This is a genomic window from Burkholderia semiarida, assembly GCF_029268935.1.
GTDB lineage: Bacteria > Pseudomonadota > Gammaproteobacteria > Burkholderiales > Burkholderiaceae > Burkholderia > Burkholderia semiarida.
In genome coordinates this window covers 89,077-146,747 of the sequence record NZ_JAHLCL010000010.1, presented here as the reverse complement: position 1 = coordinate 146,747, position 57,671 = coordinate 89,077, and the positions used below count along the sequence as shown (strand labels likewise).

At 62.9% G+C, this 57,671-nt stretch carries 45 protein-coding genes and 1 tRNA gene; 14 read left to right on the top strand and 32 right to left on the bottom strand.

What is annotated here, in order from left to right:
• Positions 1-48 precede the first annotated feature (48 nt).
• Positions 49-378 (top strand): helix-turn-helix domain-containing protein, encoded by a 330-nt coding sequence (locus tag KPB06_RS33590; RefSeq protein WP_275920588.1) that lies wholly within the window; start codon positions 49-51, stop codon positions 376-378.
• Positions 379-527: 149 nt separating this feature from the next.
• On the opposite strand, the gene KPB06_RS33585 is transcribed toward KPB06_RS33590, so the two are convergent.
• From KPB06_RS33585 to KPB06_RS33535, 11 genes are all read right to left on the bottom strand, one after another.
• Positions 528-1,067, bottom strand: a complete 540-nt coding sequence (locus tag KPB06_RS33585; protein WP_275920587.1) for a hypothetical protein — start codon at positions 1,065-1,067, stop codon at positions 528-530.
• 522 nt (positions 1,068-1,589) lie between these two features.
• Positions 1,590-2,192 carry a hypothetical protein gene (locus tag KPB06_RS33580; protein WP_275920586.1) on the bottom strand — a complete coding sequence of 201 codons (603 nt, stop codon included), beginning with the start codon at positions 2,190-2,192 and terminating at the stop codon, positions 1,590-1,592.
• A 180-nt stretch (positions 2,193-2,372) separates the two neighbouring features.
• The gene (locus KPB06_RS33575) at positions 2,373-3,017 is read right to left on the bottom strand and encodes a cysteine peptidase family C39 domain-containing protein (RefSeq protein ID WP_275920585.1); all 645 of its coding nucleotides are present in this window, start codon (positions 3,015-3,017) and stop codon (positions 2,373-2,375) included.
• A gap of 1 nt (position 3,018) precedes the next feature.
• Entirely contained in the window at positions 3,019-3,318 is a 300-nt protein-coding gene (locus KPB06_RS33570; RefSeq protein ID WP_275920584.1) for a hypothetical protein, read from the bottom strand.
• A 156-nt stretch (positions 3,319-3,474) separates the two neighbouring features.
• The gene (locus KPB06_RS33565) at positions 3,475-3,996 is read right to left on the bottom strand and encodes a hypothetical protein (protein ID WP_275920583.1); all 522 of its coding nucleotides are present in this window, start codon (positions 3,994-3,996) and stop codon (positions 3,475-3,477) included.
• A gap of 106 nt (positions 3,997-4,102) precedes the next feature.
• On the bottom strand, positions 4,103-5,158 hold the full coding sequence (locus KPB06_RS33560; RefSeq protein WP_275920582.1) for a hypothetical protein: 1,056 nt from the start codon (positions 5,156-5,158) through the stop codon (positions 4,103-4,105).
• Entirely contained in the window at positions 5,155-6,099 is a 945-nt protein-coding gene (locus KPB06_RS33555) for a recombination directionality factor (RefSeq protein WP_275920581.1), read from the bottom strand. The genes KPB06_RS33560 and KPB06_RS33555 overlap by 4 nt, the downstream gene beginning before the upstream one ends.
• Before the next feature lie 29 nt (positions 6,100-6,128).
• Positions 6,129-7,121: a YqaJ viral recombinase family nuclease gene (locus KPB06_RS33550; RefSeq protein ID WP_275920580.1), complete on the bottom strand. Its 993-nt coding sequence runs from the start codon at positions 7,119-7,121 to the stop codon at positions 6,129-6,131.
• Between the two features lie 71 nt (positions 7,122-7,192).
• Positions 7,193-8,161, bottom strand: a complete 969-nt coding sequence (locus KPB06_RS33545) for a DUF932 domain-containing protein (RefSeq protein ID WP_275920579.1) — start codon at positions 8,159-8,161, stop codon at positions 7,193-7,195.
• 90 nt (positions 8,162-8,251) lie between these two features.
• A complete protein-coding gene (locus KPB06_RS33540) occupies positions 8,252-8,596 on the bottom strand; it encodes a hypothetical protein (protein WP_275920578.1) in 345 nt (114 codons plus the stop codon).
• 110 nt (positions 8,597-8,706) lie between these two features.
• Positions 8,707-9,462 carry a hypothetical protein gene (locus KPB06_RS33535; RefSeq protein ID WP_275920577.1) on the bottom strand — a complete coding sequence of 252 codons (756 nt, stop codon included), beginning with the start codon at positions 9,460-9,462 and terminating at the stop codon, positions 8,707-8,709.
• Between the two features lie 274 nt (positions 9,463-9,736).
• On the opposite strand from KPB06_RS33535, the gene KPB06_RS33530 reads away from it, so the two are divergent.
• Genes KPB06_RS33530 through KPB06_RS33505 form a run of 6 tightly spaced genes read left to right on the top strand, consistent with a single transcriptional unit; the run spans position 9,737 to position 19,731 of the window.
• Positions 9,737-9,955, top strand: coding sequence for a hypothetical protein (locus KPB06_RS33530; protein WP_275920576.1), 219 nt, complete (start codon positions 9,737-9,739; stop codon positions 9,953-9,955).
• Positions 9,952-10,857: a DUF4007 family protein gene (locus tag KPB06_RS33525; protein ID WP_275920575.1), complete on the top strand. Its 906-nt coding sequence runs from the start codon at positions 9,952-9,954 to the stop codon at positions 10,855-10,857. Before KPB06_RS33530 ends, KPB06_RS33525 begins: the two co-directional genes overlap by 4 nt.
• Positions 10,850-14,311, top strand: coding sequence for a hypothetical protein (locus tag KPB06_RS33520; RefSeq protein WP_275920574.1), 3,462 nt, complete (start codon positions 10,850-10,852; stop codon positions 14,309-14,311). Before KPB06_RS33525 ends, KPB06_RS33520 begins: the two co-directional genes overlap by 8 nt.
• Positions 14,289-15,116 (top strand): phosphoadenosine phosphosulfate reductase family protein, encoded by an 828-nt coding sequence (locus KPB06_RS33515; RefSeq protein WP_275920573.1) that lies wholly within the window; start codon positions 14,289-14,291, stop codon positions 15,114-15,116. Before KPB06_RS33520 ends, KPB06_RS33515 begins: the two co-directional genes overlap by 23 nt.
• 59 nt (positions 15,117-15,175) lie before the next feature.
• Complete coding sequence (locus KPB06_RS33510) at positions 15,176-17,575, top strand: sensor histidine kinase (protein ID WP_275920572.1); 2,400 nt, start codon at positions 15,176-15,178, stop codon at positions 17,573-17,575.
• The gene (locus KPB06_RS33505; protein ID WP_275920571.1) at positions 17,575-19,731 is read left to right on the top strand and encodes a ribosomal eL19 family protein; all 2,157 of its coding nucleotides are present in this window, start codon (positions 17,575-17,577) and stop codon (positions 19,729-19,731) included. The genes KPB06_RS33510 and KPB06_RS33505 overlap by 1 nt, the downstream gene beginning before the upstream one ends.
• Before the next feature lie 184 nt (positions 19,732-19,915).
• On the opposite strand, the gene KPB06_RS33500 is transcribed toward KPB06_RS33505, so the two are convergent.
• From KPB06_RS33500 to KPB06_RS33485, 4 genes are all read right to left on the bottom strand, one after another.
• Entirely contained in the window at positions 19,916-21,118 is a 1,203-nt protein-coding gene (locus KPB06_RS33500; RefSeq protein WP_275920570.1) for a DUF3396 domain-containing protein, read from the bottom strand.
• A gap of 24 nt (positions 21,119-21,142) precedes the next feature.
• Positions 21,143-21,901, bottom strand: coding sequence for a VRR-NUC domain-containing protein (locus tag KPB06_RS33495; protein ID WP_275920569.1), 759 nt, complete (start codon positions 21,899-21,901; stop codon positions 21,143-21,145).
• A complete protein-coding gene (locus KPB06_RS33490; RefSeq protein ID WP_275920568.1) occupies positions 21,898-22,422 on the bottom strand; it encodes a PAAR domain-containing protein in 525 nt (174 codons plus the stop codon). The genes KPB06_RS33495 and KPB06_RS33490 overlap by 4 nt, the downstream gene beginning before the upstream one ends.
• Before the next feature lie 359 nt (positions 22,423-22,781).
• Positions 22,782-23,921 carry a tyrosine-type recombinase/integrase gene (locus KPB06_RS33485; protein WP_275920567.1) on the bottom strand — a complete coding sequence of 380 codons (1,140 nt, stop codon included), beginning with the start codon at positions 23,919-23,921 and terminating at the stop codon, positions 22,782-22,784.
• A gap of 89 nt (positions 23,922-24,010) precedes the next feature.
• On the opposite strand from KPB06_RS33485, the gene KPB06_RS33480 reads away from it, so the two are divergent.
• Positions 24,011-24,102 (top strand) — tRNA-Ser (locus KPB06_RS33480).
• An 89-nt stretch (positions 24,103-24,191) separates the two neighbouring features.
• Here KPB06_RS33480 and KPB06_RS33475 read toward each other — a convergent pair.
• The 12 genes from KPB06_RS33475 to KPB06_RS33420 form a co-directional block, all read right to left on the bottom strand.
• On the bottom strand, positions 24,192-24,539 hold the full coding sequence (locus tag KPB06_RS33475) for a hypothetical protein (RefSeq protein ID WP_226094247.1): 348 nt from the start codon (positions 24,537-24,539) through the stop codon (positions 24,192-24,194).
• 205 nt (positions 24,540-24,744) lie between these two features.
• Positions 24,745-25,686 (bottom strand): hypothetical protein, encoded by a 942-nt coding sequence (locus tag KPB06_RS33470; RefSeq protein ID WP_059580619.1) that lies wholly within the window; start codon positions 25,684-25,686, stop codon positions 24,745-24,747.
• A gap of 1 nt (position 25,687) precedes the next feature.
• Positions 25,688-27,559 (bottom strand): ORC-CDC6 family AAA ATPase, encoded by a 1,872-nt coding sequence (locus tag KPB06_RS33465; RefSeq protein ID WP_059580622.1) that lies wholly within the window; start codon positions 27,557-27,559, stop codon positions 25,688-25,690.
• Positions 27,556-28,743: a metallophosphoesterase family protein gene (locus KPB06_RS33460; protein WP_059580624.1), complete on the bottom strand. Its 1,188-nt coding sequence runs from the start codon at positions 28,741-28,743 to the stop codon at positions 27,556-27,558. The genes KPB06_RS33465 and KPB06_RS33460 overlap by 4 nt, the downstream gene beginning before the upstream one ends.
• 10 nt (positions 28,744-28,753) lie before the next feature.
• Positions 28,754-29,563 carry a DNA adenine methylase gene (locus KPB06_RS33455; RefSeq protein WP_196485223.1) on the bottom strand — a complete coding sequence of 270 codons (810 nt, stop codon included), beginning with the start codon at positions 29,561-29,563 and terminating at the stop codon, positions 28,754-28,756.
• 317 nt (positions 29,564-29,880) lie between these two features.
• Entirely contained in the window at positions 29,881-31,971 is a 2,091-nt protein-coding gene (locus KPB06_RS33450) for a hypothetical protein (protein WP_146075156.1), read from the bottom strand.
• 903 nt (positions 31,972-32,874) lie between these two features.
• Positions 32,875-36,243, bottom strand: a complete 3,369-nt coding sequence (locus tag KPB06_RS33445) for a glycosyltransferase family protein (RefSeq protein ID WP_059580629.1) — start codon at positions 36,241-36,243, stop codon at positions 32,875-32,877.
• Between the two features lie 2 nt (positions 36,244-36,245).
• Positions 36,246-37,403 (bottom strand): dTDP-4-amino-4,6-dideoxygalactose transaminase, encoded by a 1,158-nt coding sequence (gene rffA / locus KPB06_RS33440; protein ID WP_060008829.1) that lies wholly within the window; start codon positions 37,401-37,403, stop codon positions 36,246-36,248.
• Between the two features lie 58 nt (positions 37,404-37,461).
• The gene (locus KPB06_RS33435) at positions 37,462-38,109 is read right to left on the bottom strand and encodes a class I SAM-dependent methyltransferase (RefSeq protein ID WP_059638422.1); all 648 of its coding nucleotides are present in this window, start codon (positions 38,107-38,109) and stop codon (positions 37,462-37,464) included.
• A gap of 10 nt (positions 38,110-38,119) precedes the next feature.
• Entirely contained in the window at positions 38,120-38,842 is a 723-nt protein-coding gene (locus tag KPB06_RS33430) for a WbqC family protein (protein ID WP_089464449.1), read from the bottom strand.
• A complete protein-coding gene (locus KPB06_RS33425) occupies positions 38,839-40,224 on the bottom strand; it encodes an NAD(P)/FAD-dependent oxidoreductase (RefSeq protein WP_124864330.1) in 1,386 nt (461 codons plus the stop codon). Before KPB06_RS33425 ends, KPB06_RS33430 begins: the two co-directional genes overlap by 4 nt.
• On the bottom strand, positions 40,221-41,006 hold the full coding sequence (locus KPB06_RS33420; protein WP_059580641.1) for a class I SAM-dependent methyltransferase: 786 nt from the start codon (positions 41,004-41,006) through the stop codon (positions 40,221-40,223). Before KPB06_RS33420 ends, KPB06_RS33425 begins: the two co-directional genes overlap by 4 nt.
• A gap of 405 nt (positions 41,007-41,411) precedes the next feature.
• On the opposite strand from KPB06_RS33420, the gene KPB06_RS33415 reads away from it, so the two are divergent.
• The 3 genes from KPB06_RS33415 to KPB06_RS33405 all read left to right on the top strand — a co-directional run bounded on the left by KPB06_RS33415 (position 41,412) and on the right by KPB06_RS33405 (position 48,121).
• Positions 41,412-43,199, top strand: a complete 1,788-nt coding sequence (locus tag KPB06_RS33415; protein WP_059580644.1) for an O-linked N-acetylglucosamine transferase, SPINDLY family protein — start codon at positions 41,412-41,414, stop codon at positions 43,197-43,199.
• A gap of 240 nt (positions 43,200-43,439) precedes the next feature.
• Complete coding sequence (locus tag KPB06_RS33410; RefSeq protein WP_059580645.1) at positions 43,440-45,638, top strand: O-linked N-acetylglucosamine transferase family protein; 2,199 nt, start codon at positions 43,440-43,442, stop codon at positions 45,636-45,638.
• Complete coding sequence (locus KPB06_RS33405; RefSeq protein WP_059580647.1) at positions 45,635-48,121, top strand: tetratricopeptide repeat protein; 2,487 nt, start codon at positions 45,635-45,637, stop codon at positions 48,119-48,121. Before KPB06_RS33410 ends, KPB06_RS33405 begins: the two co-directional genes overlap by 4 nt.
• A 241-nt stretch (positions 48,122-48,362) precedes the next feature.
• Here KPB06_RS33405 and KPB06_RS33400 read toward each other — a convergent pair whose 3' ends face one another.
• From KPB06_RS33400 to KPB06_RS33390, 3 genes are all read right to left on the bottom strand, one after another.
• Positions 48,363-48,659: a flagellar protein FliT gene (locus KPB06_RS33400; RefSeq protein ID WP_059580649.1), complete on the bottom strand. Its 297-nt coding sequence runs from the start codon at positions 48,657-48,659 to the stop codon at positions 48,363-48,365.
• 33 nt (positions 48,660-48,692) lie between these two features.
• Complete coding sequence (gene fliD, locus KPB06_RS33395) at positions 48,693-50,111, bottom strand: flagellar filament capping protein FliD (protein ID WP_059580652.1); 1,419 nt, start codon at positions 50,109-50,111, stop codon at positions 48,693-48,695.
• Between the two features lie 194 nt (positions 50,112-50,305).
• Entirely contained in the window at positions 50,306-51,124 is an 819-nt protein-coding gene (locus KPB06_RS33390; RefSeq protein ID WP_059580654.1) for a flagellin domain-containing protein, read from the bottom strand.
• A gap of 542 nt (positions 51,125-51,666) precedes the next feature.
• Between KPB06_RS33390 and rpsU the strand changes: the two genes are divergently transcribed.
• A complete protein-coding gene (rpsU, locus tag KPB06_RS33385) occupies positions 51,667-51,879 on the top strand; it encodes a 30S ribosomal protein S21 (protein WP_006401410.1) in 213 nt (70 codons plus the stop codon).
• A gap of 169 nt (positions 51,880-52,048) precedes the next feature.
• On the opposite strand, the gene KPB06_RS33380 is transcribed toward rpsU, so the two are convergent.
• Positions 52,049-54,172 carry a TonB-dependent siderophore receptor gene (locus tag KPB06_RS33380; RefSeq protein WP_059580657.1) on the bottom strand — a complete coding sequence of 708 codons (2,124 nt, stop codon included), beginning with the start codon at positions 54,170-54,172 and terminating at the stop codon, positions 52,049-52,051.
• Between the two features lie 229 nt (positions 54,173-54,401).
• On the opposite strand from KPB06_RS33380, the gene KPB06_RS33375 reads away from it, so the two are divergent.
• Positions 54,402-55,637 carry a PepSY-associated TM helix domain-containing protein gene (locus KPB06_RS33375; RefSeq protein WP_059580661.1) on the top strand — a complete coding sequence of 412 codons (1,236 nt, stop codon included), beginning with the start codon at positions 54,402-54,404 and terminating at the stop codon, positions 55,635-55,637.
• Positions 55,638-55,763: 126 nt separating this feature from the next.
• Here the strand turns inward: KPB06_RS33375 and KPB06_RS33370 are convergent, their stop codons facing one another.
• Positions 55,764-56,366, bottom strand: coding sequence for a DNA-3-methyladenine glycosylase I (locus KPB06_RS33370; protein WP_059580665.1), 603 nt, complete (start codon positions 56,364-56,366; stop codon positions 55,764-55,766).
• Positions 56,367-56,508: 142 nt separating this feature from the next.
• Between KPB06_RS33370 and KPB06_RS33365 the strand changes: the two genes are divergently transcribed.
• The gene (locus KPB06_RS33365) at positions 56,509-57,390 is read left to right on the top strand and encodes a glucosamine kinase nucleotide-binding domain-containing protein (RefSeq protein ID WP_059580666.1); all 882 of its coding nucleotides are present in this window, start codon (positions 56,509-56,511) and stop codon (positions 57,388-57,390) included.
• Positions 57,391-57,671 lie beyond the last annotated feature (281 nt).

Below are 57,671 nucleotides of genomic sequence, written 5' to 3'. Positions count from 1 at the left end.
GAGTTTATAGCGTCGTTAATCAGTCTGCGGGCGGGCATCCTGCGTGCCATGACCGTCAAGCGCTCAACATCACCCGCTGCCCGCCCAGCCCCTATCTCCATTGCCCTCGGCAAGCGGATCAAGGAGTGCCGGCATGCAGCCGAGAAGTCCCAAGAGACGCTCGCCTTCGAGGCGCACGTTGATCGCACTTACATCTCGGCGATCGAACGCGGGATCGCTAACCCGTCCGTCGAGACGCTCGCGAACATTTGCTACTCCTTGAATGTGACGCTGGCCGAACTCTTCGCCCCGCTGGATGGGGTGTCGCTGAAGCCGACCGGCGAGCGCCGCACGAATGCCGCGACGCCGCCGGAGATCAAGCGGCAGCGCTTACGGTAATGGGATAAGCCAGCGATTCGTTTTGAGCCCTATGGCGCTAAAGCGACGGGGCGCGTAGCCGGTGATTTGAATGCCGGGACCGGATATTTGCACGATCTAGTTGGGTTAGCGGCGCTGCATGAGCACTCCGGCGCCGCCGTTAGGATGTATCAGATCGCGTACCAGTGTGCCCATGGACGCGAAGGCGAAAAAGAAACCAGCGCCGTCTCTTGAGTGAGGTTTTGTTGCATGAACAGCAGTATGTCAAAAACGCGTCCATACTGACCTGTCAGCATCGGAAATCTGCTGTTTTCGGTCGCCTCGTCTAGCATGCGGAACTCTCTCGCTACGCACTCAGCGATGTAAAACGGCAGCACACAAATTCTTTTTGCATCTGCGTGTCCTTTCACCGGCATGAGGTACCGCGTTCGGGGCCGACCGCCTCGGCCGAACCCTGATAAACCGGCCATGCCCAGGCCTCTTCTTACCTGGCTATCAAATGCGGGCATTAGTCCAGCAATCAGCAACAGAGCTTTCATTGGATAGGTTACATTCGTGTTCGCAACCAGAATGACAGATGCAAGTTCGATCAACGTGCCGATGAGACATTCGTCGAAATCATCGACAGTCTTGAACGAGCAGCTTGCGTTCACGCTTCGGACGCCATCGATTAACGCCAGAGACGGGAAGCTAGCCGCCAGCTTCGTCAAGTTATCATGGAGCATCGGATTGCATAGTCCGTCTATCACTGCCTCTATCGACTGACAGGCCGGAGCGCCACGTTTACCGGCGCCCCAGCTTCGCAAGGCTTGTACGAGTACGTGAGACAACCGCTTCGCGGACCCAGTAGACGGCGCATTCAAAAGGTAATCCACCGCTTGGCTGCGGACCGTGAAGTAATCTTGGTGGTATGTAGGATTGAAATTGTCAATCGCTCTGGTAAGAGCGACGATGTCGTCGGTGATTTTTAAGCACATTTCAATACTGCCTGCGCATTAGGTCCGGAGTGCGGAGGGTTAGATGTTGATTTGCAACCGTTAGACAAAGTCTGGGGTTAAGAAACATCCACTGCTTTGTTTCTGTGCCTGATGCGGAAAGGCCTTAGGGCAGATATCGCCACGGACCGTCCACCGGGTGCCATAAATGGTTATCGATCCGCTATAAATCCGCACGCTCTAGGCGCGCCTTCATGTTTTACGTGGAGGGGCGACGTCGATATAAAGTGCCGGTGCTCAAGCCGTGACTTCAACAAGGCACACATAGTGGGCGTTGTGTTCGCGACCGATCGCCGTCGCGGTGAAAATGCCTCGCGTTACGTGGCTACCTCGCAAGGTCGGCATCGCTGCCGGATGAAATATGCAAGGACGACCGAACTCCGCAAACCGCTGATGGGGGGCTCCTCGTCCGAGGATCACGAGGAAGCTGCGGCAATTCCGGTTCCGTGCTCGCTTCGCGCGACACAATCTTGCAAGCTTGTACAAGTCCCGATCGAATGCATCAGAATTGGCGTCTTGAAACTTAAGCTCGAACATGAACCGTGTACGGTACACAAAACGGCCTTCACTATTCCGGAGACGGGCGCGAACAGCCAAGTCGCCCTTCCATTGTGTCGACTGAAAGTCCATGGGAGCGATTAACTTATACGCCGGATCTTCGAAGACCTTCATGTTCCGTGGCAGTTGCAGCTTCATCAAGCGCTTCAGATCATTCTGACGCACCCTCTCGTGAATTCGCGCCCCCTCTTCTTCTATCCATTTGGCGCCGGACAAGAAAGCGTAGCTCTGCAGGCTGAGGACCAGCCATCGCGGTACGCGCGCTGTATCGTACTGTGTCATTTGTCGAGCCGAGATTTGTGGGCGGACCGTTTCCGGCCCATTATTTCACCGTGTCGAGCGCTTGCTGCCGTGTCGTGGGTTTCGGAAGCCCTCTACTCACCGGGCAGCGGCTGCATCGGGCCAGCTTCGGGGATTATCGCGCGAACTGTAGGCGTCGCGCGAACGCGGCGCCTTCCAAGATCAAGGGGCAATGGTTGCGCCCGCAGCCGCGATAGCTCGGATTGATATAACGCCTTTCAGACAGATGACCCGTGCTGCGTTTGACAGCCGGTAAATCATTCCGTCATCGCCATGCCGGTCCAGTCTCGCGTTAAAGCATGCAAGTGCAGGTGCGTCTCCCGCAGGATCGAGCAGCAGCAATGAACGCGATTCGAAGGCTCGCCCGTTCTGGCGTCCCTCAATACCGACGACGAGCGCCGCATGTGCGCTCACCGGATATGGCTGGTTCCAGCCGACGATCACAGGGTTGCCTGCAGCGAGCTCCTTCTCGCTGAAACGCAGGATGGACGTGGTGCTTCCGTCGCGGAGCACAGGTCGCACGCCGATATTGAGTTCGGCGATGAAGCCTGCGAGCTCCGACAGTGTGAGCCCGTGCAGGTAGTGCGGCCACGCATGGTCCCACACGGTGCGTTCTGCGCCTTCGCCGTGATACGGCAGCCAGACCGGATCACTTACCTTGCCCAGCAGCGTAAGCGCCATCGCGACGCAGTGCAGGGTGCTGCCGCCGTCCCAGTGGCCCTGACGGCTGAAAAGCTTCGCGCCGGTCGCGGCGACCGCAGGCGATTCGCCGGGATACAGCGCGGCATGGAATTTCTGGATCAGCATGTCAGTAGTCTCCCGGCAGGAGGAAGGTGGTCGCGGAGCGGTCCCACTCCGTGATGACCCATACGGTCTGGTTGTTGGGCAGCACGTAGCTCGACAGCACGCGCAGCCCTGCATCGACGGCGAGTTCGTTCTGCTCGCGGTCGGACTGGCACAGGTCGCCCCAGTCACCACGAAGGTGGCGTACGAGCAGATCGAGGATCGAGACGTGCGCATTGGCGATCGCTTCGACGGCAGCAGGCGTGGCGAAAATGCGGCCGGGCGGGAAGCGCGGTCCCGCAAGACGGGTGGAAGGAAGATTCATGATGTTCTCCGTTGCAGGGGCGAACGCAGGCCTCCGGCAGGAGCCGGATGCTGGATCGCAGGAACAGGGGAAAGGGGTTAAGGCAGGTGTGGCGCGGTGAAGCGCCGGGCGGAACTGGCGGACTTCCGACGCGAGCGCGTTGGGGTAGTTGGGCTCTTACGCGGCCTGCTGTGCAGGCTGCTTTGCATAGCGCCGCAGCCCTTCCTGCACAAGCAAGCCAATGGCGTGCTTCACGCCGTCGGCATCCGACGTGTCGAACGTGGGAAGCGCGGTGACGGACAGCGAATTGCCCGACAGTCCGAACGTCGGATCGACGTGGACTCGGGAGATACCGGCTGCGGCGAGCGCGCGGTGCGCGTATTCCGCGAAGTCGTTCGTGTGGCCCAGCCTTTCGTTGCTGGCCGTGAGCCTGCGGCTGATGACGGCCATTTTCCGCACGGCGGCGCGCAGCTCGTTCAGACGCACGCCGATGTTCGAGTGGTATTCCAGCTCGAAGGCGTAGGCATCCCCGAACTGCTCGCTGAACGAGCAGCGGATGCGGATGTCGCCCATGTAGGCGTCGCCGAAGGCGTTGACGACGTAGTTACGCAGCTCGACGATGATGCGGCCGTAGCCGTATTCGGAATTGCCGTAGCAGTACGCGAAGGGTTCGTTACGCGGTTCGTTGCGTGTGGTCATGACAGTGCTCCTGGCTGGTGACGTGCGCATGCCTCCGGCACGACCGGATGCAGGCACGTCGGTGGAAACAATGGAAAGGAACGACGCCGGGCCTCGCGCCCGGCGTCTATGCCGCAGGTGAGAGCGCGGCGAGCTGGCGGCGCAGGGCGATAGCGCGCGACTGCGAACAGCCGAGATGCCGCCTGATGTCGGCGACCGTGGGACGAACGCGACCGGTGGCAACGTCGTGTGCAAGACGGGCCACCTCGTCATCGGAGACAGCGGCGTCGGGTAGCGGATCGTCGTGGGGCAGGTGACTGCCCGCAGGATCATCGTGACTATGAGTCGCGGCTTCGCGACCCGCCGTTACTTCCGCACGACTCTCCGGTACCGTTCCATTGCTGGCCGTCACGCCGACGTGACTGTCCGCTACTGCCGGGCTCATCGTGTCAGTCACGCAGGTGAGGGGCGCGACCGCTGCGACGAATCCCGGTAATGGCGCAGGCCGTAGTGCCAGCCACCACAGCAGGCAGGCGACGCCTTCGAGAACCGCAGCGAACGTCAAGCCGGACAGCAGATCGACGCGTGCAGCCGTGGTCCCGAGTAACGCCGCGAGCCGCGACGTGACCGGATCGGCGAGTAACGCGTCGCGCTGCGCGACCGCCCGGTCGTCCGCTGCCTGGCTTCGTCGCACGTCGCCCGCTTCCGCATCGAGCGCTTCGAGTCGCGTGGCCAGCGTCGCGTGACGGGTGACACGCGCGGTACAGTCACGGGAACAGCGCTGTGCATCCGCCCATGCAAGCTGCCGCACCATGGCTGCACGGTCTGCCATTACTGCGGTCAGGCTTCGATGGGACGTGGTCACCGGTGCACCTGCCATCGTCGCGGCCCGCAGCTCTCCGGCATGCTGTTGCGCGAACACGAAAAACACTGCATGCCCGTAACAGGCCGTCGCGAGACAGGCAGCCCACAGTGCGCTGCCGGTAATGCGCACGTGAAGCGGCGTATCGCGGATGAGCGCCGGTAGCAGATGGGCGGTGAAGACGAGCACGACGCCGGTGGCGACCCAGACGATGCGCTCGGGCAGCGTGCCGCCGCGCTGCCAGCCGGCGAGTACCGACAGGCTGAGCGCGGTGGCCGTGGCAGCGGCAGCGAGAGCCGCTGCCCTGCGCTGCGCGCTCATGCCGCCTTGCCGCCAAGCAGCACGGCCTTGCGGTCCAGCTTCTCGCGCAGCGTGGGCTTCGCCAGTGTGCCGGTATCCGTGGACGGCGGTGTATCGCCAGCAGAAGCTGCAGGCGATACGGAAGTGCCCGGCGCCGTGTCCGGATAGAACTCCTCCGCCACGGCGGCGCGCTCGTCGGGACTGTCCTCGAACACGCCATTGGCAAACCCGGCGCGTGCAGCGGCATCGAGCGCTGCCTGATCGAAACCTGCTGCACGGCGGCGCGCGTCCAGCTCCTGCGCTTCGATCAACGCCTGTTCGAGCGTGCTGCCCGAACGCACACCGAGATCGACGTAATAGATCGCCGACCTGTAGCTCTGTGTCGTCGACTTGCCGCGCAGCTTCAGTTCCAGCGGCAGGCATGCCAGCAGGTTGCCGGACACCGCGCTGAAGTAGTGCAGGCGCGCGGCGAGCGTACGGATCGAGTTGTACGAGGTGGTGCGGAAGATGAACGAGCCCAGTTCGTCCTCATCGCCGACGATGACGTTGAGCCGCGCATACGGCTTGCAGCCGCCCTGCGTGCCGAAGGCGCAGCCGTCCGGCGACGGACACGGCAGGGTTTCAATGCCGTTGCCCTCCACACCGACGCGCCGGCACGTGTTGCCGTCGCCCACGCACACGGGTCGTCCCGTGTCGCGGTCGAACATCGAATAGTCGGCCCGCAGGTTCAGGTCGGGAGCGTTGAACAGCATGCGCACGGGAATCGCGCGCAGCTTGCCGGTGGTGGCCTTGCGCAGCTGTTCGTTGAGCGGATGCAGCAGCCATTCGCCGCGCTGCTGCACCTGGGTGGTAAGCGTGAACTGGTCGTCCTTCTCGGGCAGGCGTTTGCCGCCCTTCTCGACGATGCGCCCGATAGAAATCCTGCCGACAACCGGCGGTGTAATGGAAAGTCCTTTGAGCATGATGGTCCTCGGTAAAGGGGGATACGGAATCAGGTGGAAACCAGAAAGCGCCGCGAACCGGGCCGGTCCATGGCGTACTGCGTCGCGAACTCCGGGTGATCGGCGAGCAGCCGTTTGAGGTCGACGGTGGATGAATCGCGGCTGCGCCGGAACGACACCGAGCCGGTCTCGAACACCGCACGCGTGGCTTCGCCCATGGCCTGGATGAGGGTCTGTCTGAGCAGCGCTTCCTGGGCTTCGCGCTGTTCGATTTCGGCACGCACCGCAACGAGGTCCGCGAATACCGAAGACAGACGCCGGTCATCGGTAAAATCCACGGTGCCGCTGTTGCCGGGATACAGGTGCCGCAGCGCACGCTCTGCCGATTCCGATCCATCCGCAGGCGGCGGCGTGTCGGTCTTCACGAAGCGCCAGAAGCGCTGCTCAAGCTCGATGAGCCGGCCAATGAGTGCATCGTCCCGCTCGACGCGAAACACTTCGAGTGCCTGACCGCAGAGCAGCACGGCGACGTGCGCTGCCGTCCTGCCCGTGACCGCGAGCTGGTGCTGCACCTGCAGTTCGACATACTCCGGCACGCCTTCGCGCCACAGCCGTGCCCCAAACTCGCCAGCCGTCTTGCACTCCAGCAACTGCACGTCCCGGCACCCCACCACTTCGCGGTCGACGTTGGCGAGCATCCATGGAATCGTCGGATGACGCAGGACGGCGTTGATGCGCCGCACCCGGTTGCCAGTCTGCTTCGTGTAGGACGCAGCCACGATGGGTTCGAGCAGCGTCCCCCAGTACGTGGGCGAGGTCGTATCGTCCGGTGCAGGACGCGGCATGCCTTCGGCCCGGCCGGTCTTGTCAAGCCAAAGCTCAAGCTGGCTCATGTACGGGTTGAGGCCGACGGCGGCGGCGGCATCCGAGCCGCCGATGCCGGTACGCCGCACGGCGAGCCAGTCGTCGCGCTCCAGGTGCTTCGTTTCGACGAGCCTCAACGCGGGCCGCCTGCGTGGCCCGTCGGGTTGTGTCGCGCTCATGGCGTCTCCAGAAGTACAAAGGCCCGACAGGTGAACCTGGCCGGGCCGGCGTTGAAGGAAAGGGGAAGGAACTACACGACGAGGCGCAGCGCTTCATCCCACGCCTTCTGCTTAAGCGCAGCACCTGCACCGAACCATGCGGCATCGAGGCGGTGATCGTCGCTGCGTGCGCGGCGGTGGTGATCGCAGTATTCCGTCACTGCGTTGAGAAGGCCCCACGCGGTACCCGAAGCGGAAGCGAGATCGGCACCCTTGCCGCGCCCGGCATAAAGCTGGCCCACGGCCTTGATGGCGCGCTCGTTCACGGCAACAGCGTCGCGGTCGGCCGTTGCTGCGGGCGAGTACGTGAGCACACGCCGCAGGAACTTCTCTGCGGCTGCATCGGAAACCTTGCGCTCCGACAGCGCCTTCATGCGCACCATGAACGCGTCCCACGACGACACGGCGATGCCGAGCTGACGTTTCACCGCAGCAGCGTCGAACTGCGAGCGGTGCGGCACCTTCACGGCGCCCGTGCCGTCTCCCAATGCGATGGCGAGGGTGTTGTTACAGACCACGCGGACACTCGTGAACTGCGCAGTCGTCGCAAGCGATCCATCACACGCCGTGGCGAGCAGCAGATAGCCATTGACGGTATCGCGGCCCCTGAGTGTGGCCGACTGCCCGGTCTTCGCGAGCGCCCACAGCTTGCGGCCCTCCTTGAGCACACCGGCCGTTTCGAGCTCGAAGCCCCCCACTTCCGTGAGGTCTCTGTAGAACTCGAGAATCTGTGCGGGCTGAACTACGTTGTACCGGGCAGAAACGACGGACAGGGGAGCCTTCGTGTCGCTCCTGTACAAAACTTTCTGCTCGGGAAACGCGTGGATGGCGCCGAGGTTGCGGTTGCCGCTGGCGACGAAGCGCACTTCGGCTTCCTCGATGGTCCAGTCCATGCCGGCGGCGCGGCTCCACACTTCGAGCGGCTGCTTGGGGGCGAGCCGGTTACCAAGGCCATGCCACGGCTCTTCACCGGCATACGCCATTGTCTGTACGAGATGCATCTGGGGACTCCTTTTGGAAAAGAACGCATAAAGCCCGGCACAGGGCCGGGCGCAATGAATGGATACGGAAACGTAAGGGCCAGTGGAGCGCTAGCGCGGCTTGCTGCTGAAGGTGCGTCCGCAGGCGAGGCACCGCCAGTTGTCGAGAACCTTCTGGTCGACTGCTTCGCCGAAGGCCGCTCCCGTGGCGCAGCCCGCCGCGCCCGCCACGAACCCGGCGAGGAGTGCGCCGGCCACGCTGCCCAGCGGTCCGCCGATCATGCCGGCGGCAGCGCCGGCTTCGGCGCCCGATAGGGCAACGGCGACGGCGCTGCCGGCACCCGCTGCGGCACCGACTGCACCGCCGATGCGCCGGGCGACGTGGCGCGGTTCCGTACGCGTCGACTGGCAGTGAGGACAGGCCTGGCTGCTGCCGGCATCGGGCTCTTCATGCATGGCGCGCGTCCTCCGAGCGTGACGCGTACGTTGTGCGGTGGGAGAGGCTGAACATTGTGGAACTCCTGTGTGTGGCAGCAGCTGCGTGCGGCCACGTGTGCAGTTGCGCTTCAATGGGCGTGTGAGCCGAAGACCTGTCCGCATGAGCGACACCGGTAGTTCGGGAGCAGGTTGTCGTCAATGGCCGCTCCGACAGCGGAGCCCGCTGCACCGCCTGCGGCGCCGCCGAGCAGACCGGCGATCACGGCACCCGCGAGGCCACCAAAGATGAAGCCGACAGGACCGCCGATAGCGCCCACCGCCGCGCCGGCTTCGGCACCCGACAGCGCCATGGCGAAGCCGCCGGTCGCGCCAGCCACGCTGCCGATCGTGCCGCCCGTCCTGCGGCCCAGATCGAGTGTGTCGATCCGCGTCGAGTCGCAGTGCGGACAGCGCGTCGCTGCGGCAGCGATGGATGGATCAGCACCGCCACCCGGCCACGGAAAGAAAGGAGAGAACATGCTTTCGGGATCGGCCGGCGTATCACGGACAGGCCGTGGTCGATCTTCTGCGTCGGGCAGGGGCGGCTCAAAGGCCGGCTTGTCGCCGGAACCGGTGCGGCGTTCGCGAGCCGGCTCCGGATTGAACGTCGAGGCAAACGGCTGTGCGGCATTCAGCGCGTGGTCGGGATATGGCGCGAACGCTTCCCACTCGTCGCCCTCATCGAAGGCGGACGGCGGATAGCTACGGGCGGCGCGGGCGGGAGGTGGAACAACGGGCGGCTGCGGTGAGCGCCTGTGCATTACGAGCCACGCGATGACTGAAAGCACTGCGACGATTGCCAGCCCTGCGCCGGTGAGTGCAGCAGCGTGAAGGGAAGGATTCACGGAACCTCCTGGGCGAAGTGCGCCGCTGCGGGATTGCAGCGACGGAGCGGCCGGGGATGGCCGTGCTCAGGTAGGTGATATGTAGCTGAGATTTTCTGTACGCCGTCAGTCGGGAGCGAAACCGCTGCGCAGCGAGGGCTGGGGGGCTGAACGAGATCTTGCTAACGACGCTCTTGCAACGGGCGATGATGAAAACGACACATACCGAACCTGGACCGTTTTAAGTTAAGATTCACCCGAATTCCAACCATGTTTTTGCCTTGGCGAGTACTTCATGAAGGTTCATTTTGGTACAAAAAAAGTACAGAAAATGGGGCGGGTTGCGCTTACCGATGCCTTGCTACGTAATGCAGGCATCCAGGAAGGTGACTCTGTCGATCTGTACTTTGACGCCACGACCAAGGCCATCATTATTGAGCGCACGCCGGTCTCCGGAGAGCCACAGGCATCCGCAGGGGTTACGCGTGTCGCAACCAAATCCAGAAAATCATGACAATCACAGATCGCTTTTCCGGACATGAGTCCTTTGTTTGCCGATATGGCTGGTTGCCCAAAGCCTATCAAGCAGTGTCAGCCGATCCCCACCTCTTTCGAGACGAAGAGCGAGCGATGCATCAGCTTGGCATTGGACGCAACATGGTGAAGTCGCTCCAGTTCTGGTGTGAGGCAATGGGCGTATTGAGCTTTGTGGCGGGGCAAGGCCATATACCTGGACCCATTGGCCGCAAACTGCTCGATCCGGACCACGGCTGGGATCCTCATCTGGAGTCTTTTGAGTCGCTATGGTTACTTCATTGGCGATTGTGTACCAACGCGGCACTCGCGGCTTGGTCGGTGGTGTTTGGAGAGGCGCGACTAGTGCGCTTCGACCGACAGAGGTTGATAGGCGCTCTGGCCGAACGTGCCGCTGGTGCTGCCCGGCCGCTCGCGCCCAGCACGCTTGAGCAACATGCCTCGATTTTTCTCCAAAGCTACTATCAGGCAGAGCGCAGCAGTGACGATACATCGTGGTGTCCGTTGCAAGATCTGTTGCTTGTACGCGCCTCGAAGGAAGAAGATGGCCGCATAGTGTTCAATACCGATTTGCGTGCTCCGGTTGGTCTTAGCTTGCGAGTTTTTGCTATTGCGCTAGTCGAATATGTGAAAACAAATAACAACGGGTCGTTTTCCGTTGAATTTCTTCATTTGCTCAAAGGCGAAAATAGCCCAGGAGTGATCTTTCGCCTAGACGAGTACCAGCTTCGCACGTTCGTTGAGAACCTAGCAGACGGCGTCTTGAACGGAGCGCTCCGATTCATCGACACGTCTGACACTCAGAGTGTCGTGGTCGACACATCTCGCGTCGACCAGCACTACGTGCTTAATGCTGACAAGGAGGCTATCGCCCATGCTTGACCGAGTCATTGATGGCCTTGAGCTTCGTGCGCAACATACACGGTCCATCTCGCTAAGCCGTGATCTTCATGACGACGCGGCAATTGCCAGATATTTACCAACGCCTAACGCCATCCAGGCGCTTAAGCAGATCGGAAGCGCATTAGCGCACAGTGATTCCCAGCGCGCATGGAAGGTGGTCGGCCCATACGGAAGCGGCAAGTCGGCATTGGGCATCGTCCTCGCGCAGTTGCTCCAAGGGCCAAGTGCGTGCCCTGCAGCACATGAGATGTTGCGTGGCGTCTCCGCGCCAGTTGCCAGCTTGTTCGCTGCGTCCAGGCGGTTTCCGATGGCGATGGTGGGCGCACGCCTATCTATCGGAGTGGCTCTTGGCACTGAAATTCAACGCGCGCTCTCTCGTTGGCCTAACGGGAAAGGTGTGAATGCCTTTAAAAAGCATCTCTCCGAACCTGGGTGCTACAAGGGGCGACCGATCAACGCTGTGGCTGGTGAGCTTATGCGCGATTTCTCTTCGATCGTTGTTGCGCAAGGGTTTGCCGGAACCGTTCTCTTGATCGACGAAGTGGGGAAGTTCATTGAACATGCCGCACTGCATCCAGACGCTGGGGACCTGATCGCGCTGCAGCAGCTGGCTGAGGAGGCGTGCCGATCTGCTGACGATTCGTTGGCATTGGTGGTGATGCAACACCAAAACTTTGCTAGCTATGCGGCTGGCGTCGGACGTGCATTGGACGACGAGTGGCACAAGGTCGCTTCGCGGTTTGAGGAGATTCCTTTCGACGAGCCAGTTGAGCGCTATGTTCATTTTGCAGCTCACGCGCTTGGCGTCAAGCCTGCCTTGTATCGCGATTCCGCGCTTGCGCAGTCCGCGCGCGTCGTGTTTGATGTCGCGTTGGAACAGGACATCCTTCGGGCACCTACCTCGGCAGACAGGCGCTTGTTTCAGCATCCAGAAAGGCTCTATCCGCTTCACCCGCTGACGCTTGCCGCGTTGGCAGTCATTTCAAAGCGCTATGGGCAAAGCGAGCGTTCGTTCCATGCCTTTCTCAACAGTAACGAGCCGGCCGGCCTGCGTGATTTCGCGCAAACCGCGTCAATGGAAGGTCACCCCTGGTATCGCCTGACGGAAGCATTTGACTACCTTGCATCCGGCCAGGGAATGCGCTTTCGGGATCTCGCTGCCGAGCGACGCTGGACGTTTGCGGTAACCGCCATTGATCGACATGGAAATGACGCGAGTGCGCTGTCCATTCTCAAGACCATTGCTGTGCTGGAACTTGTCCAGTCTTCTCTGAGGCTGCGCATTACTCCGGAGCTGGTTGCATATGCACTTCATCGACAGGATGTCCCTGAGACGAAGGAACGGCTCGACCGCCTAGTGTCGCAGAACCTGCTGATTTGCCGCCATAATCGATCGGAATACGGCTTCGCAGTTTCGGAGGCCGTCAACATCGAAGCGCTGTACGACGACGCTGCTCAGATCGCTGAAGCGGAACTCGTGGTTCGGGGGGCCAAGCATGTGCTTGGCAATCGGCTCGTTATCGCCAACAGGCACTATGACCGCCGTGGAACTATTCGAACTTTGGCGATCGACGTTGGCACCATGTCGGCATGGCCCGGTGTGGCCTCCGAGAAGAATGATGGTGAGGGGCAACCTGATGGATGGCTCCGGCTTGTTCTGGTGACGGCCGGTTCGAAAGAACAGGGCGAGGCACTGAAGCGTATTCGAGGTACGGACGCTCCTCTGAGTGTCTACTGTTGTCTTGCTTTGTCGACGCAGGGACGGGCGGCGCTCGCGGAGTTGGCCATATGGCTCTCGGTACAGCAGGACGTAACGAGCAAGCGACTTGATCCGTGGACCAGTCAATATGTTGATAGCCGCCTCCATCAGGTGAAGGAGGACGTCGATGCCGTCGTGTTTTCGGCGCTTGCCGCTGGACAAGGCATCTCGGGACCGCAGTATTGGTACCAGGGCAAGGTTATCCCGAATTGCGAATCGATGAACGTAAATCAAATCGCGTCCTGGCTGTTTGAGACGGTCTTTAAGGATGCGCCTCGAATCGTCAATGAGCTAATTAACAAGGACCGCCCGGCGTCTGCCGTGGTACTGGCTCGCCAGAGACTCATCGACTCGCTTTTGGCCGGCCCGACGGATGGCCCGATCTTTGGCGATAAGGAGTTCCCACCGGAACGTTTGATTCACGCGACATTGATACGCGACACGGGTATCTGGGAGCCGGACGGCAATAGCTGGAAGCTGCTCCCTCCGAGAAAGGGATCTCCCGTTGATATCACTATGGTTTGGGCAGAGATCTCGCGCATCCTAACAAGCGAGGGCGAAGCCCCGACTTTTGAGCAAGTTCAACGCGCACTGGCAGCGCCACCCTTTGGGGTACGTAATGGACCGAGTAGCGTTTGGCTCACGATATATCTGCTGATTCATCGTAGCCGGTGCGCCATATTCGAACGCGGTACGTTGGTGCTAGAACTCACGAGCGAGTACATCCAGCGTATGTACAAGAACCCTCAAACGTTCCAGCTAAGGGAACTGCCGCAGGGACTGGATAGCCGTGACCTGCTGCGCGACTATGGCTCAGTACTGGCTTCGCTTGGCGCTTTGCCCACGGGCGAAGTCACGTATTTGGCGCTGGCACGTTCGCTATATCGGTGGTTTGCTCAGCTTTCTGATTTCGCGAAACAGACGGGACGGATCGGTAAGGATGCAGTGCTGGTTCGCGCACGTTTGGGGAAAGCCCAAGATCCCATCGAGCTGCTGACCACGACGCTTCCGCAGGCGCACGTGCAGAGCAAGACGAGTAGTCATTTCGTCGAATGGTTGTCTTCGGCCCTGACAGATCTCGGTATGAGTCAGCGCAAACTGCAGGAGACAGTCGCCCTCGAGCTTGGGCGAGTCTTCGGTATCGCCGGCCAGCTGGGTAGGATTCGCAGCCAACTGCAGGCGGAGTGTTCCAGCGCGGCCGCTGGTTTGGCGGATGCCCGGCTCAAGAGTTTCATCTTGCGCTGCACCGATGTCTCACTGACGGATGAGAAGTGGCTTGATTCAGTGGCGAGCCTGCTGGTACAGCGGCCATTAGACATGTGGACGGACGAAACGATGGAGAGTTTCGCCCGCGCGGCCACAGAAATAGGCGGCCATTATCGTCGCTGGTTGCGACTCGTCATGCAGCGGAAGGAGGCCCCACGAGCAGCGGAGCGTTTTGTTAGCGTAACGCTGACCGGCGCGACGGGGCAGGAATCTGCTCTGTTTGTCGCAAAATCCGAACAGTCCGCTAAGTTGGCTCGCACTATTCTCGACGTCCTAGAGAAGCAGCCTGCGGCAGACCCGCATACGGCCGCCGCCGCTTTGACGGAAGCGCTGCAAGGCCTCAATGTGATGCAATTACAGTTGAACTCGACAAAGGAGAAAGCTCATGACGAGCGGGAAGCGGGTTAGGCACATTCTCAGCTTGTCCGGGGGGAAGGACAGCGCTGCACTCGCCATCTATCTTCGCGATCGAGTTCCGGAGATGGAGTACATTTTTAGCGATACGGGAAAGGAACTGCCCGAAACGTACGCGTACCTGCAGCGCATTTCGGATTATCTCGGTAAGGAGGTAACGCGCCTCAATGCCGATGTTGGGTTTGACCACTGGTATGAGATGTACGGCGGCATGATTCCGTCTAATCACCGGCGGTGGTGCACACGAGCGTTAAAGCTCAAACCGTTCGAACAGCATTGCGGGAGCGATGAGGTTGTGAACTATGTCGGCTTGCGCGCTGATGAAGATCGTAGCGGGTACATTAGTCACAAGCCCAATATTAGGGCCGTCTATCCATTTCGCGAGGACGGGTTGGTGCTGCGTGACATCGAAGAAATCCTCCGAAACTCCGGCGTCGGTATGCCTCCCTACACGCGTTGGGGGCGAACGCGTTCTGGATGCTACTTTTGTTTTTATCAACAAAAAATTGAATGGGTACGGCTGAAAGAGACGCATCCGGATCTGTTCGAGAAAGCGAAGGCATATGAAAAGCCCTACGAGAAAACGGGAAATTTCTTCACGTGGAGCCAAGGGGAAAGTCTGGCTGAATTGGAGCGTCCCGAGCGGATGGAAGAAATCAAACGCGAACACGTGATCCGCATTGAGCGCAGAGCGCAGCGACGCGAGAACGTTACTCTGATGGAGGTCTTCGCGCAGGCGGATTCGGCCGAAATCCCGGAGGAAGACGATGACCAGGGCTGTTTGGTCTGCCAGCTCTGACACATTTGAAAACGCCATCACGGATGTGGGGGAAACCCCCGCTGATTGGAGCACCATAATTGGCATTCAAGTTTGCAGCACGTGCGCTGCTCGAGCTGGGCAAGGAACTTATTAGCTCTGACGAGGTAGCGATAAACGAACTGGTGAAGAACGCAGTCGACGCGGGCTCTCCCAGCGTGCAGTTGGCGTTACAGGTCCTCTTAACGCGTAGAGACTACGAAGAAGCTGTGCATCGGTTAGGTCAGCGGGTCGCCCCTCAGGCGGTGTTAGACCGGATTGAGACACAAATGGTCGCCGGTGTCCGAGATGAGTTGAAGGGACAGTTTTTGGCGTCAATGCGTTCGCTGGTTGGCGATAGGGATGCGTTCATCGACGCGTTGCATACCAACTATCGAGCGTTTAATTGGATTGAGGTGCGTGACCAAGGGCACGGCATGAGCGCAGAGGAATTGGAGGACGTGTATCTTACCGTCGGTACGCGCTCACGCCGTAGGGACAATTTGAAAGGCGCTGGCTATCTTGGTGACAAGGGGGTTGGTCGCCTCTCGGCGATGCGGTTGGGCGACCATCTGCACCTCTGCACGAGTCGTAACGGCGAGCGCCACTGGAACGAGTTGGATATCGACTGGCTGCAATTTGGCCATGACGTGGAAGTCGAGGTAGGCAGCATTCCAATCGCACCACATGTGGGGGCTGTCAAGGGCGAGCGTAGGGAGCACGGCACCACCGTTCGCGTATCTGCTTTACTGGGCGACTGGAGCGAGCCTCGGCTGGACGAACTTCTGGCTGGCGCACTCGCGCGGATGATTGACCCGTTCGAGCGCGCTCGTGCGGCTGCGACTCGCGACACGAAGCATGAGTTGCTACGAGTGGAATATAACGGTCGACCAAAGATCATTCCTCGCATCCCGACTCCGCTACTCGAAGCGGCCCATGCCACCTGCCATGTGTCGTTGCGCTTTGACGGCAAGGATCAGATTCCGCATTTGGAGGGCATGATTGACTATCGGCTGCGGAATTCCAAGCGTGCGGTGCTTCAAGTGGGTGCGGAGATTTATTCGCTCACTCAGCAGGAGACCCCCGTGCGCGGCAAGAAAGGGCATGCTGCGACGACTGCAGTTTCCATTCGTCCTGAGACGCTGAAGTCGCTCGGGCCGTTTAGCGTCGATGTCTATTGGTTTAATCGTTTAATCGTGCAGGCGGTTCCGGCGCTCACACAGAATACGCTCGAGACGCGGCAACAGATCGCGCGGTGGTCGGGCGGTCCTATGCTCTACCGGCACGGGTTTCGAGTGCTACCATATGGCGATTCAGACGACGACTGGCTTGAACTAGACAAGAATGCGTTCGGCAAATCTGGGTTCAAGCTTAACCGCCAACAGGTGATCGGGCGCGTGGTCGTCAACGCAGCTCACACGGCACTGAGTGAGCAGACCAATCGGGAGGGGTTGGTGGAGTCGCCCGAAGCAGCCGCGCTCAAGTCAATCCTGATGTGGGTTTTGCACACAGAGATGCGCGACTTGATAAACGAGGCCGACAAGAATGAAAAGCTAAATATTAAGCGCGCGAGAGCGTCGACGCAGGACTTCCGGCAAACTGAGGAAAAGGTTTTGCACTCCTTGGCTGAACTCCGTGCCAACGCACCGGATATCAACCGAGTGGAGATCGAGCGCCTGCAGAGACGCGTGTCTGAGCTCACAGATCAATGCTCCGAGATCGTAACAGGCGTCGAGAAGGAAGCGAAGCAGATTGCTGACGATCGGGAGCAATTTGTGCATCTCGCGGGTATCGGGTTGATGACAGAATTCATCTTCCACGAATTGGACCGCGCCGTGGCCTTTGCCATTAAGGAACTGCACGAGGTGCGTAAAGCACTGCCGACCCATGCGGTGCTAAAGTCGTTGGAAGAGCAGTTGACCACGCTGCATAAACGCGTATCGGCTTTCGATGCGTTGTCTGGTGAGAAGCGTCAGGTCAAAGTCCGCTTTGACGCTGGCGAGGTGGCGGCCATGGTGCTGCAAGGTCATGAGAATGCATTCAAGCGCCATGGAATTGAGTTCAGCATTCGCCAAGACAAGCCCTTGATGGTGCGTGCTGTAAAGGGCATGTTGATCCAAATTTTGGAGAACCTTATTTCCAACAGCGAGTATTGGCTTAAGCAGCAGAGCCGATTCGAGCCAGGCTTCCTCCCGCGCATTCACGTGGAAGTGAATGCGCAGACGCGGACATTGACTGTGACGGACAGTGGTCCGGGGGTGGCGCCGGAGCGCGCTGAGGTCATTTTTCATCCGTTTGTCTCGTCCAAACCGGCGAACCAAGGGCGCGGCTTGGGTTTGTACATTTCGCGGGAGCTGGCGGCCTACCACCGTTGGACTATCCGGATGGATCCTGAAGCCCCTGTTATCCGACAGGGTCGACTTAACACCTTTCTCCTCGATTTCAGTGAGGGAGCGACGTAATGGAAGCGGCACGCATACTGGAGGCAATCAAGGCGAGTAGCGTCGAGCGCATCGCTTTCGTGGACGATGCATTCGACCCGCCTGAAATTCCCGAGGCGGATTGGGGGGAGTTGCGGGAATACTTGAGCGCGATAGACGCGGACCAAATTCGCAGAGAAGCGGCTATAGATGATGATGATTGGCAGGCGGCGATCGAGGGGATAGACAGCTCAGTGCGAGAGCCGGTTGACGAGCTGTTGCAGCAGCTCTATGCCGCCTATGTGCGCACATTCGACACGAAGTTCGACCCGATGGGACGATTCTCCGAACTCAAGGGGGCTAATCTTGCCTATGTCCGTCCGTTGCTTGCCCTCGTTCGTCAGGCCAGTCCGAACGTTACGATACAGACTTATGGATCGCAGCCCGAAGCCGTGGACGCCCAAGGTGGGCCACACGTTGTATTCGTGGACTTGTTCTTACACGCGTCTGTTAGCCCCGACGAGGTACCGGATTCGGCTCAAGCCGGGCAAGCTGTCCAGAAGTCGCTCGAGCGAATCGAGCCACTGCTCAGGTTGTCTCCCTCGGTTATCCTCATGACATCACACCCCGATGCGCCACAGGTGCAGGAATACCGCCGGAGCATGGGTGAACAGAACCGCGTATATGCTAGCCGCTTCGGCTTCGTAAGCAAGAGAAAGATCGTACAGAACGATCCGGCGGATCCAATTGTCGTGGACCCCGAGGCGAGCGACACACTGTTGGATCTTTTCCAAACCTACAATTTCGGGCGCGGCCTACACGAAACGCTCAACGCTTGGCTTAAGGCAGCCCATTCGGCAGTAGAGTCGCTAAAGGGTGAGATTGACGATTTTGAACTTTCCGACCTTGCTTACTTGGTTCGGTTCCGATTATCCGACGAAGGGCAGAGCTTAACCGACTATCTAGAGTGGTTGCTAGGGGAATCCCTAATCGATGGTGTTGGACGGAAGCTGGACGAAAGCCTGCCAAAGACCCAGCTTGATAAGCAGGCAAAGGATATTGACAGTGCATTTGACGGGCCAACCCGAAAGGTCGCGGAACTCTACCATCGCGTACGGATAGAAAATAAGCGCTCTCGTCCACGAGAGCACTTCAGATTGGGCGATTTATATATGCGCACTCCTGAGAACGGAGTGCCACATTTACTCGCGATCATGAATCCCGACTGCGATCTCGTGAAAAGGCCAGGCAAGGAGAAGCCTGCAGCTCATGCCATGCTGACGTTGCGCGGCAAATTGGAGACGTTCAACGCCCCCAGCACATCTGTAGGCGACTTCATCGTCATTGATGATAAGCCTCAGAACATCAAGTGGGACTACCGCGCAGTAGAAACACTACCGTTCAGCGGCGTCATGTCTCAAGCTGGCCATTCGGAAGGGGAGTTTCGCTATCTGGGAGCGCTACGCCCGATGTACGCGCAGGAGATTCAAGCCAAATTACTTAATCAACTAGGCCGTGTCGGCGTACCCGTGCCACCGGTTTTGGCGTTTCCTGGAACGGTAACTTTTTGGTATGCCGAGAAGAGCGGTAAGCTCACGAGCATAGATTTCGCGGGCGAAGACACTCCATGTTATTTTGTCCCGGCTAGACAGTCGGACCAAGAAGGTATTTTGGTGTTTCGGCGGCACTTCATTCGAAAGCTCGTTGCCAACTTGGAACTGATTGACGCATCGACTCTCTCGACGGACGCGGCGGGGCATCTCAAGAACTTGCTGTCTGAGGCGGGGCGGATCAAGCTACGAAAGCTTACCGCCGAGGGGGGGGAACTGGAGAAAGACATTGGCCATGGTTTGCTGCTCACTAAGAAGAAAGCCAAACTGGGAAATAAAAGTGCTCATTGGGGATGTATCGTGGTTGCGATGAAGCCTGAGTCACCGGTACAGCTAGGGGATGGCGATACAGTCAGCATCGCATCTGCCGACGCGCCTCCCGTAGCTGAAGCAGCATCACCGGCAAGTGAGCCTGCATCGTCAACTGGCGAAGCAGCAGCGTCCCCGGCGGGTGAGCCGGTGCCGCCAACGGATGAAGCAGCATTACCGTCAGCTGAGCCGATCATGCCGATGGCTGAAGCAACGTTGCCGAGACGAGAGGGGGCACCTCCGGCGAGTGAAGCGACGCCGGCGGCGGGGCAAGCTTAAGTGTGTCCCTAGCGCGGTCTCGATAGCTTGCAAGGGAGCCGCAAGTAATTTGCGCAAAGGCAAAATCGAACTGGCAACAGACGCGCCGAAAAGAACATCACGTAAAAGTGCGCCGAATCGGTTGATAAAATTCGGCGTTAACTACACAAGTTGGTGAGAGTGCTCGGTGAGTGCGTTGCTCCAATCAGTTGTCGTATCCGAATCCGTTCGGTGGTACGGGCTTGTGTAGTCCCATGGCCTTCCGAAGCCGCGCGAGGTGGGGGGGCACCGCCGCTTTGCTGCTACCGACAGTCGGTGTTTTGTGCAGCTCGCGCCATTGTTCGGCCAGCCTGTCGGGCGGCAGAACGAAGCGCTTCAGCCAGGCTTCGGTCGCGATGGTCGTGTTGAGCATCGGCGCTGTGCTGTCGAGCGTGCCGCTTTGCAGGATGTCCATCGCTTCCGCGATGATGGGGCGTAGCGCCGCGTCGAGCAGCACATACGCCGGCGGCGGCAGAGGAGGCTTCCCCGGCCCAGCAGACACACCGGATTGCGGGGCTGCGCCCGCTTGAATGATTAAGCCACCGTCTCTCAACGGCTGCCGCACGTACCAGTCGGGCGGCAGCGTCAGCGACGCGACTCCCCCGGCTGCGCGCACAAGGTCCCCGTCCAGCGCGACAAGCCAATCGACCGTCTTGATCTTCCCGACCAGGTCGACAGTGCTCACGCCCATCGGGTCGCCCACGTCGATCCCCGGACCGTAGCGGCGCGCGTAAAAATACTCGCTCGCTTCGTTTGGCTCCCGTCCCATAGGCGGCACGTTGACAGCAAATCCCGCATGACCGGAGACTGTGGGCAGGGCTTCGCAGAACCCGGCGAACAGCGCCTGAAACACGCCGGGACGGTGTTCGAGGAAGGCGCGCGGGACTGTGAAGTCGATCACGTCCATTCCGCGTCCGAGCTTCGCTTGCCAATCGGCGATCGTAAAAACGGCGAATTCGTAGAACCCCGTCGCGAGCTTGTGCTCAGCACTCGTGACCTGCACGACCAGCGCTTCGTCGGCGGGAACCGTCTTCGCCAGGTCCGCAAGACCGGGCGCTTTGTCGAGCGGCATGGGCTGCTCGCCCTCCGTATAGAACCAGCGCAGCGGACCGTCCTTCGAAGGCGTTTCTCCGAGAGCACGGGCCAGCGCTTGGGTGTACTCCTCGATCGTCGCGCGGTACTGCTCAAAGCACTTGACGATCGCGGCGCGTACGGCGGGCGAGTGGCCGTCACGGAAATACACGACACCGCGCACCACCAGCGCGGCACCGGTGATCGCTTTCTGGTATGCGGGCTCGTACACCCCGAACGGCAGCGTGTCGGCGCGGCGCTCGTCTGCGACCCACGCCTTGATTTCGGATTCAGTCATTTGGGTGTTCTATCACATGCCACATCACGGGATCAGCGGAGGGAGTCGGCCAGGCGTTGGAGGCAGTCCGCCACCACCCGGAATGTCCGGAAAGACGCTCCCGCTCTTTCCACCCCCACCAAGCAGTTCGTCCATGTCCGACGAGGATGAAGTCTTGGGCTGGCGCTGCGTCGACGTCTCGCCGTCTTGCGTATCATCACCGCATCCGCACTCTGCGGGGCCTAGCGACACGAACTTCGAACGGCCGCCTGCAATGCGGATGTAATCCCGCTCCTGATTACGACCATAGTCGTCCGGCGGAAACTTGAACTCTACAACCTGCTTGATGTTGCTTTGAACGGGCGGCTGCTCGGGATCGTTCACGATCACGACGTCCGGCCGTCGCAAGTTACCGTTCCCGGCTTTATACGTCTTGCGCCCGCCAGGCCAAAAGTCCTCGATCCATTGGCGAATGTCCGGATTCGGGCGCAACGGATCGTCCGGGTCCGTCACAGGCTCCGGCGGGGCCGCTTTCATGTTGTACGTCTGCTCCGGTTTGTAGACCGTCGGCGCACCCGTTTCGACGCGCGACAGTCCGTTCGCAAAATCGAGGCGCTGCTGGACGCATTTTTGGCGCTGGATACGACCGTTGCGCGTCGCTACACCGATGTTTTTGCACTTGCAAAGGACGGTGCAAAGGACCGCGCGGTCTTTCGCCGACAAGCGACTGTTGACCCCGACTTGATTCGTTTGCCCCTCGGGCGAGACCCCACCGGTCGAGGATCCCGGACCGTAGTCGCTCATGCGGACATGCTCCCCGGATGCTCGAACGTCAAGGACGAGGCGTCATGGTTGTTGAGCCAATCCGTAAACCCGTTGGCGTCTGTTTTCCCATGGACCACACGTCCGTCGGCGGCGCGCACGGTATACGGGTGGCCGGCGACCGGCTGGCGGGTGACGTCGTCGAGGACCTGGAATCGTCCCCGGTATGGCGTCTGAGGGGTGGTTTCCGAGACAACGCTTTTCCCACCGCCGACAGCACCTCCGGAACCGGACGTCGGCTCGGCGGTCGTGTTGTTCTGCGACGCGATAAGCGTTGCGCCACAAGCGGTCGTATCGCCTTCGGAGGCAACGGGCCGACCGTCGAACGTCACGCCGAGATTTTTGACCCCGACGATGGGATAGATCCCGCCACACTTAGGACACGACACCTTGTCGCCCAAGAGCGCGAGGGGAACTCCGTCCGACTTATTCTCCGGCGAACACGCAAGCACTCGACCACCGTGCGACGTCGTGTCGCCCTCGCGAATGAATGAAAAACCCATAATGCATGCCCTCTCTCTTTTTTGTCGGAGGAATGTAGCACATCGGGTTTTCCTGGGTGACCCTGTCAACATCGGCAGTTTCAACGTGCCGCATCCGGGTAGCGCTGCCCTTGGCGAGATTCAGGAGACGTCGGGGACGGAGGCTTGCGGAAGGTACGAAGTGCGAAACCGGCGGTAGAGGGGAGACGCTATCGGGAGATAGCGCGTTGGCCTCGAGGCTGTCGGCTCGCATCGTTTTTCGGGCGCGAAAGCGAAGGCAGTCGTCATTGCGTGACATGGACAACAGGGCCCGACGCCTCGCCCTAAGCCGGCCCCGTCGGCGCGGGCCGGTTCTGTCACCCTCGATCGAACCCTTTTTGCTAGATAATCGCGATCGCGTCGAGTTTTGCCCGCATCCGGTCATGCCGCAAATGTCCGTAATGTTTATCGATCATATCAGTCGACGTTCCGGCCATCCTGGCTACCTCAAAGCTGTCGATGCCGCTCGCGATCATTTCACTGATCGCCGTGTGGCGAAGCGAGTACATGACGACAGACGGGGGAAGCTGAGCGGCTTTGACCGCGTCCTTGAAGGGCTTCTTCCACGAGTCCTTGTTCCAAGGCTGCCCGTACTCCGTCGCGAAGACAGGGGCGTTGGCGATTTTGCCCGTGGTCTGATTCTCGAAGAAGCGGATGGCGGCCGACGACAGAGAGACGACGCGATGTCCGGTTTTCCCATCGAGGATGAGCGTGCCTTGCTGCCGATCGAAATGTTTGACGCAGGCGCGTGCGAGTTCGCCTGGGCGAGCTGCTGTGAACAACATGGCTTTGACCAGTTGCCGAATATCTTCGGCACACGCCTCGATCAAGGCATTACGCTGCTCTGCCGGAAGGAACGACTGCCTACGACGCCCGACGTCTTTGAACTTCGTCACCGTTTTCCATCCCGCATCGGTCGCAACGAGACGGTCATGTAGTGCCAGATTCAGGGCAGCTTTCAACGACGCGAGGTTGCGGTTCGCCGAGTCCTTGGCCCGCCGGAGGTCGTCTTCGTCCTCGGCGAATTCCTCGATCTCTCTGATTTGCTCGGCGAGCCAGTCTTTCACATGTGATGTCCGCAGCTTTGACAGATCGATACGGCCGATTTTGTTGTCGTAGACGAGCCGTTTGAAACGGCCCTCGGCGTCTGATTTGCTGGAGGCGCCTTTGTGCAGTCCCAGATGCTTGACGTAGTGCTCGCAGGCGTCCTTGATGCTCGTGGTCTTGGTGGACACGCCGGCATCGGCAGCCTTTGACCATTCGAGGGTAGCTTTCACTGCCTCATCGAAGCTCGAGAGTGTACCGAGCGCCTTGTATTCTTGCTTGCCAGCCTCGTTGCGCCTGCGAGCAATCCAGGTCCCATCCCCCTCCGCGAGTTTTCGGAACCCGACGTAGAGACCGGATTGAACCCGAGCAAAGTACGGTTCTCGGCGTGGAGGCAGCTTGTCGCGTGCGGTCTTGCTGACGATAGAGGTGGCCATGATTTTCGTACGGAAATGGTACGGAAATTTTAGGCCGGATCTCGCTGGACGGCAATATACTGGTTGTTCAATAAAATCATAAAGTTATCGCGCTGTTTTGGATGTTGTCAGATCGTCATGGATTCGATTTCCCGCCCTCCGAAGGCAGGGGTTGCTGGTTCGATCCCAGCCGGGCGCGCCAAGTCTAGTCAGGCTCTCAGCGGTTTCCTTCCTGTGGAGTTAACCAATTAATGTCGTTTTCGACACGAATTGGTTGTTTTGCCATAGATATCAGTCCATAGCTGGACGATTTTCCTGTCGTCGTCTGCGACGGCCTCCGCTCTTACGGCCGCCCGCTTCGCTGCTTGCATCGACGCCTGCAAGGCAACGCACTCGCTCAAGGAAGATGCCGGCTTGCTTGTACCGGAAGCTCAAACCGGTCCTTTCGAAAACATCCTGCTGTATTCGCCGTCTCACGGGCTTTTCCTGTTTCGCGACAATAGCGTCGAACGATTTCCGAAACTCGTCGAACTTTAAATCTTCCAATTCCCTTGCGGTGCGGCGCACACGCTCCTGCCCGGCATGCACGAGTTGCTGGTTCAGCGTGGGCGAGAGCGAACGCAGAAATTTGGTCGGCATCTGGAAAGCGCAAGGGCATCACGTTCCAGGCTCTATGGTGCGACAAGGCGAGCGCATGCCGGAAGTGTTCGCTCCGGACCGGTCAGGCGCATATCGCTCCCAACCCGCGCTCGGGGAGCTTGAACGCAGAGCATGAGCTTCTTGTCGCCGGCGCGGTGAAGAGGCACGCCGGCCACTCAATCCACTGACGAATTTGTTATTGCTTTCAGTGTGCTGCGCGAAAAATTACAGAGACAGACACAATGTGTCCCGACGGCTTGCGATTAACCGGAGCCTCCAACGAACCGCTGCTTACCCTCCAGACCCCAACATCATCATTCAAGCTGGCGACCAGGAGCGTGACCAAGGCAAAAAGCTTCGGGCCGAATGGAATCAGCACCGCATTGAAGTGTGGCTTCAACATATCGACGAGCGAGTTCATCTCGTGGAATAGTTGAGCAGGTTCGTTTAGGTCATACGGCTGACACCGCCCGTCAGCCTGAATGATGTCGAGCAAGGACTGGTTTGCCGCTAGGACTTGCTGGTAATACTCAGGAATTGGCCCGAGCGGATAGTAGGCCCACGTGGCGTTGTTGATTTCCAGATGGTCCACAATTCCAATAGCCTTGTTCGGCTCGTAGCCAAGGCCCACGATGGCAGCCGGCGGCCGGTCCGGCCGGGTTGTCCAGCCAGCAAACTGTGGAATGACGGGTTCCACTGTGACGGTAGGCGCAGTGTCTTCCACCGGCGGCGTAAATTCAGCGATGGAATACCGAAATGTGACGGTCACCTCGGTACTGGATAGGGCGCGCAGTGCATCAACTAGATGGGCCAAGCGGAAGCGATTGAAGCACGAGATATCGACTTCCACCTTTCGTATGCCGCCGTCCCGTGCTTGATGGCGTAGATACTGGTCGAGCGTTTCTCGAAATGCGTCGTCATCGACCTCAATCAAATCAAAGCCTGCGCTCTCGAACCATGCTTTGTTTGTCTCATATTCGAGTTCACGCTGCGACACGAAGCCAATGGCTAGTCTCTTCTTCGCAGTTTCGTGAAATTCCCGGGCGGCTGCCCGGGCACGACCTTCGTAGCCACATGCGGCGATAAATACGTCGATGTCGTCCGAAGGTTTGCTCTCAACATTTCGAATCGAAGTCAGTGTGAGCATTTCAATCCATATCAAATGAGAGTTGGGTTTGCCCGTTCCCCTGCCTCTCAGGCTGGCGCTCACGACGCGGTAGGAGGTTCGAGAGGCGAACAGTTTTTCCTTTGCGAAGGAGCAACCCATATTTTGCCGCGAGCAGAAAACTCAATCGCAAGTTCGCGTTGAGCATCTCGCCGACAATCGCTTTCGAAGATGACTCATCGACGAGCATGACCGCCCCGCGATTTACCGCAGAAGCCAATAGGGCCTGAGTTCTCTCGGAGACGTTTTCGTCCACCATGAAACTTTGTGCTGGGTCAATGCTGAAGTGCTGCTCGACAAGCTCGGCATGCAACCGGGAGCCGATTTCCTCTAAAAGCGCGTCCAGCGGCAATTCGTCACCTTGAGCGCCAGTGTGCTCTACAGGAATCGTCTTTAGAAGCGCAATCATCCTGTCGGCCGCGGCGTCAATTTCCTTCGCCTGTTCGGACCCAGGAACTCTTCGCTCACCACTTTCGACAAGAAAGTTGATAAGTGGTGAAACAAGACTGATGAACCACCGAGGATTGCCCTCCGTAATGGCGAAAATCGAGTCGGCCCCAGCATAAAGCTCGAGCGTCTTTCGTTGACGCGCAGCTACCTCGCCCTTTTTGGACTCGTGCAAGAAAAAGTCACGAACTGCCGCGACAGGTGCAGCCTTACGAAGAACGCTGTCTCTCTTGCTCGCCCAAAGGCTCTCCGCGGCGGATAGGTCGATGCTCTTCTGCTTCAGGAAACTGGAAAACGAACGGTCCTTCCTCTCAAGGGATGTAAAGACCTTATACCAAGGCTCACCTGGACTGTAAGGACTGCGGCGGCGCACTCCGCGATTGTCTTTCGGCTCGAACACCGAGCGTCCCAACGCCTCCTCGGCTGTGATTCTCAGGCCGTGCTTTTGCGTCAGGGAAGCCCACAGCGCACGACAGAAAGTCTTCGAGTCTGTACGGTCGGAGTACCACAGGCGGATTTGCTGATAGTCGTGACCGAGAGCAGCGCCGTCCTGCTTGAAGAGCGCTCTATATGCAGTAGCAGATACTGGACTAATAGCGAGCTTGAGATAGAGCCGCGGGTCCGACATACGAAGCGCGGAGAACAACTGGTCGACAATCCAATCTGGCGCTGTCTCCAGCTCGTCAAACAGAAGGCTCCACCGCGCCCCAGTCTCGCCGACCGCCTCATTGAAACTCGCACAGATATTTGAGCAGATATCAAGGAAGTCGAGATGGAGATAGTCCAACAACGCAAGCTTCTCTGAGCATTGTGCATGCGAGAGCAGGCTGCAGGAATTTGCCAGCAAACGAATGTCCGACAGGCGATTCCGCAGCGATTGACGGACGGCCAGAAGACTCGGAATCTCGGGCTTTACCCGTAGCGCCGTGGCAAGCTCTCGAGCCAGCAATGCCTCCTGGTCACTATTGAGCACGACTGCACGGTACGTATAGTCTGAATTCGCGCGTGCAGCCATTGTCTCCAGCACCGCGTGAATCACGTGTGTAGTGAAGCAGGCGAGAACAAGCGTCCGATGATTTTGCTCGTTTAGCTTTCCATATCCGAGAGAGTTAAGCTGCTTCGACCAGCTTATATCGGACGCAATAAACACGCCGCTGTACTTGACCGCAGACCGGAAGGCATCCGCCTTCGGCCCCGTCCAAGTTGCGAGCGCGCTTGGCTGCAGCATCTTCAGCAAAGTCGTCTTCCCGCTACCTCGCGGCCCTATGAGAACCGCGTGATAGTCTCCTGCTAACCTTTCGAAGTGTGAAGAATAGACGAAGCCGTTCGCGACCTCGGCTGGCCCAAGGTATTTCGCATTGAATGCCTCGGCATTGATTGACAGGCTCACGCGCTCGATTTTTGTCACGTTGACCTCACGCCGAATTCGTACGGAAGACCGGTACCGTCACACGTGATGACAATGTTATGCCTCGTATTGAGCGTGCCGCTCAGTGCATTAAATTTGCGCGGTGTGAGGTGAGCCAAGTCCGGCTGCAATTTCAGCATCTCGTCCCACTTCACCAATTGGTGTGCACCCATTGAATCAACGACGGCGCGTGCAAGTTGCTGCACGCTACCTTCGAATCCAAATCCCAAGCGGCTTGGGAAAGTGACATTGGCATTGCCATAGTCTTTCCAGCCATAGCCTTGGACCCAATTCCAGGACTTGACGACGCCGCGCAATTCGTCGTCGATACCGAATCGCTCAACCTGAACCGAGTGAAAATAATTCCGCGACACGGACGCGTTTGCACCCTCGAGTCGTCCGGAGAAGCTTCCACACGCGAGCACCACGGGTTGCTGAAACTCGCCTTGAGCGAGTTCAATTTTCGGGTGATGCTTGTGGCCGTGAATGACGAGCCACGCCCCATTACTCGACAACGTATCGAGCAATTTCTGGCCGTTGAGCATGATATCGCCACCAAGGTCAAGTTCGCTGTGCACGTGGGGATGGTGGTGACATACCGCAACATTGAACTCTGAGCCTTGCTGCCCATCGAGGTCTCGCCGCAGCTTCTCGAGGGTATAGCCGGTAACCGCACCACGCTCCAGTTCGTCACGATGCTCATGCAACCAAGAGGAATTGAGCACCAAAAAGCGTACCCGTCCAATGGTCGTCAAAAAATAGCCATGAGCCCAGAAGTGGTCGGCCAACGCGTCATCGGCAATCGGAAATCGCGGCAGCAAGCGCATCAGCGCTTCACGGGGAATTGTTCCTTCGTTGTGGCCGCGAGAGTCGACATCGTGGTTGCCGACCGTCGCAATTACTTCTTGAGCCCCCAACTTTTGCTTCAATACATGCAACTGCTCCCAAACGAACTTCAGTGCGCCACCATCGGCTCGGTTCGTCATATCTCCCGGGCAGATAACGAAGTCGGCGGTTAAGCTCTCGCGGCCAACTAGTTCGTAGAGTGACGACAACGGATTATCGTGCTGGCCGAAGCCGTCGGCGTCAGAATAAAGCTTGACTTCAGTTCCTTTCGGGTCACTGCTTTTTGGGGCAGCGTGCAGGTCGCTCAAGACCGCAAACGTGATAGGTTGCTGGCTCATCCGTCCACACCTACTCGTAGTTGCGGAGCTGGTACTCGCGTACGGACTTCCGACCTTTCGAGAACCCCGCGATGCTCCGGCGTACCGGCGCGTATGTCAGGTGCCAGCCCGGGAGGGCCTTGCGTAGCGTGTGCGCCTGGTTGTAGGAAATCAAAATCCGGACGCCACGCTCGTCCGCCGAACGGACCTCGTCAATCAGTCGCTCGACATCATCGTCTGAAAAGGCGTTCCAGCCGTATTCGCCACGGTTGCGAACGCTGCCATAGTAGTACGGAGGGTCGAGGTAGATGAAATCGTTCTCGGTCGTGCCCCGGACCGCCTGGGCGAAATCTCCACAGTACAGCTCCGCGTTCTGCAGGCGCGCGGAGAACTGGCGAAGCTCCTCTACACTGGGGAGCGGACCTGTGCGATACCCACCAAATGGAACATTGAATTGACCATTACGGTTCTCTCGGTATACGCCGTTGAAACAATAGCGGTTCAGGTAGAGAAATTTTGCAGCGTCGAATGCTGCATCTGTACCCATCGGCAACGCGCGCAAGTGGAGATACGTCTCTTTGTCGACGCTCCAGCGAGCCAGGAAGGATGCGACTGTATCCGGAGAGGCTCGTAGCGCTCCGTAGGCGGAAACAAGATGCGGATTCACGTCACCGAGCAGTGCTCGACCCGGATTCAGGGCCAAAAAGAGGCATGCGGAGCCACAGAACGGTTCGATGTAGCGTCCTTGAATCAGGGGTGTCAGGCTCGTTAACTTCGGAAGAATCTGCCGTTTGCTACCCGCCCATCTCAAGACGGGTTTCACCCTTGCATCACTTGTCATTTGGACCATTCCCCGGTAAGCGTTGTGCGATTCTAATGTACGAGACCGGCATCTGGTAAGCGTGCAGGGCGTATGGGGCAATCCCGTCTGGACTCTGCCCACCGCGCAGCGTGGCAAGCGGGACTCTTTCGACTGACACACAAAGGGCAAGCAGAGGTCGTGCACGCGTTGTGGGCGCCAGCAAGACGTACAGCATGCCCATTTTCGACGCGCCGATTGCGACACGAAAATCGTGCCGGGCGTGTGGATTGCCGTAAGTCTACCGCAGGTAGCTTAAGGTCCCATCGAGCGTGCTGAGCCGGGTCAAGTGAGGGGCACTACACTTTCACAGGCTTCACTACTCGCCTGGTGTGCTGAGCGAAACTGCAACGCTTGATGAGGGCTTCGATTTCTCGAGTATTGCTAGGCATCTCGACGACCGGACTGCGTACTCGGCCTGCCGAATCAGTTTCGTCAAATGGAGGGATTTCCATATCCAACGGCTTGACGCAAGCTCCGTACGATTCTCGCTTGGGCGGGTTCTTCACTGCCATGATGATGGCATCCGCATCGGGTACCCCCTCGCTGCGAAAGTCCACATGAAATTCTATCTCCCTTCCTTCCGCGTCAAATCCCCCTCCAAAGATACTGCTGCCAGATAGCAAAATATTGAACAGTGTATCCGCGTGCACGAAGTAAGGCTCTTCGGTACGTTCCCCCTCTAGAAGAAATGAATTTGACACCACAAGAGCCACGACTCTTTCAATCTTGGGGGGAGTTTCTGTCGCTTGTATCCGCCTAAGCCATGACGCGATAACGCTGGGATTCGAAACGAGATGTTCTCTCTTTCTCATAACTTGATGTATCTTGTCCTGAAGTGCTTCGTGAGCAGACCAAAACTCATAGGGCTCGGCTGGATATCCGATTGCTAGACATTCGAGAATGAAAAGAGTTGTGCCAGAAATAATTGCGGCGTCGACATCACCGACCTCATTTCCGTCTGCCGCCTTCTCGGGAACGGGTAGCCGTGGTCCAAGCGGTATGTAGTGCATCGCCGGACGCCCTATGGCTGGGTGTCCGAAACGGGCCAGTGCATCTAGCGCAAGGTGTACGACATCCTCGTATTTGTGCCCCTTGTCGGAAAACCTGACACCACTTTCCGTGTCAGACGTCCCCCAATCTGCCACAAGTCTCATGAGGTGGCCGTTTTGAAGCGGTTGCCAAAGCGGTATCAGGCCGGCGCCGATTTCGAGAAGCGGCCGGGTCCAGATAGTCTGACGCCCGCCCTTGTATGTTAGGAAGTTGACAATCGCTTTTGCCTCTTGAGGTTGGACATCTATAACCCTAGATAAGGCTTGATAAAGTTGTTCGGCTGGTAGAATTGTAAGGGGGAGGCTATCATTCAACCGATTTTCCTCAGATGCCCTTTTGAAGTAAATAAAATCGTCAGTCGTCAAAAGTGCGATGCAATACCAAGCGTCAAGAACTTTTTGGTAAGTAAGTTCTTTCAATGATGGATGGGATTTTTCCAAAAAGAATTTAACGTGAAGGTTGATTTGTGTGGCCTGTAAAATTGCAAGCTCCAACGCAACTTGCCGTTGCTCCTCAGGCAATGCATCGATTGTGGTGGCTACTAGGCGCGATTCTTCTGAACCTATTCGATTTAGTGCGAGAATTTGGCGTCTACCCAGCTGATGATGAAGGTCAAAATCAGTGAATTCGTCTACGTCGCGTGCGATTACAACCTGTCTTCTCTGCAAATCGACGCATGCCATTAGTTCCAAAGCAGAGGCTGTTTTATCAATGGCATAGTTGTGTGGCGGGTTGGGCCCTACATAGGCGTGAGCGCTGCCCCACAGAACGGAATGCCATAGATTTCGGAGAGATTCGAACAAGTAACCAAGTCTGATAACTACCGGTAACACGGCATCAATGCTTGCGGATTCTGGGTTGTCACCAGTTCCGCCAAACCCTTTTCTGTCATGCGTGTGACGGAGAACATGTCGAACGCTGTCAATTGTGGCCTCTAATATTTCTGGCGGGGTATAGGAGTTTCCGCAGTGGTCAGTGGCGGTTCGCAGCGTGAATAAGGCATCGCGAGTAATTTCAGTGACATTGGATAGTGCGTCTGCATATTCCGTAGACAACGTAAGTTGCTGCCTATGCGTAAAGATTGCCACCGCTGTTGCTACCTCATCATAGCTAAAACGCCGACACCTTTTCTCTACGTCATCAAGTGTGTCAAAGAGACGTTTTGCCCGCCACGCAATGAGCTCTCCGAATCTACGTGCTTGAAAGTCCTCCGCAGACCCATCATGATTTGCCTCAAAGGCTGCAAGAAATACGGAGAGGTCGAACCGCGGTTCCAATGGGTCAGGGACGAGTCGTGGTTGACCCTGCTGAACGCGTAACATTGAAACGAAGCGCATAGATAGTCTGCTCTGTAATTGAGTTGGATTTTATTTATATATGAGCATATGTTTGGCGTGTAGGCAAGTGCCATATATCGAGCATTCTCGATTTTTTCAATGCGTGAATCGTAAAGATGAATCATCGGTTGGTCGTCAGATTGTAGAGCGAGCCCCTGAAACGCCGGGCGTAGTCCCTGCATACGACTGCGCGCAACGGCTCGGGCTGCGTTCGGAGGAGAGGCTCGGTTCCCGGTCGGAGCGTCGTGTCAACACACTCCAGCACCCTCGGCTGAATTTGGGTCTCGACCATGCAACGATTAAGCGCCCGTAGACACGCACGACACGAATAGCTGGGATGGCAGGCGTGGGCGTGGGCTGGACAGGGGATTTTCGGTCTTTCCGCGCCAAGAATTGCCTGTCTGCGAGCGACAGGAATTGAATAACTGCACACTCCCTGCGGATAATCAATTAGTGTCGTTTTCGACATGAATTGGTTGCTTTCCCGTCGATATCAGTCCGTATCTGGACAGTTTTCCCGTGGTAGTCCCCGGCGGCCTTCGCTCTTACGGCCGCCCGCCCCGCTACGTGCATCGACACCTGCAAGGCAACGAACTCGCATCAAAGAAGACGCCGGCTTGCTTGTAACGAAAGCTCAAACCGGTCCTTTCGAAACCCGGCGGGGAGACGAGCTGCCACGCGTTTCGTCAGCGTCTCGCGTGGCGCGAAGCGGACTGTGCCGTGGCGTTGCAGCGCAAAGGCTGGCTCTGGCCGCCGGGGACAGCAGTTCGAGTTCTTGCAGTTCGTCGAGCTCATGCAGCTCGAGCAGTTGCGGCGGCTGTTCGAGCAACTGAGCACAGGGCGCACTGCCGGGGCAGCGCGCCGGGCCGCCAGCATCGCGCAAGCGGCACGGCGCGCGCCGGACTACGCGATCGCGGCATCGGCGGGCGTTCGTGCCTGCGCAGCACGTCCGTCGCCCGCCTCGACGATCAGCGTCCAGTCGAACGCCGGCAGTGCGCAGAGGTGCTCGACGGTGGCCGTGTACTCGTGCGCGGGCGCGTGCAGATAGCGCACCTTGTCGGTCCATTCGGGAAGCGGCGCCTGCGACGTCGTCAGCACGACCGCCAGCAGATCCTGTTCCGGCCGCCTTGCGATTTCCTGCAGGCTCAGCCGGACCTTGTCGAGGTCGCCTTCGGCGTCCAGAATCAGCGCGCCGGCGATCGGCGCATCCGGCCGGGCGGGCGGGTGGCCGACCGCGCCTTTGTCGATGCACTGCTGATACACATGGCGATAGCGCGGCAGCGCCTGCTGCAGCGCGTGATGCTTGCGGACCTTCGCCTGCGCCGTGCGCGCGAGCCCGCGGCGCAGCGCCGGATTCGCGATCAGCCGGTCGAGCGCGTCGACCCAGGCCTGCGGCGCATCCGGGACCAGCAGGCCGTCGCAGCCGTCGTGCAGCGCGAAGCGATAGGCTGGCCGGTCGCTGACGATCGACGCGATGCCGGCCGCCGCGTATTCCTGCCACTGGATCGTGCTCGTGCAGGCGTTGTAGTCATGGTCGGCGAGCGGCAGCAGCGCGATGTCCCAGCACCGTTCCCGCAGGCGTCGTGCGTGCGCGTCGTAGTCGTGAAGCTCGGGCTCGCACCCGGCGGCCGGGTGGCCAGCCCAGCCCGGCGGGACGTCCGCGCCGACGAAACTCACCCTGACCTTGCCGGGATGGCGTGCGCAGATCGCGTGCAGCGCCGCGTCGACGAGCGCGAAGTTGTCGGCGCGCAGCGACGCACCGGCGACGCCGATCGTCACGCAGTCGTCGTCGCGCGCCGTCACGGGGCGGTAGAACCGGTCGAAGTCCACGCTGTCGGGCAGCACGTGAACGCGCGGGTGCGACAGCCGGTAGCGGCTGGCGATGAACGGCGTGGATACGATCACGGCGTCTGCGTTGCGCAGCATGAGCTCGATCCCCGCGCGGGCCATCCCGCCTTGCGCGGCGAGCGGATGCGCGGCCGGCAGGTCGGTTAGCAGGTCGTCGGTCTCGTAGATCACCGGCTTTTCATGCTTGAAGATCGTGTACAGGTCGTTGCCCGTCAGCAGGCCGGGCGTCAGCCGATGCAGCAGGACGGCGTCGGCCGTGGCCAGCACGCTGCTGTCGATCTGGCCGTCCCGGATGCCCGGGACGAGTTCCCATTCGTCGCTCAGCAGACCGAACGGCAGCGTGAGGCGAATTCGCGACGACGCGCATGCGTCCGGATCGATCGAATACACGATCAGGCGCTTGCGGCGCGGTGCGGCGTCCGCGGTCGCGGCGACGGGCGCCAGCGTGCGGTTCTCCGCCAGCAGCCGCGCATACAGCGCACCGTGGCGCGCGGCGTTGCGGCCGATGTCGTGCTGCGCGCGGATTGCATCCTGCGCGGCCGCGGCGAGTTGCGAGCGGGTGTGCGGATGCTCGATCAGGTGCGCGATCGCGTCGACCCACGCGTCGGCGGTGTCGGCGACGAGCCAGCCTGTGCGGCCGTGGACAACCGGGCAGCCTTCGGCCGGCGTGGCGACGAGCACCGTGGCCGCGCCGGCCGCCGAACATTCGAGCCATGCGCGCGGCGGCGCATCGTCGCGCAACGTGACCGGCGCCGCGACCAGCGCGATGTCGAGGTCCGCGCGCTTCAGCGCGTCGGCGTAGCTGTCGTAAGGGGCAGGCTCCGCGATCAGCGTGACGTCCGGTTCACCGTCCCAGCCGGCCGGCAGCGCCGCGCCGACGAACGACACCCGGAGCTTCCCCGGAAATCGGCGGCGTAGCTCGGCCAGCGCCAGGCGGACCTGCTCGAGACGCACGCCGTCGAGACCGGTGCCGGAAACCGCGAGGTTCACGTGGTCACGCGCGCCGGGCGCCGCGCGGTGCAGACGCTCGAGATCGACGCCGGTCGGCAGCACGTGGACCGATGCGTTGACGTGACGGTATTCCCGCACCAGCGTTTCCGACGGCACGACGAGCGCATGCGCGCGCTGCACGGCGCTGCGGATGCCCGCCTTGCGGCGCGCGTTGTCGGCCGCGCCGGGGATGTCGGCGAGCAGCGTGTCGAGCGGCGCGTCGATCTCGAGGACGACCGGCTTGCCGAGCGAGAACAGGTGTTCCAGCGTGGCGGCGGACAGCAGGCCCGGCGTGTCGCCCTGCAGCACGATCAGGTCCGCGCGCTGCAGCGCGTCGGGATCGATGCCGGCTGGCGTGACAGGGAACGTCAGTGCCCATTCGCGGTCCAGCCGCGCGAACGGCTGCGCGAAGCGCAGGCTGGCGCGCGCGTGGTCGGCCGGTTCCGCGGTGACGACCGCGATGCACGAGCGCGGCGCGGACGCGGCCTGTTCCCGGGCGGCGGCGCCCGGCGCGACGGCCCGCGCATCGAGCTTGTCCGCGTGGGCCTGGGTTCGCTCGACGAAGTTCTGCAACTGCTGCCAGAACGTCTCCTCTTCCTTCAGGTAGACGCTGCGCGCTTCGTGAACCGTGGCCTTCGCATGGGCGATCTCGTGTTCGTCGAGCCCCCACGCGATGCCCTTGCCGTCCATCACCCACCGGGTCGGCTCCGACAGCGACGCGTCATTCATGATGCACACGACCGGGCAGCCGCACAGCAGTGCCTCGAACACGGCGGTGGACCATTCGTACGTGTACAAGCACTCGACCTGCCGGAACAGCGCCGCGAGTTCGTGCGCCGAACGTTCCGGCACGCGGGTCGAGATTTCGATCGACTCGGCGGTGACCGGATGCAGCGTGCCGCCGCGCCGCAGGTGGCGATTGATGAAGACGGCCGTGCCGTTGCGGCGGGCGTCGTCGACACCGTCGCTGTTGAAGATGCGCGTGTCGACCAGCGGCATGCGCAGCAGGTCCGCGTTCCATTCTTCGGGCACCAGCGACGGCCCGAACGTGAAGATGAGGTCGTCCGGCTGCAGGGCGATCGGTTCGCCGTTGATGCGGCCGGGCTCGGCCAGCAGGTAGCGCACGACGCAGCGCGCATTGAACGGATTGCCGGTGACGACGTCCGGGTAGACGACGATCGGGCTGCGATTCGCGCGGGCGTGCGCCTGCACGATGTCGTTGGTCAGCGGCGGCGTGCGCAGGTCGGGATGCACGACCGGCGTGCAGACGTACGCTTCGTGGCCAAGCAGGTTCAGCACGTGGCACAGGTAGTGCATCGCGCGGATCCCGCCGGAGGTTTGCCGGAAATTCGGCGCGAGTATGTAGTACGGGTGGTCGAGTCGCGTAAAGATGCGCGAACCGCCGTGCGCCAGGCCAGATTGGGGAATCGTCATCGTTATCGGGTGCGGTAGAAATCGAAGACCACGTCGAGGATGCGATCCTGTTCGGCTTCGGTCATGTCGTGGTACAGCGGCAGCCGGACGAGCCGGTCGGCGACGAGGTCCGTCACCGCCATGCCGGACCCGCAGCGCCCGTAGCGCTGGCCGGCCGGCGAACTGTGCAGCGGCACGTAGTGGAACACCGCGTTCACACCCACCGCGCGGATCTGCTGCAGCAGCGCGGTGCGTTCGGCGAGGTCGCGTGCGAGGAAATAGAACATGTGGCCGTTGCCGCGCTCGGCGAGCGAAATCGCGGGCAGCTCGATCAGCCCGTCCGCGTGCAGCGGCTGCAGCGCGTCCTGGTAGCGCTGCACGGTCGCGCGCCGCTGCGCGGTGATCACGTCCGCGTGCTCGAACTGCGCGTACAGGAACGCCGCGATCAGCTCGCCCGGCAGGAACGACGAGCCGACGTCGACCCAGGTGTACTTGTCCACCTGCCCGCGGAAGAACTGACTACGGTTGGTGCCCTTCTCGCGGATGATCTCCGCGCGCTCGACGAGGCGCGGGTCGTTGACCAGCAGCGCGCCGCCTTCGCCCGAGATCACGTTCTTGGTCTCGTGGAAGCTGAGGCACGCGAGGTGGCCGAGGCCGCCGAGCGGCTTGCCGTTCCACGTGGACTGCAGCGCCTGGGCGGCGTCCTCGATCACCCACAGGTCATGGTCCGCCGCGAGCTGCCCGATCACGTCCATGTCGCATGCGACGCCCGCGTAGTGCACCGGCACGATCGCGCGCGTGCGCTTGGTGATCGCGGCGGCGATCTGCGTCTCGTCAAGGTTCAGCGTGTCGCGGCGAATGTCGACGAACACCGGCGTCGCGCCGCGCAGCACGAACGCGTTGGCGGTCGACACGAACGTGTAGGACGGCATGATCACTTCGTCGCCGGGCTGCACGTCGGCGAGGATCGCGGCCATCTCGAGCGCGGCCGTGCACGAGTGCGTGAGCAGCGCGCGCTGGCAGCCGATGCGCGCTTCCAGCCAGCGGTGGCAGAGCTTCGTGAACGCCTGGTCGCCGGCGAGGCCGCCCTGCTCGACCGCTTTCGCGATGTAGTAGAGCTCCTTGCCGACCACGAACGGGCGGCCGAACGGAATGCTGTCGAGATTGGGTGGGCCGAACATGGTCAGGCTCCGCGGTAAGGGTGGGACGTTCGGCCGCGCAGCTTGCGCGCGGCACCGCTCAGATGTCCTTGCGGACGAGAATCGTGAATTCGTACAGGCCGTAGTCGTGCAGCAGCGCGACGTGGCGCGAATAGCGGCGCTTGCAGCGATCGAACAGCGCGCACGGGTCCGCGTAGTACAGGAGGTCCGGGCGCATGAACGGCGGATCGGAATACGACGTCAGGCAGTTGAACGCGAAGCCCAGCCGGCTCGTCGCGTGCAGCGTGTCGAGCGTCGCGTGGATGTAGTCGAGCCACGCGTCGTCGCCGTGACCGCGCCTGACGTTGAAGATGCCGGATGCGATCCCGTAGTCCGACGGGGCCTGCGGCTGCGCGCCGACATGAAACGTGACGTTCGCGTCGTCGCGGTAGCGCTGCCGCGCGGCGTCGACCATGTCGGACGAGATGTCGTAGCCCGCATACGCGAAGCCGTCCGGCAGCGCGCGCGCCTTCAGGAAATCGACCAGCGCGCCGTAGCCGCAGCCGATATCGTTCACCGAGTGTCCGCCGGACGCGGGCAGGATTCTGGTCAGTTGTTCGAAGCGCAGGAACTGGCCGGATTCGCCGTTCCAGTCGACGCCGCGCGCGGTCGCGCCGTGCTCCGCCAGCCGCGCGCTGTAGTACGCGGCCACTTCTTCCAGCAGGCTCGCATGCCGGGATTCGCTCATGGACATCACCTCAATCTTTCGAGGTCAGCGCGTACCGGCGCGCTTCGGGACCGCAGTTGAACAGCACGTCGAGCACCGTCACGCCGTGGACGAAATCGCCCCACTGCTGCGGATACTCGGGATAGGCTGGATAGTCGAACCAGCGCACCGCGATGCCGGCATCGGCGAACAGGTTCTCGTCGAGGTAGCTGCGCGCGGCCGGGCCGGACAGGTACTCGGTCGCGCCCGCCTGCACGCACAGGTTCAGCAGCTTCTCGGTGCGGTCGCCGTGCAGCGCATAGTCCGACGTCGACGACACGCGCGTGCCGATCTCCAGTTGCCGGAGGACCCACGTCAGCATCGCGACATTCAGCTCGCTCAGCATCCCGTAGGTGCGGCCGGTGTAGAGTGCCTCGAGCTCGTCCGCATAGCGCGCGAAGTGCGGCGCGCGCGCGTAGTTCTGCTGCAGGGCCTTCCAGTGCAGCGGCGCCCAGTCGGCACCGTCGATCTCGGTTTCGCGGATCGACTGGTGATACTTGCCCTTCACCTTCACCGGCACGCTCAGCCATTGCACGCCCTGCGGCGTCTTGATCTGGTTGCGGTTGCGCCAGTCGCGGCGCGTGTACTGCGCGTCGTCGTAGAGGATGAACTCGTCGCTGGCGGCGATCAGGTCGAAGTAGCCCTTCCACGGAATGTAGTTGGACTGGACGATCGCCACCCGCTTCGCGTCGCGGTTCATGGTCGCACCGCTCATGCCGGAATGTGGCCGTACCGGTACATGTCGACGAGCTCGGGCGGAATGCCCCAGTCCGTTGCGCCCAGCTTGTCGTGCAGCGCCTCCAGGTCCGCGCGCATCGCGTTCCGGAGCTGGTCGACCATGCGGTTGCGCGCCGGCACGAAGTCGTGCTGGTACGCGGCATTGATCTGATGGCGCACCGTCTTTGCGATCGCGGCCTCGCGCGTCATGTTGCGGATCAGCGGGCGTTCGGGCGCCAGTTCCGCGTAGCGCGGATCGATCGGCTCGCCGCGCATCGCCGCGACGAGATCGCGGCACAGTACCGGCGACAGGTGGAAGCCGTCGCGCTTGGTGCCACCGAGAATCCACAGGTCGCGCACGCTGGTTTCGCCGAACAGCGGATACAGGTCGGACGTCGTCGGCCGCCAGCCGACGTTGACGTTGACCAGGTTCGCGCGCGAGAAGCGGGTGTTGATCTGGTCCATCGCCGACTTGAGCAGCGTGTACGCGCTGCCGGCGTGGCCGTGCTCGTGCGGCACCGGGCTGATGTAGTTGCTGGCGCCGACGAGGGTCCGGTCAGGCCCGTACGGCGCCGAATACACGCCGCACGCGAGGCCGCGGTTGGTCGTGCGCACGCAGTGCGTGTGCACGTTCTCCGCGCTCTGCAGTTCGATCGACATGCCGATGCCATAGAACATCCGCTGCACCGGCAACTCGGGCAGGCTCGCCTGCAGCACGCGCGTCACGTTGGCGCCGTTGCAGAGGATGAAGCGGTCCGCGCCGAGCACGCCGCCATCGGACAGGCGCGCCCCGGTGACGCGTCCGGCCGCGGTGTCGAGCCGCTCGACCTCGGCGTCGATGAAGCGCACGTTGCCGGCTCGTGCGACCGACTCGGTCAGCGCGTCGAGAAACTGTTTCGGATTGACCCAGCCCTCGCGCTTCAGGAAGACCGCCTTCAGCGCGCGATAGCGCGGGTCCGGATGATAGTTCGGGATGCCTGACGGATCGACCGCCTCGCAGGGCTCCTCGAATTCGCGGCAGAACCGCTGCATGGCCGCGAAGTTCTCGTCGTCGAGCGCGTCGGTCGCCGCGTTGTTCAGCACGAAAGTGCCGAAGCCGTACGCGATCGCGCGCTCCGGCGTGCAGATTTCGGCGAATACGGCGGGCCAGGCCGCCGTCGCACCGCGGCTCAGCTCGAACTTGAAGCGGTCGATCGGCGTGCCGAGCGAATCGCCTTCCAGTTCGGTGAACGAATTGAGCATCGCCGCCGCGGCGCGCGTGGCCGAGCCGGGCCGATGCGCGTGGCCGACGATCACGAGCTCGACGCCCGGGTCGGCGTGCTGCCATGCGCGGGCCGTCATCAGGCCAAGAATGCCGTTGCCGAGGATCGCGATCTTCATTTGCGTGCGCCCCCGCCTTCGGGGAATGACAGGTAGCAGAGCGACGGATAGGCCGCCGCCTTGTGGATCTGGTGCGGACGGTTGCCGAGCAGGTCGCGCAGGTAATGGATACCTTCCGCGGGCAGCTGGCCGCCGCGGGTAAGCTGCCAGAACGCGACGACGCCGCCGGGCACCAGCCGCTCCATCACCGCGTCGAACGCGTGCCGGGTCGGCTCGATCACGTTCAGGTCGAACCACGCGAGCGCGACCATCTCGCCGGGATGCGCTTCGTCGAACGCCGCCAGCGTGTCGCGGCAATCGCCTTCCCACACGTGGTGCTTGTCATGCACGTGCCCCATCGCGTTGCTGCGCTCGTGCAGGTTCAGCAGCTTGCGCAGCAGGTCCGCGTACTCGCCGGACAGCGAGTACGTGCCGTCGGAGAACAGCTTGCGGTCGCGCGTGTCGTGCTCGGCGAAGCCCGTGTAGCCCGTGAACGTATCGAATGCGTGGATGCGGCGCTGGAAGTTCAGCGGCTCGAGAATCGCGCGGAAGTTCTCGCACAGCACGGCGGTCTGTCCGCGCCACGTGCCGAGATCGAGGATCGCGCCCGGCAGCGGCACGATTTTTTGATAGATCTCGAAGGTCGCGAGAATGCGTGCGAGGAGCGAGCCGCGCACGAACAGGCCGAGCGACCGTTCCAGTTCCTCGCGCGTCGCGGGGTAGGTCTGCATCAGGTCGAACAGTTCGCGGCGCGCCGCGAGCTGATCGCCATCTGCGTTGGTGATGATCGCTGATTCGTGCATACACAGGGCTCCAGGCACAAAGGGTGTGACCGGACGAGCGCGCGTCGGCGCGGCGGCATCGGAATGCGCAGCCGTCCGAGCGTCGCAGGTCGGACATCTTTCTGCGATCAAGTCTAGCGAGCGCCGCCAGGATCGAATGTCGGATTAGCGGGTGGTTTCACCCCGCATTTCGATGGATTCGCGGGTGTCCGGCGCGAATTCGGGGCACCCGCGGGTGCGGCTCGCGGTAGCGGGAATAGCGACCAATTCCAGCACTTGCTCGCCAGATTGGAACGCGACGTGCGCGAGGAGAATTCGGACACGTCGGAGACCGTCGGTGCGTGCGTCCGCGGGCGAAGGCGTGCGCCGACGCAGTGGAGCCGGCCGCGATTCGAATCCGTATTGGCTACCAGGACGACATAGCTCATGATGCCCACCTCCCCCGCCGCCGCCACGATCGAACAGGCGCTGGCACACCATCAGGCCGATCGGCTGGAAGAGGCCGAGACGCTGTACCGGCAGATCCTCGACACCGATCCCCGGCACGCGGACGCGCTTCACCTGCTCGGCCTGATCGGCCATCGGTACGGGCGCTATCAGGAGGCATCCGACCTGATCATGGCGGCGATCGAGATCAGGCCGGACGCGATGTACTACTACAACCTCGGCAACGTCATGCAGGCGGACAATCGTCACGCCGCCGCCGCCGAGTGCTTCCGTCTCGCAATCGAGCTGCGGCCCGACTACGTCGATGCGTACAACAACCTCGGCAACGCGCTGCGGCTCGCCGGCGACGCCCGCGCGGCCGTCGATGCGTTCTGCCACGCGATCTCGCTGAAGCCGGACAACGGCCAGGCCTACAACAACCTTGCGAATGCGCTGTTCGACGTGAACGAGATTCCGGCCGCGCTCGAGGCTTACCGGCACGCGGTGGCGCTGCGCCCCGAGCTGCCGGAGCCGCGCAGCAACCTGCTGTTCGCGAGCCACTGCAGCGAAGCGTTCGACCACGACGCCTATCTCGCCGAGGCCGCGCGCTACGACGAAGTCGTCACGCGCTGCGCGACGCCGTGGACGGACTGGCTCGTCGACCTGACCCCGCGCGCCGGGCGGCCGCTCAAGGTCGGCATCGTGTCTGGCGACCTGAAGGCGCATCCGGTCGGCTATTTCATCGAGAGCATGCTCGAGCATCTCGACGCGAACCGGATCGAGATGCATGCGTACCCGACGCGCGACGTCGAGGACGACGTGACCGCCCGCATCAAGCCGGCCTTCGCGACGTGGACCTGCATTGCCGGCCTGAGCGACGAAGCGGCGGCCGCGCGCATCCGTGCGGACCGCATCGACGTGCTGCTCGACGCGGCGGGCCACACGGTCTACAACCGCCTGCCGCTGTTCGCGTGGAAGCCGGCGCCGCTGCAGGCGAGCTGGCCCGGTTATTTCGCGAGCACCGGCGTGCGCGCGATCGACTACGTGATCGGCGACCGTCACGTGCTGCCGCCCGCCGAGGCCGCGCATTTCACCGAGCGGCCGTGGCATCTGCCGGACAGCTATCTGTGCTTCACGCCGCCGGCCGAGCCTGTCGACGTCGGCGCGCTGCCGATGCTCGCGAACGGCCATCCGACCTTCGGCTATTTCGGCAAGCTCGCGAAGATCACCGCTCACGTCGTCGCGGTCTGGTCGCGCGTGCTGCAATCGGTCGCGGGCGCGAAGCTGTTCGTGAAGGCGGAGCATCTCGACGATCCGCGCGAGCAGCAGGCGCTTGCCGCGCGCTTCGCGGCGCACGGCATCGATGCGCGGCGCCTGATCCTCGAAGGCCGCTCGCCGCGCGCCGAATACCTGGCCGCGTACCGGCGCGTCGACCTGATGCTGAGCCCGTTCCCGTATCCGGGCGGCACGACGACCGCCGAAGCGCTGTGGATGGGCGTGCCCGTTCTTTGCCGGCGCGGCGAGCGCTTCCTGTCGCACATCGCCGAGAGCCTGCTGCATTCGGCGCGGCTGCCCGAGTGGATCGCGGACGACGACGACGCGTATGTCGCGAAGGCCGTCGTGCAGGTCGGCCAGCCCGCCGGGCTGGCGGCGCTGCGCACGACGCTGCGCGCGCAGGTGCTCGCGTCGCCGCTGTGCGACGCGCCCCGCTTCGCGCGCCACTTCGAGGACGCACTGCACGGCATGTGGGCGCAGCACGTCGAAGCCGCGGCGGGCGCATCCGTGTGAGGCCGCGCACGACGTGACGTGCGGGGTCATTTCCACGCGGCGGCAAGCGGAACATGGCGCCCGTCGCGCTGAACGCCGCGCCGGCCGGCGTGATCGGCGTTCCGACCGGCGGCGCGTGCGCGACGCCGTCGTCGGGATGGCGCGCGACGGGATGGCGGCGCCGGCCGTGACGATCGGGCACGGCGGCAGGCTGATCGACTTCGGACGCGCACCGCATCCCTATTGAGCAGAGCAGACGAGATGGACGGAACAGGACAGGCATTGCAGGCGGCGCTCACGCATCATCAGGCGGGGCGTCTCGCGGAAGCGAAGACGCTGTACGACGCGATCCTCACCGCGCAGCCGGGCCAGCCGGACGCGCTGCATTTCCTCGGGCTGCTGGCGTGCCAGTTGAAGCAGTACGACGCGGGGCTCGCACTGATGGAGCAATCGCTCGTCGAGCGGCCGGACGCGTCGTACTTCAACAATCTGGGCAACATGCTGCGCGAAAGCGGGCGGCTCGACGACGCCATCGCGCACTATCGGCGCGCGGTGGCGCTGCGGCCGGACTATCCGGAAGCGCACAACAACCTTGGCAACGCGTTGCGCGACGCACGCGAACCGACGGCCGCGATGCGGAGCTGCGCGCGCGCGATCGAGCTGCGCCCCGGTTACGCGCAGGCGTACAACAACCTCGGCAACGCGCTGCAGGATCTGGGCGACCTCGACGGCGCCGCCACGCATTACGGCCGCGCGATCGAGCTGGACGCGTCGATGGCGATGGCCCACGCGAACCTGAGCGCCGTGCGTCACAAGCAATTGCGCTGCGCGGAGGCGCTCGCGCACGCGCTGGACGCGATCCGGCTCGCGCCGAACCTCGGCGACGCACACAACCACGCGGGCAACGCGTACCACGGACTGAACCGGCTCGACGACGCGCAAGCGTGCCATCGCACGGCGGTCGCGCTGAATCCGGCGGACGCCGGCGCGTGCCACAACCTGTCCGTCGTGCTGCTGAAGCTGCAGCGGCTCGACGAGGCGCTTGTGTATTGCCGGCAGGCGTTGCAGGCCGGCCCGCCGGCCGTGTTGATGCACGTCAATCTCGGCGACATCCTGCGCGCGCAGGGCAACGTCGATGCCGCGGTCCACGCGTATCGCGATGCGCTTGCGCTGGTGCGCGACGACGCCGACGACGTCGCGGCGACCGTGCTGAACCGGCTGCTGTTCAGCGCGGCGGCGTCCGCTTGCGTGAACCCCGCCGACTATCTGGCCGACGCGCGGCGCTACGGCCGGCACGTGGCCGCGCGTTCGACGCGCCATGTGCACGATCCGCGCGAGCGGGCCGCGCGCGCGCAAGGGCGGCCGCTGCGCGTCGGCTTCGTGTCCGGCGACCTGCGCCTGCACCCGGTCGGGATCTTCCTGGAAAGCGTGCTTGCGCACCTCGAGCGCACGCGCATCGACCTGCGCGTGTACGTGACCACGGACGACGAGGACGCGATCACCGCGAAACTGAAGCCGCACGCGAACGGCTGGCGCTCGATTGCCGCGCTGGGTCCGGAGGCGGCCGCGCGGATGATTCACGACGACGAGATCGACGTCCTCGTCGACCTCGCGGGCCATACGCAGTCGAGCGGGCTTCCCGTGTTCGGCTGGAAACCCGCGCCGGTGCAGGCGAGCTGGCTCGGCTTCTTCGCGTCGACCGGCTGCGACGCGATCGACTACTTCATCGGCGACCGCTATACGCTGCCGGATGCCGAAGCGCATCACTTCGTCGAGAAGCCGTGGCGGCTGCCGGACAGCTTCCTGTGCTTCACGCCGCCGGCCTGCGACGTCGAGGTCGGCCCGCTGCCGATGGCGGCGAGCGGCCATCCGACGTTCGGCTGCTTCGGCCAGCTCGTGAAGATCGGCGACGACGTCGTGCGCGCGTGGTCGCGCATCCTGCACACGCTGCCGGACGCGCGGCTGCTGCTCAAGGCGCACGAGCTCGGCCGCGACGGCGTGCGCGATGCGACCGTCGCGCGCTTCGCGCGGCATGGCATCGACGCGGACCGGCTGATCCTCGAGGGCGGTTCGCCGCGCGCGGAATACTTCGGCGCATACAACCGCATCGACGTCGCGCTGAGCCCGTTCCCGTATCCGGGCGGCACGACCACGGCCGAAGCGCTGTGGATGGGCGTGCCGGTGCTCGGGATGAAGGGCAGCCGGTTCGTCACGCACATTTGCGAAAGCGTGCTGCACGCGGCGGGCATGGGCGAATGGGTCGCTGACGGCGAGGACGCCTATGTCGCGAAGGCGATCGCGGCGATGCGCGATCGCGAGCAGCTCGCGGCGCTGCGCGCCGGGCTGCGCGCGCAGCTGCTCGCATCGCCGTTGTGCGACGCGCGCCGGTTCGCCGCGCATCTCGAAGCGGCGTTCGTCGCCATGTGGCAACGCTATACGAACTCGGAGCAGGAAGCATGAACGATATCCACGACACGCTGCAGTCCGCGCTGGCGCATCATCAGGCGGGGCGTCTCGCGGAAGCGAAGACGCTGTACGACGCGATCCTCACCGCGCGGCCGGGCCAGCCGGATGCGCTGCATTTCCTCGGGCTGCTGGCGTGCCAGTTGAAGCAGTACGACGCAGGGCTCGCGCTGATGGAGCAATCGCTCGTCGAGCGGCCGGACGCGTCGTACTTCAACAATCTGGGCAACATGCTGCGCGAAAGCGGGCGGCTCGACGACGCCATCGCGCACTATCGGCGCGCGGTGGCGCTGCGGCCGGACTATCCGGAAGCGCACAACAACCTCGGCAACGCGTTGCGCGACGCGCGCGAACCGACGGCCGCGATGCAGAGCTGCGCGCGCGCGATCGAGCTGCGCCCCGGCTACGCGCAGGCGTACAACAACCTCGGCAACGCGCTGCAGGATCTGGGCGAGCACGAGGCGGCGGCGGCGAGCTACGCCAAGGCGGTCGCGCACCAGCCGCAATACGCGGAGGCGTACTGCAATCTCGGCAACGCGCTGCATGCGCAGGAGAAATTCGACGAGGCCGCGGATGCCTATCGTCGCGCCATCGCGCTGCAACCGGGCTTGCGCGTCGCGCACCAGGGGTTGAGCGCGACGCTGCGCGCGGCAGGCGATCTGCGGGGGGCGGTCGACCATGCGCGCGAGGGACTCGATCCGGGCGACGCGGACGCGCACTGCGTACTGGCAAGGCTGCTGCAGCGCATCGGCGATTTCGACAAGGCGCTCGAACTGCTCGAGCAGGCGATCGCGATCGACCCCGCGCATGCACGGGCATGGGCATGGCTCGGCGATTTGCGCAACCAGCAGGGCGAATACGGGCAGGCGGTGCAGGTGTGCCGGCACGCGATCGAGCTTGATCCCGAACTGGCCGACGCATACAACTTCCTTGGCTTCGCGTATCACAACCTCAACTTGCTGGCCGCCGCGGAGTTGAGCCACCGGCATGCGATCGACCTGAACCCGGACGATGCCGACGCACATCACAACCTCGCCGCCGCGCTGTTTCGGCTCGAGAAGCTCGACGAGGCGATGAAGCATACCGAGATCGCGCGGAAGCTCGGCATCGATCCGCTGAAGGTGCAGATGACGCTCGGCGACATCCTGTGGGCGAAAGGGGATCTCGCCGGCGCGCTGGATGCGTTCCGCTCGGCGATCCGGCACGACCTGCATCGCGCGTACTCGCGGATGCTGTTCAACATGTCGAGTTCGCCCGCGTTCGAGCCGCAGGAGTGGGTCGCCGAAGCGCGCCGCTACGGCGAGCATCTCGAGCGCGACGCGCGTCCGTTCGAGCACGACCGCGCACAGCGCGTCGCGCAGGCGCGGGGGCGCCCGCTGCGCGTCGGCTTCGTGTCGGGCGACCTGCGGCAGCACCCGGTCGGCATCTTCCTTGAAAGCGTGCTCGCGCGGATCGACCGGTCGCGCATCGAGCCGCATGCCTATGTGACGTTCGTCGGCGAGGACGATGTGACCGCGCGGCTCAGGCCGAACTTCGCGAGCTGGAAGAAGGTGGTCAGTCTGGGCCGCGAGGAGGCCGCGCAACTGATTCGCGACGACGGCATCGACATCCTGATCGACATGGCGGGCCATACCAACTGGAGCGGCCTGCCGATCTTCGGGCACAAGCCCGCGCCGGTGCAGGCGAGCTGGCTGGGTTTCTTCGCGACGACCGGGTGCCGGGCGATCGACTATTTCATCGGCGATGCGTATACGCTGCCGGCCGACGAGGCGCATCACTTCACCGAACGGCCGTGGCGACTGCCGGACAGCTACCTGTGCTTCACGCCGCCGCCGTACGACGTCGCGGTCGGCCCGCTGCCGATGGCGGCTCACGGCGGCGTCACGTTCGGCTGCTTCGGCAAGCTGATCAAGATCAGCGACGCGGTCGTCGCGCTGTGGTCGCGCATCCTGCACGCGCTGCCGGACGCGCGGCTGCTGCTGAAGGCGCATGAGCTCGGCGCCGGCGACGTGAACCAGGCGACGCTCGACCGCTTCGCGCGGCACGGCATCGGCGCGGACCGGCTGATCCTCGAAGGCGGCTCGCCGCGTGCGGAATACTTCGCCGCATACAACCGCATCGACATCGCGCTGAGCCCGTTTCCGTACCCGGGCGGCACGACGACCGCCGAAGCGCTGTGGATGGGCGTGCCGGTGCTCGGGATGAAGGGCAGCCGGTTCGTCACGCACATTTGCGAGAGCCTGCTGCACGCGGCGGGCATGGGCGAATGGATCGCGGAAGACGAGGCGGCGTACCTCGCGAAGGCCGTCGCGTTCGCGCGCGACCGCGACGGGCTGGCGACGCTGCGTACAACGCTGCGCGAGCGCGCGCTGGCGTCGCCGCTGTGCGATGCGTCGCGCTTCGCACGCAACCTCGAGGACGCGCTGCACGGCATGTGGGCCCGCTACGCCGGCGGCGACACGGCGCCCCGGGACGCGTGACGAGCGGGATCGCGCCGCGGCGGGAAGCCGCGCTCGCGCATCGTCGGGCCGGCCGCCCGGGATGATCGAGGCGGCCGTCGGGCGGGCGACGCGGGCGTGGCCGGCGCGATCCGGCTCGCACGCCCGCCTGCAGGCGAAAAAAAAGCCGCATTGAAGCGGCTCGACGGTACGGCGACGACGGACCGCTCGACTGGCGGCGTCTTTTAATTCGAAATGCGCGGCGGGCGAGACGCCCGGCCGGTCACAGCATGCCGGCTTTCTGGTACTGGCTCGCGGCCTTGATCCGCTCCTGGGACTGCGCAAATTCCGCGGCGAGGCGGTCACGGTCGGTCTGCGCATGCTCCGTGATCGACGCGTCGATGGCCATGATCTGCCGCACGCGGTCCAGCGCGTCTGGCGTCTGCTCGCCGGACAGGTTCATCAGCAGCGGCGAGCGTTCGTCGGCGAGGGCCGCGACGCGCACCCAGTCGCGTGCGTCGGCCGCCGACTGCATGGCACGGGTCAGGTCGAAGGCGCGGGACAGGGTGTCGTTCGTCATGGTTCGGCTCCGAAGGGGCGGTGCGGCCAAGGCTTACTTGTTGTTGGCCAGCGCGCCGGCGCTGTTCTGGCCGCCGAACAGCTGGGTCAGGTAACGGGTGTTGTTCGCCATCGTCGCCATCAGCGTGTTCAGCGCGGTGAACTGCGCATTGTATTGCTTGGTCAACTGGTCCGAGTAGCTCTGCAGCTGCGTCGCCTGGGCCTGCACGCTCTTCAGGTCGGCGTTGATCGCGTTGGTGCGCTGGTCGATCAGGCCGGACGTCTGCGTGTACGAGTTGATGTTCGCATTGAGCGCCTGGGCGATGCCATTCGTCTGGTTGAAGATCGCCGCCACCGCGGAGCCGTTCGACTTGAGCGCGGTGGTCAGCGCGGCGGTGTCGACCGACATCGCGCCGGTCGAGTCCACGTTGATGCCGATGCTGCCGAGCGCATAGGTCGTGCCGCCCGTCGTGACGCCGCTGCTGAGCGTCGTCGCGAGCGTGCTCCTGATCGTGTTCAACATCGCGTCGCCGAGCAGCGGGCCGGCGGTCTTCGCCGTCGGGTCGTAGCTCGACAGCGATTTCGCGGTAGTCACGAAGTTGGTATACGCGGTCGCGAAATTGTTGATCGCGGTCGTCGCCGCGGCCGTGTCCTGCGACAGCGTGATGGTTTGCGTCGTGCCGACAGCGGCCTGCGACAGCGCCAGCGTGACGCCCGTCAGCGCGCCCGACACGTTGTTCGACGCGCTCGACACCGGCGTGCCGTCGATCGTCAACTGCGCGTCGGCGGCCGGCGTGACCGTCGTGTACCCCGACGTCAGTTTCGAGTTGACGCCCGTGCCCGTGATCGAGATCGTGTTGGCTGCACCGGTGAGGTTCGACTGCATCACGAGATGCTGGCCGTCCGAACCGGTGATGACCGATGCGGTGACGCCGGCATTGCCGGACGCGGAGTTGATCGACGACGCGATGTCGGACAGCGACGCGCCGGCCGCCACGTTGACGTTGAACGCGGGGTTGCTGCCGAACGTGATGCTCAGCGAGCCGGCCGAGATCGTGTCCGCCGCCGTCACGCCGGCCGACGACAGCTTGTTGGCGGTCGCGAGCTGCGTGACATTCACCGAATACGAACCGGCCACCGCGCCGCTGCCGCTCTTGATCGACGTCGCGATGCCCGTGCCGCTCGCCGTCGCGGCCAGGCTGCTGAGCGTGGTGCCGTTCGAGAGGCCGGTGAGCGCGGTCTGCAGCGCGGACAGCGCACCCTTCAGTTGGCCGATGGCGGACAGCTGCGTATTGTCGTTCGTCTGCCGGGTCTGCAGGGTCTGCAATTGCCCGGCCGTCTTCGCGTTCACCAGTGTCGTGACGAGCGTGTTGACGTCGAGCGACGAATTGGTCGCGCCGCTGATGATCGATTGACCTGCATTCGCCAGGATGGTGCTGATGTCCGTGCTGCTGACGGGGGTCGTGGTGGCCATGCCGTTGCTCCGGTCGTCCGCGCAGTCGACGTGCGCGATGCGGCGGGGCGCCGCGGTTCAATGCAAAGAGGGAGGCGCGCCTCCCTGGAGAATTCTGATCAGGGCGGTTGCGGCGGAGTCGCATCGAGTGCCGATGGCGACGCCGCCGTGCCCGGAGGCGGACGGGCACGTGGCCCGCCGCGGGTGCTGCTCGATTAGCCGAGGAGCTTCAGGACTTGCTGCGGCAGCGAGTTCGCTTGCGCCAGAACCGAGATACCGGCTTGTTGCAGCACTTGCGCCTTGCTCAGGTTCGCCGTTTCCGTCGCGAAGTCCGCGTCGGTGATCTGCGAGCGAGCCGCGGTCATGTTGGTTGCCTGGGTTTGCGTCGTCGAGATCGCAGCCTGGAACGTGTTCTGTGCTGCGCCGAGCGTTGCCTGGAACGTGTTGACTTGCTTCAGTGCCGCGTCGATCGCCGTGATCGCCGATTGCGCGCCCGACTGGGTGGCGACGCTCAGGGTGTTCACGCTCATGCCCGTGCTGTTCCAGTTCGCCGTGCCGAAGTCGACGGTCACGACCTGGTTCGCTGCTGCGCCGATCTGGAACGTGACGCTGCCGGCGCCGCCCAGGATGGTCTGGCTGTTGAACGTCGTTTGCGATGCGACACGGTCGATTTCGCTGAGACGCGTCGACACTTCAGCTTGCAGGTTCGCGCGAGCGCCCGAATCCAGCGAGCCGTCGCCCGCTTGTTGCGCCAGCGTACGGATACGCTGCAGGTTGTCGACCGTCGATTGCAGCGCGCCGTTGGCGGTCTGGATCATCGAGATGCCGTTGTTCGCGTTTGCAACACCTTGCGTCAGCGCATTGATTGCCGCCGTTTGCGACGTCGAGATCGCCAGGCCTGCTGCATCGTCGGCAGCGGTGTTGATGCGCTTGCCCGACGACAGGCGGTTGATTGCTTGCGACAGTGCGCTTTGCGAGCCCGACAGATTCGTCTGCGTCGTCAGCGAAAGGATGTTGGTGTTGATGTTCAGCATTTGCTTCCTCGTTTTGGAAAATGCCTGGGATACAGACAGGTTCTGATTTCGGCGTTGCGCTTTATCGCGACTGGCGCTGCCCGCCTTTCCTGGTTGACGGCGGCACCCGGCGAAAACTTTAGAGGGATGCGCAAGGAAATTCGGGACCGAAGGGGCGGTTCGCCGCGACGTCCTCGCCCGGCATGGCCCGCAGCGATTCCCGGCCGACCGCGCGCCGGCCTCGCGGGGCGGCGTGCGCGGCCGCGTTGCACGGCGCGACGAGCCGGGATCAACAAAAGGATGGTTTTGTCTGTGATTTCCTGCTATGATGGCGGGCTGAATTGAGATTTCTGTCACGCCTTTGCCGTTTTCGGCATGTCTGCTGGCAGTCAAACGCGGCGCTGCACGCGGTTGTGAAGCGTACTCGCGGTGCTTTCCGCCTCTCTTTTCCGGCCTCCGAGGCCGTATTTCCGCTCGTTTCGCCTGTTGTGGGAACGCTCGGATGGCCGGTGCGTGGCGCTTGGCCGCTACGTTTTTGACCGTTTAAGCAATTTAGGAACGACATGACGACGATTCTTCTGAAAGAAAACGAGCCGTTCGAAGTGGCGATTCGCCGCTTTCGTCGCGCTATCGAAAAAAATGGCCTGATCGCTGAACTGCGTGAGCGCCAGTCTTACGAAAAGCCGACCGCAGTCCGCAAGCGCAAGAAGGCAGCAGCCGTCAAGCGTCTGCACAAGCGCCTGCGCAGCCAGATGCTGCCGAAGAAGCTCCACTAAGCGCTTCTGACGGTTCGCCGCGAAACGGCGGAGTGTGCCTCGAAAGAGGCCGCTCCGCCGTTTTGCTTTTGCCGGTCGGGAAAATCCCGAGGCCGGGGCGGTGAGGTTCCGCCCCGGCCGCTGCCGACGCGCGGCGGCGGGCGGGCCGTGCGGCTGCCCGCCGCGGCGTTCAGAAGTCGATCTTCGCGCTCAGGCTGACCGTGCGCGGGTCGCCCGGCTTCACGTAGTCCGCGTACTGGTACTCCCAGTAACGACGGTTCAGCACGTTGTCGATCGATGCGCGCAACGTCACGTCGTGGCGGCCGACCCGCGTCAGGTAGCGCGCGCCCGCGTTGACGACGAGAAAGCCCGGCGCGTCGAGGCCGCCGGCCGCCCGCAGCGGCGTCGCGCCGGTGAATTTCGCGTCGACGCCGAGTGTCAGCCCCGGCACGCCAGGCACCGCATAGCCGACTTCACCGGCGAGCACGAAGCGCGGCGCGCCGGCAACCCGGTTGCCGTTGTTGCCGATCCCGTTCGCGTACCACGCGTCGAGCAGCATCGCGTCGAAGCCTGCATTCCAGTGCGCGCCGAATCGCGCGCGCGCGCCGACCTCGATCCCTTGAATGATCGATTCGCCATCCTGCACGTAGACGTTCGCGGCATTCGCGTATTCGGCGCTGCGCTCGATCCGGAACAGCGCGGCCGTCGCGCTCCAGCGCGCGTGCTCGCTCTTGATCCCGAGCTCGTACTGCTTGCTGCGCAGCGGCTTGAGTACCTCGCCCGCGTTCGCATAGACGTCGTTGACGCGGCTGCCGGGCTCGAGCGATTCGGCGTAGCTCGCGTACGCGGTGGTGGTCGGCGCGAGCTTGAACATCACCGCGAAGGTCGGCGTCACCACGCCGTTCTGGCGATAGCCGGGATCCTCGGCGCCGTTCGCCTGAAACGAGCGCTGCTCGTAGTTCATGTAACGCACGCCGGCGAGCACCGACCAGCGCTCGGTCAGCTGCACGGTATCGCTCGCGAACAGCGATTTCTGCACGATCTCGCTCGTGCGGTACTGGACGAAGCCGTGCGGGCTCTCGTAGCGGTACGGGTTCGGCGCGTAGAGATTGCCGGCGCCGAGCGGCACGAACACGCTGTTCGCCGAATAGTCGTTCGCCTGCTTCTGCCACGACGCGCCGAGCACGATCTGGTGGCTGAACGGGCCCGTGCGCACCTTGCCCTCGACCATCGCGCGCCACTGGCTGAAGCGGTGATCCTCCATGCCGACGTAGCGGCTGTCGGTGTAGTTGCCGGCCGCGTCCTGCAGGTACAGCGTGCTTTCGTTGCGTCGGCGCGTCGCCTTGCTGTAGCTGTACGCGACGTCGAGCTGCCAGTCGGGCGCGAGCTGGTATTGCAGCCCGGCCGTGTAGAGCTGCAGGTTCGTGTTCAGGTACTGGTCCTTGCCGCCCAGGTTCGTCGACCCGCCGCTGATCGTGGCGGGCAGTGCGCCGCCCGGATAGCTGCCGGTGAAGATCGACGGCGTCTGGCCGGTCGTGCGGCGGTCCTGGTACAGCGCGCCGAACGACACGGAGAGGTCGCGCGTCAGGTTCGCCTGCAGCGCGAGCGACACGCTGTCGCGGCGGATGTTGCCGTCGTTGTACGTCTTGCCTTCCTCGTGCGTCGCATTCAGCCGCGCGCCGAACATGTTGCCGGGCCCGAAGCGCTGGCCGAGATCGACATGTTCGGTCCACACGTTGGTGCTGCGGTAGCCGATGTCGACGCTGCGCACCGGTTCGGCGCCCGGCTGCTTCGTCACGTAGTTGACGACGCCGCCCGGCGTCACGAAGCCGTACAGGAAGCCGCCGAGCCCCTTCAGCAGCTCGACGCGCTCGAGCTGCTCGTAAGGCATCGTGATGCCGTACGTGACGAACGGCAGCCCGTCGATCTTGTAGCCGTTCTGCCAGTCGAGCTGCATGCCGCGCACGGTCAGGTAGCTGGCCCACGCGCTGTACGCGCCGCTGTTGTCGGACACCGACGCGTCGTTCGCGAACACGTCGCCGAGCTTGTATGGCTGACGCGCCTCGAGCTCTTCCGACGTGACGATCGTGGTCGAGAACGGCGTGTCGAGCTGCCGGCGTGTGCCGAGCGCACCGGTCGAGATCGTGTCGGTCAAGTGTTGCGGCGAATCGTGCGCGGCCGTGATGTTGAGGGCAGGCAGCAGCGCGGCGTCGCCCGGCGAATCGTCCGCATGCGCGAGCGAGGCGGCAAGGCAGGCGAGGGCGGCGACGACGCGGCGTGGACGGACGGGAGGGCGGGCAAGGCTGACGGTCATGGCGAGCGAGTAAAAATGCGAGTAAGAATCATTCGCATTGCGTTAAAATGTCGCGCATCGTATCAAAACCCGCCGAACGCGCAACAATTCCATGCCGCGCACAAGGGCATCCGGCCTCGTCCGACTGGGCCGGATGGCCGTTGCGCGGTGCCCGACCTGAAATGAACCGCATCCCGTCGAATCGGGGCCGCCGCTCGTGCCGGCCCGCTTTCCTTTCGCTGCGCACGCGATGAATGCGCTCCTGCGACCGTTGCTCGTGCGCCTGCACCGCTGGTTCGGGCTCGCCATCGCGCTGTTCCTGTTCGTCGCGGGGCTCACCGGCGCGCTGATCGCGTGGGACCACGAGCTCGACGCGGCGCTGAACCCGGATTTCTATACCGCGCGCAGCGGCGCGGCGCCGCTTGCGCCGCTCGAACTCGCGGCGCGCATCGAGGCGGCCGACCCGCGCGTGCAGGTGACCTATCTGCCGCTCGCGGTCGAACCGGGGCACACGCTGCAGGCGGGCGTGACGCCGCGTACCGATCCGGCGACCGGCCAGCCGTACGCGCTCGGTTTCAGCCAGATCGCCGTCGATCCCGCGACCGGCGCGGTGCAGGGCCGCCGCGAATGGGGCGCGCCGTCGCTCGCGCGGCTCGACCTGATGCCGTTCATCTACCGGCTGCACTACTCGCTGTTCCTGCCCGTGTACGGCGGGATCAACTTCGGGTTCTGGGTGATGGGCGTCGTCGGCATCGTGTGGGCGATCGACAGCCTGATCGCGCTGGTGCTCGCATTTCCGAACCCGAAAAGCTGGCGCAAGTCGTTCGCGTTCCGCGTGCGGCGCGGCGGCTATCCGCTCGTGTTCGACCTGCATCGCTCGGGGGGCGTGTGGGTGTGGGGGCTGCTGCTGGTCGTCGCGGTCACGTCGATCTCGATGAACCTTGCCGTTCCGGTCGTGCGCCCGCTGGTCTCGCTCGTTTCGCCGCTCGCGGAAACGCCGTATACGAATCCCGAGCATTTCCCGCCGGCCGCGCCGGGCAGCCAGGTGCTGCCGCGCGAGCGGATCGTCGAGATCGCGCGCTCGGCCGGACGCGACGCGGGCCTCGCCGCGCCGCCGGGCGCGCTGTTGTTCGCGCCGGCGATGAACGCCTATGCGGTCGGTTTCTTCACGCCGGGCAACGACCATGGCGACGTCGGGCTCGGCAATGCGTGGCTGTACTGGAATGCGGTGACCGGCAAGCCCGTGGCGGCTCAGGTGCCCGGCCGCGGTTCAGCCGGCGACCTGTTCATGCAGGCGCAGTTTCCGCTGCACTCGGGGCGGATCGCCGGTGTCGCCGGACGGGTCGCCGTGAGCGTGCTCGGCATCGTGATCGCGATGCTGAGCGTGACGGGCGTCTGCATCTGGGTGAAGAAGCGCAGCGCGCGCGTGCGGGCTGCGCGGAGCGCGCGGCCGGTCGTGCCGGCGTCGTCGCGGGCGGCGCGGTAAGGAGCGAGCGGCAAGGGCCAAGCGGTAATGGCCGAGCGGCAAGGGCCAAGCGTCAAGCAGTACGCGGACGGTGCAACCGACGCGGGCCAGCGGCGCGGCGCCTGCGCCCAGCGTGTGCCTGCGCCGTCAGCCCGCCTTGCGCCGGCGTGCCGGCTGCTTGCCGCCGAGCGCCGCACATTGCGCATGGCACGGGCAGCCGGCTTCGTGATCGTTGACCATGCCGGTCGCCTGCATCAGCGCGTAGCAGATCGTCGAGCCGACGAACTTGCAGCCGTACGCCTTCAGCGCCTTGCTGAGCGCGTCGGACTGCTCGGTCGAGGCGGGCGCGTCGCGGTACGACTGCCACGCATTCTGGATCGGCGTGCCGCCGACGAACGACCACAGGAACGCGGCGAGCGACCCGTGCTCTTCGCGGATGCGCTGCACCGCCCGCGCGTTGGTCACCGCCGATTCGACCTTCGCGCGGTTGCGCACGATGCCCGGGTTCTCCAGCAATTTCTCGATGTGCCGGGGCGTGAAGCGCGCGACGGCGTCGACGTCGAAATCGGCGAACGCCTCGCGATAGCCCGCGCGCTTGTTCAGGATCGTCGACCACGACAGCCCGGCCTGCGCGCCTTCCAGGATCAGCATTTCGAACAGGTGGCGATCGTCGTGCGACGGCACGCCCCACTCGGTATCGTGATAGTGAGCGTCCGCTTCCGTCTTCACCCAGTTGCACCGCTGCGACATCGTCTGCCTCGTTTTCAGTGTCGATTCGATCGCGCCAGCATAGCGGAAGCCCTTTTGGCGGGATAGCCGGCCGAACGGCAGATGGGCGCGCGGCGCCGATCCGGTTAAGCTTGGCGCCTGTTCGAATCAGCGGGATGAAGGCATGGCAGCATTACTTTTTGCGATCGGCATCGACGGCGGCGGCACGGGCACGCGCGCGGTGCTGGCCGACCGGGCGGGGCGCGAGCTCGCGCAGGGGCGCGGCGGCCCGTCGGGGCTCGGGCTCGGCATCGAGCGGGCATGGGCGTCGATCGGCGCGGCCTGCGCGGACGCGTTCACGCAGGCCGGTCTCGCGTTCGACTGGTCGCAGTGCGCGCTCGGCTGCGGGCTCGCCGGCGTCAACAACGCGGCGTGGCTCGCCGCGTTCCGCGCGCAGGCGCCGCTTGGCGCACTGGCGATCGAGAGCGACGCGTACACGACCGTCGTCGGCGCGCATGGCGGCGCGCCCGGGCTCATCGTCGCGCTCGGCACCGGCAGCATCGCGGCGGCGCTCGATGCGGCCGGCGCGTGCCGGATCGCGGGCGGCTTCGGCTTTCCGTCCGGCGACGAGGCGAGCGGCGCGTGGCTCGGCGTGCGTGCGCTCGCCTACGCGCAACAGGCGCTCGACGGCCGCGTGCCGCGCGACGCGTTCGCCACGGCGCTCCTCGCGGAAACGGGCACGCAGGATCGCGACGCGCTGGTCCAGTGGTCGTGCGACGCGAACCAGACGATCTACGCGCGTCTCGCGCCCGTCGTGTTCGCGCATCGCACGCATCCGGTCGCGCGCGCGCTGATCGCGCAGGCCGGCGACGAGATCGGCAAGATGATCGACGCGCTCGATCCTCAGCAGGCGCTGCCGGTCGCATTGTGCGGCGGGCTGGCTGACGCGCTCGCGCCGGCGGTGCCGGCGCGGCACGCCGCACGGCTGCGCGCGCCGCTCGACGATTCGGCGCATGGCGCGCTGCGGCTCGCGCTCCAGGCGTTGCGGGCGGCGGAGGGCGGCTAAGGTGAACGGCTAAGGCGAGCGCCTAAGGTGAGCGACTAAGGTGAGCGACTAAGGCGAGCGGCTAAGGCGAGCGGCTAAGGCGAGCGGCTAAGGCGAGCGGCTAAGGCGAACGGGGCGCGCGGCGGATGCCGCGCTGCCGCAGCCCGCATCAGCCCCGCACCAGCCCCGCACCAGCCCCGCACCAGCCCAACACCAGCCCAACACCAGCCCAACACCAGCCCAACACCAGCCCAACACCAGCCCAACACCAGCCCAACACCAGCCCAACACCAGCCCAACAC

Excerpts from the sequence above, each read along its gene's own strand:
- KPB06_RS33590 (WP_275920588.1), top strand. The coding sequence starts at position 49 with ATGACCGTCAAGCGCTCAACATCACCCGCTGCCCGCCCAGCCCCTATC.
- KPB06_RS33580 (WP_275920586.1), bottom strand. The coding sequence starts at position 2,192 with ATGACACAGTACGATACAGCGCGCGTACCGCGATGGCTGGTCCTCAGC.
- KPB06_RS33575 (WP_275920585.1), bottom strand. The coding sequence starts at position 3,017 with ATGCTGATCCAGAAATTCCATGCCGCGCTGTATCCCGGCGAATCGCCT.
- KPB06_RS33570 (WP_275920584.1), bottom strand. The coding sequence starts at position 3,318 with ATGAATCTTCCTTCCACCCGTCTTGCGGGACCGCGCTTCCCGCCCGGC.
- KPB06_RS33565 (WP_275920583.1), bottom strand. The coding sequence starts at position 3,996 with ATGACCACACGCAACGAACCGCGTAACGAACCCTTCGCGTACTGCTAC.
- KPB06_RS33560 (WP_275920582.1), bottom strand. The coding sequence starts at position 5,158 with ATGAGCGCGCAGCGCAGGGCAGCGGCTCTCGCTGCCGCTGCCACGGCC.
- KPB06_RS33555 (WP_275920581.1), bottom strand. The coding sequence starts at position 6,099 with ATGCTCAAAGGACTTTCCATTACACCGCCGGTTGTCGGCAGGATTTCT.
- KPB06_RS33550 (WP_275920580.1), bottom strand. The coding sequence starts at position 7,121 with ATGAGCGCGACACAACCCGACGGGCCACGCAGGCGGCCCGCGTTGAGG.
- KPB06_RS33545 (WP_275920579.1), bottom strand. The coding sequence starts at position 8,161 with ATGCATCTCGTACAGACAATGGCGTATGCCGGTGAAGAGCCGTGGCAT.
- KPB06_RS33540 (WP_275920578.1), bottom strand. The coding sequence starts at position 8,596 with ATGCATGAAGAGCCCGATGCCGGCAGCAGCCAGGCCTGTCCTCACTGC.
- KPB06_RS33530 (WP_275920576.1), top strand. The coding sequence starts at position 9,737 with ATGAAGGTTCATTTTGGTACAAAAAAAGTACAGAAAATGGGGCGGGTT.
- KPB06_RS33525 (WP_275920575.1), top strand. The coding sequence starts at position 9,952 with ATGACAATCACAGATCGCTTTTCCGGACATGAGTCCTTTGTTTGCCGA.
- KPB06_RS33520 (WP_275920574.1), top strand. The coding sequence starts at position 10,850 with ATGCTTGACCGAGTCATTGATGGCCTTGAGCTTCGTGCGCAACATACA.
- KPB06_RS33515 (WP_275920573.1), top strand. The coding sequence starts at position 14,289 with ATGACGAGCGGGAAGCGGGTTAGGCACATTCTCAGCTTGTCCGGGGGG.
- KPB06_RS33505 (WP_275920571.1), top strand. The coding sequence starts at position 17,575 with ATGGAAGCGGCACGCATACTGGAGGCAATCAAGGCGAGTAGCGTCGAG.
- KPB06_RS33500 (WP_275920570.1), bottom strand. The coding sequence starts at position 21,118 with ATGACTGAATCCGAAATCAAGGCGTGGGTCGCAGACGAGCGCCGCGCC.
- KPB06_RS33495 (WP_275920569.1), bottom strand. The coding sequence starts at position 21,901 with ATGAGCGACTACGGTCCGGGATCCTCGACCGGTGGGGTCTCGCCCGAG.
- KPB06_RS33490 (WP_275920568.1), bottom strand. The coding sequence starts at position 22,422 with ATGGGTTTTTCATTCATTCGCGAGGGCGACACGACGTCGCACGGTGGT.
- KPB06_RS33485 (WP_275920567.1), bottom strand. The coding sequence starts at position 23,921 with ATGGCCACCTCTATCGTCAGCAAGACCGCACGCGACAAGCTGCCTCCA.
- KPB06_RS33475 (WP_226094247.1), bottom strand. The coding sequence starts at position 24,539 with ATGCCGACCAAATTTCTGCGTTCGCTCTCGCCCACGCTGAACCAGCAA.
- KPB06_RS33470 (WP_059580619.1), bottom strand. The coding sequence starts at position 25,686 with ATGCTCACACTGACTTCGATTCGAAATGTTGAGAGCAAACCTTCGGAC.
- KPB06_RS33460 (WP_059580624.1), bottom strand. The coding sequence starts at position 28,743 with ATGAGCCAGCAACCTATCACGTTTGCGGTCTTGAGCGACCTGCACGCT.
- KPB06_RS33455 (WP_196485223.1), bottom strand. The coding sequence starts at position 29,563 with ATGACAAGTGATGCAAGGGTGAAACCCGTCTTGAGATGGGCGGGTAGC.
- KPB06_RS33450 (WP_146075156.1), bottom strand. The coding sequence starts at position 31,971 with ATGCGCTTCGTTTCAATGTTACGCGTTCAGCAGGGTCAACCACGACTC.
- KPB06_RS33445 (WP_059580629.1), bottom strand. The coding sequence starts at position 36,243 with ATGACGATTCCCCAATCTGGCCTGGCGCACGGCGGTTCGCGCATCTTT.
- rffA (WP_060008829.1), bottom strand. The coding sequence starts at position 37,403 with ATGTTCGGCCCACCCAATCTCGACAGCATTCCGTTCGGCCGCCCGTTC.
- KPB06_RS33435 (WP_059638422.1), bottom strand. The coding sequence starts at position 38,109 with ATGAGCGAATCCCGGCATGCGAGCCTGCTGGAAGAAGTGGCCGCGTAC.
- KPB06_RS33430 (WP_089464449.1), bottom strand. The coding sequence starts at position 38,842 with ATGAGCGGTGCGACCATGAACCGCGACGCGAAGCGGGTGGCGATCGTC.
- KPB06_RS33425 (WP_124864330.1), bottom strand. The coding sequence starts at position 40,224 with ATGAAGATCGCGATCCTCGGCAACGGCATTCTTGGCCTGATGACGGCC.
- KPB06_RS33420 (WP_059580641.1), bottom strand. The coding sequence starts at position 41,006 with ATGCACGAATCAGCGATCATCACCAACGCAGATGGCGATCAGCTCGCG.
- KPB06_RS33415 (WP_059580644.1), top strand. The coding sequence starts at position 41,412 with ATGATGCCCACCTCCCCCGCCGCCGCCACGATCGAACAGGCGCTGGCA.
- KPB06_RS33410 (WP_059580645.1), top strand. The coding sequence starts at position 43,440 with ATGGACGGAACAGGACAGGCATTGCAGGCGGCGCTCACGCATCATCAG.
- KPB06_RS33405 (WP_059580647.1), top strand. The coding sequence starts at position 45,635 with ATGAACGATATCCACGACACGCTGCAGTCCGCGCTGGCGCATCATCAG.
- KPB06_RS33400 (WP_059580649.1), bottom strand. The coding sequence starts at position 48,659 with ATGACGAACGACACCCTGTCCCGCGCCTTCGACCTGACCCGTGCCATG.
- fliD (WP_059580652.1), bottom strand. The coding sequence starts at position 50,111 with ATGGCCACCACGACCCCCGTCAGCAGCACGGACATCAGCACCATCCTG.
- KPB06_RS33390 (WP_059580654.1), bottom strand. The coding sequence starts at position 51,124 with ATGCTGAACATCAACACCAACATCCTTTCGCTGACGACGCAGACGAAT.
- rpsU (WP_006401410.1), top strand. The coding sequence starts at position 51,667 with ATGACGACGATTCTTCTGAAAGAAAACGAGCCGTTCGAAGTGGCGATT.
- KPB06_RS33380 (WP_059580657.1), bottom strand. The coding sequence starts at position 54,172 with ATGACCGTCAGCCTTGCCCGCCCTCCCGTCCGTCCACGCCGCGTCGTC.
- KPB06_RS33375 (WP_059580661.1), top strand. The coding sequence starts at position 54,402 with ATGAATGCGCTCCTGCGACCGTTGCTCGTGCGCCTGCACCGCTGGTTC.
- KPB06_RS33370 (WP_059580665.1), bottom strand. The coding sequence starts at position 56,366 with ATGTCGCAGCGGTGCAACTGGGTGAAGACGGAAGCGGACGCTCACTAT.
- KPB06_RS33365 (WP_059580666.1), top strand. The coding sequence starts at position 56,509 with ATGGCAGCATTACTTTTTGCGATCGGCATCGACGGCGGCGGCACGGGC.